Genomic DNA, 47,937 nt, shown 5'->3' on the forward strand with positions numbered 1-47,937 from the left:
TTGCAGGCCCCAAGGCCCATCAACACCATCATTAGGGATTTGGTCAAGGTCATTTTGCGGTGCTCATTTTGGATGGTCTTCCATGTTAGCGAAACGGCGCTCAGATACCGTCAGAATTGGGTGGCAAAGCCGTTATGTTTTGGTGAGGATTCGGGTAAAATGGTTGATCATGAACCCAGACCCGCACATCATTCAGGCATGACAGCCACCGACTCGATCATTCAATGCGGTCCTTTGGTGTTGAATCAAGCACTCAAAACAGTCACCTACCAAGGGCAAAATATCAGCCTCAGCCCGACCGCCTTTGAGTTGTTGGCACACTTGATGGCCCAAGCACCGGCGGTGGTTTCGGTGGATCAATTGTTGGCCCAAGTGTGGCCCCAGAAAGTGGTGAACCGCGACACGGTGAAACAACAAGTGAAGACTTTGCGTGATCAACTGGGTGAGGCGGCGGTGCTGATTCAATCGGTGCGGGGCTTCGGGTATCAAATCAACACCAGCCAAACCAAACATCAACCTGACAGCAAAAGGCGGGGGTGGCTGGCAGCCCTGGTGGTGTTCATGTTGCTGCTCACGGCGGTGTCCGGTTGGTGGTACACCGCGTCCCGGCCGACCATGGTGTTGCCGCTGGAAACCGCGACTTTGCCCTTCAAATTGATTGACTCGGCGGATCAGGACCTGGTGGTGATGTTGCAAGAAGAACTGACCCAGATGTTGTCTCGCCAAAGCGATGTGCGGGCCATAGCCGTCAGTGCCTTGGCGCATGCCGATGACCAACAATACAGCCCCAAAGAATACGCCCAACACCTCAATGTTGACGTCATGTTTGAAGGTTCCATCCGCGAGTTGGCCGATGGCTATGCCATTAACGTGCGGATGATTTGGACCCACAACAGCGTCGCGGTGTGGCGCGAACACATCGAGGTGGCGGTCAAAGACCGCGAGTTGGTGGTGAGCGAAACCAGGGAGGCTTTGCGCACCTTCATCAACAAAAAAGTGGCCTACATCAAACGCCAAACCCAAGCCTGAGAGCGCACCATGACCGACACCATGAACCCCAAAACCAGGAGCCACTGAGATGCGCGGACAAGCCCCACCCGACACCCAACAGGCAGAAAACTGGGGGGTGTTGAAAAAACTACTGCCTTATCTGACCGAGTACAAAGGTCGGGTGCTGTTGGCTTTGCTGTTTTTGGTCGGGGCCAAAGTGGCGACCACCGGCATGCCGTTTTTGATCAAGGGCATGGTCGATCAATTGAGCGGCACCGCCGACCCCAGCCAGTGGCTGTTGGCACCGGTGGCTCTGGTCTTTGCTTACGGGGCACTGCGCTTTGCCAATGTGTTGTTTGGTGAAATTCGCGATGTGTTGTTTGGTCGCGTGACCGAACGGGCCATGCGCCGCATCGCGCATCAGGTGTTTGTGCATTTGCACCGCCTGGAATTGAATTATCACTTGAACCGCAAAACCGGTGGGGTGGCCCGCGACATTGAGCGTGGGGTCGCTGGCATCAGCTTTTTGCTGCGCTTCATGGTGTTCAGCATCTTGCCGGCGTTGATTGAAATCTTGTTGGTGGTGGCAATTTTGTTGTTCCAATATGGCTGGACTTTTGGCCTCACCACACTGCTGGCGATCCTCACTTACATTGTGTTTTCGGTCAAAGTGACCAATTGGCGCAAAGCCTTTTTGCGCGCGGCCAACACCGCCGATTCGGCCAGCAGTTCCCGGGCCATTGACTCCCTGTTGAATTATGAAACGGTCAAGTACTACACCAATGAGTCGTTTGAGGCCGCTCGTTATGACCAAAACCTGAAAACCCTGGAAGCGGCCAAACGCAAGAACCGCTTGTCCTTGTTTGTGCTGAACGGTGGCCAAGCCCTGATCATCAGTATGTCGATGACGGCGATGATGCTGTTGGCGGTGTTGGGGGTGCAAAACGGGAACATGACCGTGGGTGATTTTGTCTTGGTCAACGCCTTCATGATGCAATTGTTCATTCCCTTGGGTTCTTTGGGTTTTGTCTATCGAGAAATCAAAACCTCGATGATCAACATCGAGCAGCTGTTCAACATCCTGGCCATAGAGCCGCAGATCCAGGATCAAGCAGACGCCCAGGAATTGATCATTACTTCCGGGCACATCGAGTTCGAACAGGTGGCGTTCCACTACCGGGCCGATCGACCGATCATCCAAGGCCTGGACTTTCAGGTCAAAGCCGGCCAAACATTGGCGGTGGTTGGTGCCAGTGGTTCGGGCAAATCAACCCTGGTGAAATTGTTGTTTCGCTTTTATGACCCGACCGGTGGACGCATCCTGATCGATGGCCAGGACATCCAATCCGTGACCCAAGATTCCTTGCGACAGGCCATTGGTATCGTGCCGCAGGACACCGTGCTGTTCAATGATTCGATTTTGGAAAACATCCGCTATGGCCGCCCTGAGGCGGATGACCAAGCGGTCCACCGGGCCATCACCATGGCCTACCTGGATGAGTTCATTGCGCTGTTGCCCGATGGCGTGCACACCGAAGTGGGTGAGCGTGGCTTGAAACTGTCTGGCGGTGAAAAACAGCGGGTGGCCATTGCCCGCACCATCTTAAAACAGCCACCGATCATGGTGTTTGATGAAGCCACGTCATCGCTGGACAGCCAGGCCGAATTCATGATCCTCAAAGCCATGGCTGAAATAGCCCAACACAGCACCAACCTGGTCATCGCCCACCGCTTGTCTACCGTGGTGCATGCTGATGTGATTCTGGTGTTGGACCAAGGCCAGATCATTGAACAGGGGTCACACGAGCAATTGTTGGCCAATCAAGGCGCCTATGCGGCCTTGTGGGAAGCCCAACAGCAAGATCGCGAACATTGAAGCCGACCGGTCACCAGCAGTCGATCACCGTCACCCAACCGAGGTGAACACAAGCCAAGGCCAGATGTTTTGGTTGGATGATGAGCTTGTGACAAACACACCCCTCAATCCCCTCTTAAGAGGGGAGGTAGGGAAACATATGCCTTGGCCTCTTAATTTAAGTTTTGGCACAACGCAAGAGACGAGATCAATGGACAGCTTACTTTCTGATTTAGATTTTTACCTTGTTTTTAAAGAACTATCAGATTCATTGTGTACTAACAATCATCAACATGATGTTGCTGTCATGGAAGACAGTATCTCTCGCCTACAGGGATGTAGGTGTACCGAGATAGCTAGGAGCGGAATCGGCCGAGAGGGGATTGAGGGGTGTGTGAATGAACATGAATTGAAGCAATGAATTGAGTCTTGGATTATGGCGGGAAAAGTAATCAGCCCGGAGGGGTGTGGGAGAGAAGAGTGTGCAGGCTGCGGCAGTGGAACAGCGAGGGAGGATACAAGGTTCACCCTCTATGCTTCGGGGGTGGCCGGGTCGCTTGGCGCGTAACCGCCACTGAAAATGGACGGTACCCAGTGTTTCTGAGAAATATTCATTGATATGGCGGTATATTCATCTGTATATTCCTGTTATGACCGCCAAGAATGGGGGTTCTTCAAAACCAGAGACGAACCATGAAACTCAGTGAAAAAATTAAATTACTGCGCACCCAAGAGCAACTGACCCAACCCGAATTGGCCAGCAAAGCCGGCATCGAACAGTCGTATTTATCCAAACTGGAGAACGACAAAGGCACCCCATCCTTTGACGTGATCAACAAGATTGCCCAAGCGTTTGATTTGTCTGGGATGGAATTGATCAACAGCCTCAGTCAGTCCTACATTGAACAGCACCTGTCCCACATCCCAGAGGTGGCGGCCGAATATGCCTCGATCAAACACCGGCAACTCAGGCGCCTCAAGTGGCGCTTCATTTGGTCATCGGCAGTGGTGGTGCTGGGGGTGGGCTTGTTCTTCATCGGCTCCCAGGGGGTGCTGTTTCCTGCAGTGGAATACATTTATGAATCACCCGGGGTGATCAAACCGGGTGAAACCGTGTATCAATATCAATCACATGAGATCGAAGCCATCAACGAAACCCGCGAACAGGCTCAGCTGCGAACCCAAAACAACCGCGACCGCTTGGATTTGCATTTTCTCACCGTGGCCGATTATGCCGGCAACACCTTCATTGCTGAGGTGCCTGGCGGCCGGCGGGTCTATGAATACCGAGAAGAAAAACGTTTGAATACGGCCAACAGCGACTTGGTCTCCAGCTTGGGCATGATGTGCATGGTGGCCGGTATGTTCATGTTCGCCTATGCCTTCCGTTTCAAGCAATGAACTGAGTCACAACGCCGCGCCGGCAGGGGCTTGCTGTTTGAATTGGCAGTACAAATCGTTCAGGTGCATTTTCCAATCCGTGAAAATGAATCGATCTGGTTTGCTCTTGACCGGCGCATATGAGGGCACCAAACCGTGCAACAAATCCACCGTTAAATCACACTGGATGTCGACCAAGGGCATGGCTTGCATGATGTCGTCACGAGAAAAATGAACCACTTTGCGCGTGACAGGATGAGCAGTCTGATCTTGTTGGGCTTCTTTGGCCAGGCATGGGAAGATCAGCAAGCAAGCCAGCAAACCCAGGCTGACAAGACCGCGATTGTTGATGGGGACATGATTGCGCATACCCACCAGCATAGCAGATTTGGGGGTCAGCGTGCCATCAAAATTTGACCCCTGGGGTTCAGCCTTTGGGCGTGTGTCCGGTCCAACGCTTGAACGCACGGTTGAAGGCATTGGGGTGAGAAAAGCCCAGCAAATAGGCGATTTGCTTGACGGACAAGCGTTGATTTTTGAGGTAGTTGAGGGCCATCTGATGGCGCAAGCCATCCAAAATTTGTTCAAACTGGCGGTTTTCGGCTTTCAGTTTGCGGTAGAGTTGTTGGCGACTCATGCCCATGCGGTCAGCCACCAAATCCATGTTGGCTGCCCCCGTGTGCAACAGCGGAATCAATATGGATTCCACCTGACCCGCATGTGTTTTTGAGGCCTTCAGCTCGGCCAACAGCGCCGCCGTGTGCGTTGACAACAAACCGAATATGTAGGTGTTGGCATGGGTGATTTTCTCCGGCAGGCGGCTGCCATCGACGGGCACCGCATTCTTGTCGCTGTTGAACACCACCGGCATGTTGAAGATGCGTTCGTATTCCGCGCGGTAACCTGGGTCATCATGGGTCACATGGATTTCACGCAACAAGGGTTCGCCGCCAAAATCCCGCGCATAGGTACAATGCATGCGAGCAAAGGTGGTTTCGGTCAGTTCCGGACAGGCATTGGGATCAGGTCGTTGGTCAACCAGCCACAAATCATCACCTTCTGGCACCAGGGCAAATCGGTCGCCATCACCGAGCCCTTCGATTTCGACCACCAAGGCGCTGTAACGGTTGATTTGTTGGTAGGCTTCGTCCAAGGTTTGTGCCGATCGGGCGATCAAACCGACCACCGAGAACTCATGTAAATCAATGGCCTCGCCAAACAACAAGGCCAATGCGGGTTGTTGGGTCATGCGTTTGGCGTGGCGCATCAAATGCATGTAAGTGGCAAAATCAATGCGGTTGTCAGGGTCTGCCAATGCCGCTTCATTGATCGCTGCATATGGCATCAATTCGGTGCTTGACACACCCAAAGTGCGGCAAAAATCCAGCAGGGCTTTGACCATGCCAGCGGCTACGGTGGGTCGGTTGAAAGTGGCTGTCATTGGATTTTGATGCCCAGGGTTTGCATTTGTCACACGGGGTTGGTTGTGGTGGTCATACATTCTATTTAGAATGGGACACACGGGTCAACCGGGTCGGTCTCAGGCAGACCCTCATGGCTTATTTGACAGCACTATTGACGAGGTATTCATGACCAATGCACTGCCAAAATGGCGACTTCACGCCATGCGCTTTCTGTTTTTACTCACGGCCACCACTTTGGGGTATCCAGCCTGGTCTTCGCTGATCAGCCCAACTGGCCCATGGGATCCCACCTATGGGATCGCTTATGCCTTTTGGGGGGCATTTTCAGCACTGTCCATCCTGGGGGTGTTTTACCCGGTCAAAATGTTGCCTTTGTTGCTGCTGCAGTTCACCTATAAACTGATTTGGGTGGTGGCGGTTGGTTATCCATTGTGGCAAGCGGGCTTACTGGACGAAACCGGTCAAGAATTGATGAAGGCCTCGGGCATCGGCGCCCTCATCGATTTGATCATCATTCCCTGGGTGTATGTGTTCAAACACCACTTCAAAACGGCCGCTTCGTGAGCCTCCCGTCAGGACTTCAAGTACCTGCGCAGGGCCTTGAAATCCGGTGCCAGCCGCGTCGACAGGTCGGGTAACTTGGCACACTCGGCTATGGCCTCAGGCAAGGGCAGTTCGATGCCCAAGATTGCTTCCACGGTGCTTTTGAATTTGGCCGGATGGGCGGTGCCCAAGAAGATGCCCAGCTCATCGTCGGTCAAACTGTCGACCAAGCCCTGATAAGCCACCGCGGCATGGGGCTCGCTGAGGTAGCCTTGTCGGTACAAGTCTTGCAAGGTATCGGCTGTGGTGTTTTCATCCACCGCCAAGCCGGACAGCAAACGCCGGTCGAATTGCCCCGATTCAATCAGGTATTCAATGCGCGGCCAGTTGTTGGGCTTGCTCACGTCCATGGCATTGGACAGGGTTTCTACCGTGGCATTGGGCGCCCACACCCCATCCTGGAGGTAACGCGGCACGGTGTCGTTCAAGTTGGTGGAGGCGATGAAGCGCTTGATGGGCAAGCCCATGGTTTTGGCGATGATGCCGGCACATAGGTTACCAAAGTTGCCGCTGGGTACCGCCACCACGGTTTGTTCGCGGCGGTGCACCGGTAATTGCGCCAAGGCATCGAAGTAATAACAAATCTGCGCAAACAAACGGCTGACATTGATCGAGTTGGCTGAATTCAAGCCCACCGCTTGGACCAAGTCTGGGTCATCAAAACATTGTTTCACCAACTTTTGACAATCATCAAAAGCCCCATCCACGGCCAGGGTGCGGATGTTGCCGGACAGGGTGGTGAACATTTTTTGTTGCAACTCACTGATCTTGCCATGGGGAAACAGGATCACCACTTCGATGTTGTCCAAACCATGAAAGGCATGGGCCACGGCGGCGCCGGTGTCACCCGAAGTGGCGGTGAGGATGGTGATTTTTTCGTTGCCAGCAAAATGCTGCAGGCATTGGGCCATGAACCGCGCACCAAAATCCTTGAAGGCCAAAGTGGGACCATGAAACAGTTCCAAACAAGACACCTGTGCATTCACCGTTTGCATGCGCGCCGGAAAGGTGAAGGTTTGGCCGATGATGCGGTGCAGGGCCTCATCATCAATGTTCTCATGCACAAATGGCCGCAACAAATGAAAATTGCGGCTTTGGGTGTTCATGCTGAGCAGGTGGTTGATGCCAGTCAGGGTGGGAATTTTGGCGGGGAAAAACAGGCCCTGCTGCTTACCGAGGCCGGTTTTGACGGCGGTGGCAAAATCCACCACCTGTTGGGGGTCTTTGAGGTTATTCAGTTGCATGTCATTGGTCTTCCACGGTTCGGGTGCCTTGGCTGTCGGCCCGGCAAATGGTGACAAACCCGGCTTCGGTTTGCAGGTAGTTTTGTTGCAGCCAAGCGGCTTGTTGTTGGGCCAGGGCCAAATCGTCACAGGCCGCAAAAATGGTCGGTCCTGATCCCGAGATGCCCACTGCCAGGGCGCCCATGGCGCGCAATTGCGTTTGGGTGTGGTGGTAGTCAGGCAACAATTCAGCCCGATACGGTTCGGCAATCTCGTCTTTCAACAAAGCCATGGCCAAGGCCTGATCCTGCCGATAACAGGCGGCCACAAAAGCAGCCAGGTTTTGCCCAAAGCGGATCAGTGTGGTGCGGCTGTACTGTGGTGGTAACAACGCCCGAGCCGCTTGGGTGCTGACCAGCACATCGGGGTAGGCCAACACCCAATACAGCTCATCAAACAAGGGTAAGGACAAGGCCACTTCGGATTGGTCTTGCAGCATCAATTGCATGCCACCCAAGAAACAGGGGGCGACGTTGTCGTAGTGTAAGGAACCACTGATTTGTGCTTCGGCCTGACCCATCAGGCGCAAAAGCTCATCGTCGTTGAAGGGGCGGTCATGGAATTCATTGAGGGCCGCAAATGCCGCCACCACGGAACAGGCGCTGGAGCCCAAACCGCTGCACACCGGAATGTCTTTGTACAAAGTGAGGTGCACCGGCACCGGCTGCCCGCCACGGTCGACCAAGGCCGCGTCGAAAGCCTGCAACACGTGCCACACGATGTTGGATTCACGGTCCGCCGGCAAGCGGTCGGCAAAGCGGCCCAACAAGGTGAAGGCCGGTTCGTTGGCGGCACTCACATGAACCCGGTCTCCTAGCCAAGCGCCATCGACCGGTTGCAGGGCCAAACCCAAGGAATCAAAGCCGACGCTGACGTTGCCAATGGAAACGGGGGCAAATACGGTCACAGGCAGGTGCATGTCAGTGCTCCTGTTCCCAAGACAAGGTCCTGAGCACATCACCAAACAAACCGGCGGCGGTCACCGCCGCGCCGGCACCATAACCGCGAATGATGAAGGGTTTGGGTTGGTAGTATTGGGTGTTGATGGCCAAGGCGTTTTCCCCGGCTTCGATTTCATACAAGGGATGATCGGCAGCCACGGATTGGATTTTGACCGCGCATTGACCGCCTTGGATGATCGCCACATAACGCAGTTTTTGCTGTTGGTCTTCGGCCCGATCAATCAGCTGTTGAAATTCGGCGTCGTAGGCCGGTAATTGGGCCATGAATTCATCGGCATCGGTGAGGTCAGCCAAGGCCTGTGGCACCACCGGCTGCAAGTCGATGTCAGACAATTCCAAGGCCATGCCGGCTTCGCGTGCGATGACCAGCACTTTGCGGGCCACATCCAGCCCGTTGAGGTCTTCGGCTGGGTTGGGTTCGGTGTAGCCCAAATCGCGGGCTTTGAGGGTCGCTTCGGACAAACTCAAGCCCTGGTGAATCTCGCCAAAAATAAAGGACAAGGAACCGGACAAAATGCCTTCGAATTGCAACAACTCGTCACCGGCCCGCAGCAGGCTTTGTAAATTATCAATCACCGGCAAGCCGGCACCGACGTTGGTTTCGTACAGGAAACGGCGTTGCTTCTTGGCCGCCATGGCCTGCAGCTGGTGGTAGTAAGCCAGGCGATCGGTGTTGGCTTTCTTGTTGGCCGTGACCACATGGAAATTGGCTTCCAGGTAACGCAGATAACTCATGGCGATGTCTTGGTTGCTGGTGCAATCAATGATCACTGGGTTGGTCAAGTGGGCATCGCGCACAAACTGCCGCAAGCGCTCCAACGACAACCCCTCGGTACACGCTTGTAACTGTGCTTCCCAGTCGTCCAGATCGATGCCGTCGCCTTGCAGCAGACATTGTCGGCTGTTGGCAATGCCGACCAATTTCAAATCGATGTTTTGCTCTTGCAACCAGTTTTGTTGCTTGTTGATTTGTTGGATCAATTCTCGGCCCACCGTCCCACAGCCGATCAAAAAGGCATCGATGCGTGGTTTTTTCAGGAACAGCTGCTGATGGCAGATGACCAAGGCATCGTCAATGCGTTTGGCCCGCACCACCGCAGAAATGCTGCGCTCTGAGGAATCCTGGGCGATGGCAATGATGTTGACCCGGGCGTGGGACAGGGCGCTGAAAAAGCGGCTGGCGGTGCCTTTTTGTTGGTGCATGCGGTCACCAATCAAAGTGATGATGGCCAGGTTTTGTTGGCAAGCAATGGGCTCCAACAAACCGTTTTTCAATTCCAGTCTGAAGGCGTTTTCCAGGTGTCGGATGGCCCGCTGGCTTTCACTGCCAGGCACACAAAAACTGATGCTGTACTCGGAGGATGATTGGCTGATCAGGATCACCGAAATGTTGGCCTCACTCATTGCCTGAAACACACGTGCGGCCATGCCGACCATGCCCTTCATGCCCGGCCCACACACATTCAGCATGGCCACATCAGACAAGTTGGAAATGGCTTTGACCACCCGTTGTTTGGCGGTTTCGGCTGAAATCAGGGTGCCTGGATGGGCCGGATTCAAGGTGTTCTTGATTTGGCATTGGATGCCATGTTGCGCCAGGGGTGTGATGGTTTTGGGGTGCAGCACCTTGGCCCCAAAATAGGACAACTCCATGGCTTCCTGATAAGACATTTGCTCAATCAATTGGGCTTCGGCCACCAAGCGTGGATCGACGTTGTAAATGCCGTCCACGTCGGTCCATATTTCACAAGCCTGGGCGGCCACACAGACCGCCAACACCGCGGCTGAATAATCCGAGCCATTGCGCCCCAAGGTGATCAGGTCACCCTCCGGACTGGCCCCATAAAAGCCTGGCATCACCGATAAATCAGTCAAGGCACTGTATTTTTGTTTGAAGGCGGCGGTGGACTGGACCAAGTCGACTTTGGGTTCAATGGAATCGTCTTCGGTGCAGATGAACAGTTTCGGGTCCAGCACCGTCACCGGATGCACGGTGCGCAACAAGGTGGCCATCAACAAGGTGCTGAACTTTTCCCCAGTGGACAGCATTTGGGCAGCGGTCTTCGGCGGACAATGGCCGATCATGGCACAGCCCTGGGCCCAAATGCGCAATTGATCGAGCAAGCCGGCGGTCTGTTGCTGACTTTTGCTGACATCAAACTCGGCCCGCAAATTGGTGCAGTCGGCACTGATGGTCAACAACTGTTGGCTGATCAGGTCCAATTGGTGGGTGAGGTCCTGTTGTTGGTTGATTAATTCAATCAACACCACCAGGTCATTGGTGATGCCCTGGGGGGCAGAAAACACCGCACACAGCGGTTGTTGCTGACTTTCGATCAAAGCCACCACTTGGTTGAATTTTTCGGCGGTGGCCAGTGAAGAGCCACCGAATTTCATCACTTTCATGGTTTGGTTTATTTTGTACTGGCCTGCTTGGGCCTAAAAAAAAGCCCGTGAGTTGTTTCCAAGTCACGGGCTTTATCAATGGGTTCAACGATTCAGCACATGACCGGTTGCCGTGTGGTGATGGTTGTGGTTGTGTTGATTCGTTGTGGCATGTGCCTAATATATTGAGTTTGATGATAAATTACAACCGTTGAATGGCAGTTCAAGTTAAAATCACCCTCATTCATGCTTCCCTTCCCGCAGGACAAGTCAACAGGAATGAGTCAAAATGGAACAAATCAACGGCTTAAGGCTTGGCAAAGACCTCTGGGTTTGATCCATCATTTGGCCAAAATTTATTTGCTGTTTGCGGTTCTCATGTTGTTGGGCACCCTTGATTTCATGGTCCAAAGAAAACTGTGGTTTTCCCCCGACTTGATTTATCCATTGTTGATGGTGATTGCCATGATGGGTTTGTTGCAGCGGCGGCGTTGGGGGCAGTGGTTGGCAGGTTTGATCTCGTTGGCATTGATGATCTATGGGTTTGAGCTTGGTTTGTTACTGGGTGGCTTGATGATTTGGCAATTGATCATTCACAATGACAGTTTTGAATAAGTCATCAAGCCAAGTTGGCATCAACAGGAATGCCGCCATTTTTCTCAGGTTCGCGAGGGGCTTGACGTGGGTGATATTGGTTGTCATTTCACTTCCAGTGGGTGCCACAAACCAACAAATCATTTCTGCAAAGGCGAAAGCTTTTAAGGACAAACACGGCTTGACCTTGTATTGGCACAAAGATCAGGAAAAGCCAAAATCAACATTCCGAATGGGATATTTGTTGGCTGAACCCAGAGATTATGAGTTGCTGATGACTTACATCGAACGTTTGGATGTGGAGTTTTCTAAATATCCCAAAGTTTTTCACCAAAGGGTTCAACTGCGTACCATTGCCATTGTTAAATACCTGAATGTATCCACCCGAGGCGGCGTGTTCAAACAATCCAGAAGTGCTTACCCAGATGCGTTGAATCATACCCTTTATTATGATTTTAAGGCCGGCAGATTTGACCCAGATTACCAAACCAATGTCATGCATCATGAATATTTCCATTTGATCGATTATCAGCTCAATGGGTTTCAATTTTATTGGCGAGATCCGCAATGGATGGGTTTTAACAACCCCAACTTCACATATGGCAATGGCGGCACTTGGAACCGAGGTGGCGACTATACAAAAAGATTGAATTACCCGTTGAAAGGATTTATCAGCTCATACAGCACCACCGGTGTGGAGGAAGACAAGGCTTGTATTTTTGCCGCTTTGATGATCGAAAGCAGCCACCGCATAGTCAACACCTGGGCAAAAACAGATTCGATTCTCAAGCAAAAAATTCAGTACATCAAACAGTTTGTGGGGGACAAAGAAGGTGGCTTGGAGATCAACTAAATAGGCCCTTGTTCAAGCAGGTTTTTGCTTTAAAAAACATCGAATGACACGCCCAGTGAGAAGCTGCGACCGCGGGTGAAGGTGCGGGTGATCTCGTCACCTTGCAAAAATACCACTTCATCATCCAACAGGTTGCGGGCTTTGAAACTCAATTTCCAACGCCCGGCCAAGGCCTGTGAATAAACGAAGTCAACCTGGTTGAAAGGCTGTTCGTAAATATCGGGGCGGCCACTGGTGCCGGCCTCAGAAATCCGCGCGCCAAATTTATTGAATAACAAGGACGCGCTGATCCCTCGATCGGCGTTGTCATAGCCCAATTGCACGTTGGCCACATATGGGGACTGGCCTTGCAAAGGTCGGGTGTTGTTGGTTTGACCCGATGGACCACTGGTGTCCAATTGAATTTCCGAATCAATGTAGGCGTAGTTGGCGCTGATGTAGAAATTGGCAAAGCGGTCTCCAAGGAAGGAAAAGTCTTTGTAGACCTCCAGTTCGATGCCGGTGTTCTCGGCGGCCAGAGCATTTTGGAAGCTGATGATGTTGGCACTGCCGGGGAAAATGGTCACCTCAATGGGGTTTTCAAATTCCTTGTAGAACAAGCTCAATGAGACGAATTCGCCGGGTGAAAAATATTGATCCCAGCGCAGGTCGTAGTGGGTGATTTTGCCCACGATCAAATCCGGATTACCGATCACATCGCGGTTCAACACCGGGTCTTTGAACTGTGCCGAGGACAGTTCTTTGAAATCCGGTCGCGTGGCGGTTTCAGAGAAATTGAAGCGGAATTGGAGGCTGTCGTTCAGTATCCAGGTGGTCGAAAAGGCCGGAAACCAATCATCGTCTGACAAACTGGAGGTGATGGGGCTCTGATTGGGGTCAAACAAACGGAAGGTGGTGACCGATTGATTGAAGGTTTCCCGGCGGGCACCCAGGGTGAAACGCAGGTTTTCTTGGTAGGCATAGTCGATGCCGTAGTAGGTGCCTTTGATGTCCAGGTCAGCAAAATAATTGTCGGTGGCGCGGGTTACCTCAATCAATTGGTAGCCTTGCGGATCGATGAATTCAGGGTTGAGGATTTGACTCAAGGGATCGGTGCGATCGACTTGGTTGGCCAAGGGGCCCACGTCTTCAAAAACGAAGCGTCGGATGTCGGAGTTGCGGTCTTTTTTGACCCAATTCTGACCAAATTGGATTAAGAAGTCGTGGTGGTTGCCGAAGGTCAAAGGCAAAGACCAGTCGTGGCGGATGTTGCGGCTTTGGTCGACCAAGTCGCGAAACACCCGTGAGTTGCTGTCGTTGCGGGTGGAGAACACGAAGTCGCCTTCTTCACGCTGGTCATAGCGGTAGATGCGGTTGTCAGGTTCGTAGAAACTGGCCTCTGAATCGGTGTATTGCCACTTCATTTGCAAGCCTGAAAATTGTGGATAGACGTGCTCGCCAAACACCTGCAAAGAGGTCAAGTCCCGTTCGGTCCAACGCAATTCGGATATGCGTCTGGCGTTGCCCAAGTCTTCATTGAAGCCTTCGGCTTGTTCGGCAAAATCCTGGGTGCTGCGCAAATACATGAAGTTGGAAGACACCTGATGCTGCTCATTGAATTCAATACCGGTGGTGATGAACCCCGACAGGTTGATGTCCCGACTGGTGGTGGTCGACAACTCTTCACTGTCCAAAGTCAGTTCGCTGCCAGTCGATACATTATAACTGCGGCGCAGTTCCGAGCGGGTCTGGAAGTCATTGCCATATTCCATGGCCGCAGAAAAGCCCAAAGTTTGGCCGGAATCCAAGTCAAAGCGCATGCCGCCGGCCGCATCAAAGCCCAGGCCTGGATCGATGGTGGCAAAGCGCAGGTCATAGTTGCTGTTCAAAGACTCGCCAAACGTTTCCAGCTCTTCGGGGCTGAATCCGCCATCAAAAAACGGGTTGTTGGGGCGCAATTCAGTGTCACCGGCAATGGCCTCGGCCAAGACCCGAGGAATCGCCCGTGAGCCGTCATCGCGGCCGGTCCAGTCACTGCCACCACCGTTGTATTTCAAGCCGTCTTTGCCGGTGGTTTGGGTGTTGTGGCCATAGGACAAACCGAGGTTCAAAAAGTTTTCATCCGGTACGCTGATGGTGCGCAGCACCACCGAACCACCGCCGAATTCAGCTGGCAAGTGGGCGGCATAACCCTTTTGTACTTCGATGCTTTCGATGATGCCGGTGGGAAACAAATCCAAGGGCACCACGCGGCGGGTGGGGTCCGGACTGGGCAGGTTGGCACCGTTGAGCAAGGTGCTGGAATAGCGTTCACCCAGGCCCCGAATGAAGATGAATTTGCCATCCACCAAGGTCAAACCGGTGACCCGTTTCAAGGCCCCGGCGGCGTCGGAATCACCGGCTTTGCTGATTTGTTCCATACTCAGGTAGTTGGCGACCGAGTTGTTGGCCCGGCGTTCTTCCAACACCGAGGCCAGCGAGCCTTCGATGAACGGTTCCACCACCACAAATTCGGGCAATTCCGCACCGGCTGGCGTCAATTCGATGTCCACTTGGTTGCCATCGGGTTCATTGATCAACAGTTGGTTTTTGATTTGGCTGTTGAATTGGGCATGCAACACCGAGATGTTGTAGGTGCCGGCATTCACGGTGGTGCTGAATTGACCTTGGGCATCGGTCACCAAATGATCAGCCAAACCGGAAATGTAGACTTTGGCACCGACCACCGGTTGTTGGTTTTCGGCATTGAGCACCACCCCGCTGAGCGGCACCGGTACCGCATCGACCGGGTCTTCGGTGGTGGCGGTTTGGCGGTTGGTTTTGTCCACCGAGCTTTCCATGTCAACCAAGGGATTGGCATCGCCCCGGACTTTGAAATCTACCAACAACTGCAACACTTCACCGTCAAACAACTGTACCGCTTGTTGGTGCAACACGTCCTCGCCGCTTTGCAGTACCAGCACTTGATCGCCGACAGGAACGGTCAGCACGGCGCGGCCTTGGGCGTCGGTGCTGCCCAGTTTTTCATCGGCCACCCGCACCTCCACTTGACTCAGTGGGCTGCCTTTGAGGAACACATAAATGGTGACTTCGGCATCGGCCGCCAAAGCCCAGATGGGGGTCAACAGCAGGCATAAGGCCAGCCCCAAATTTTGCAACATTTTATTCATAAGTTTTCGGTCGTTAGACGGATTTTTCTGCGGTGTTCAACTCACTGACAACGCCAGCGTTCAGCCTCACAATCACCCATGATTTTTCGCACTTCAACGGCTTTTTGGAACAGGTTTGTGTCGGTGATGCGCGACAAGTAAGTTTCTGCGCGGTCGTATTGGCCCACTTTGAACAGGGCGTATGCCATGGCATACAAAATGTTCTCATCGTCATCGATGCGCAGGCGTTTGATGTCTTGTTCCATGCTGGCGGCTTGGTCGTAGTTTTCCAACTCGATCAACAAGCCCAGGCGTTGTTTCATTTTTTGTGCTTGGTCGGTGACCTGACCATTCAAAGTCAGGGCCAAGTGGCGTTGTCCGGCTCGGCGGTACAATTCGGCCGCCTCGGACAACAGGGCCGGTTCGGTCAAGGACAATTCATGCACCAGCTGGGCGGCGGCGTGGTAGGACTGGTTGCTGATGTAGGTGGCGGCCAGGGCTTTGGTGATGTCCGGGTGGTGCGGGAACTGCAACTTGGCCTGCTCCAGGAACCGCAAGGCCACGATCAACTGTCCAGAAGCGCGCAGGGCATTGCCGATACCGACATAGTCGGTGGCATCAGCCTGGTGTTGTTGCAGGTATTGTTGGCCCAACTCAGCCGCGGTTGAGTGCAAGCCCAACTCGATCAGGTAGAAGATTTTGCGGCGTTGGAATGAGGCGTCATCAGGAAAGATCAAGCTGGCCTGATCCATCACCGCCAAGGCCATGTCATGTTGTTGCAGCAACCAATGAGACTGACCGCGCATGTGGTACACCGAAGGGATGCGGGCCACCGCATCACCGGCACTGTTCAAGGCTTCGATGGTCAGCGGGTATTGTTCCAGGCTGAAGGCCGATTGGGCCAGGTACACATTGATCACCGAGTCCACTTCACCCAATTGTTTGGCTGCCACAAAAGCATCAATGGCGCTTTGGTGTTCGCCTTTTCTGACTTGCAACAGACCGGTCAACACATGGAACCGTTGGGCATCAAAATCTTCTGCCGTTTGGTCCACTTGTGCCAGGGCCGTTGCGGCCCGTTCGGTGTTGTTGTCTTTCAGCATCAAAGAAGCCAACTCCAGGTAGTTGACTGCCGCCTCGTCATCGTCTGCTTTGACCGCGTTGCCCAGCAGGCCGCTGCTCATCAGCAGCATGGCCATCAGCCCATAGGATTTCATCATGTTCTCGTCGTTTGGCGGTTTAACTCAAGTCAAAACGGATGCGTTGTTTGGCCCATGACTTGACCGATTTGCCCTGGTATTGGGCCGGTTCAAAACGCCACGAGTTGATGCCTTGCAAGGCCACTTCGTCAAACACCCCATCGGGATAAGACTCAACGATTTTGACTTGCTCGATTTCACCGGTGATGCCAATCAACAGGGAAAACACCACATAGCCTTCAACCCCTTTGGCGCGGGCCCGGGGTGGGTATACCATGGGTGCTTGCCACACGGCTTTGGGGGATTGGTCGACGGTGTCATCGGTCATGATCACGCCGCTGCCATCGCCCAAAATGTCACCATCCAGACCATTCAATCCGTCCATTGAGAAATCAGGCAAACCCAAGTCCAAACCGCCCAATGAGCTGTTCAAGCCCAGCAATGGGGTCGGCGGCGCGGGTCGCGAACGTTGTGGTTTGGGTTTCGGTTTGGGTTTATTGATTTCTTGCTTGGCTTTGGGTTTGGGTTGTTGAATTTTGATGCTGGTGCCTTTGGCTTGGTTGGCTTGATCCAGTAAATTCTCTGAATCATTGATCAACACCAATGTTCCCAGCACCAACACGGTGCCCAATGCCATGGAACCCATGGCAGCCAGATTTCTTTTCAATCGTTCTTTTCTTTTCATCAGCCTGCTCCTCATATGGTGAGTTAATTCATCGCTCCGACTTCTTTCTCAGTGGCCACACCCACGTCTGACGCCCCAGCCAGACGCGCTTGGTCCACCACTTCTACCAATTTGCCCGAAGGCACGTTTTCATCAGTGACCACCAAAACCGATTTTTGGGTTTTGGTTTTTAACAGGTCCCTGAGGCGCGATTGGATGACCCAGGAACGAATGCTTTCGCCATCCAGGTACACCTCGCCCGCGTTGTCGATATACAACCGCACGGCTTTGGTTGATGCGGTGCTGGAGCTGGAGGCCGCTGGGCGCTCCAAATCCAATTTCATGTCTTTCACAAAGGTGGTGCTGACCATGAAAAAGATCAGCAGGATAAACACCATGTCAATCAGGGGTGAGATGTTCAAATCCTGAACAGTTTCTTTGCTTTCTCGGTATCTCATGTTTGTGTCCTCAGACCGCCGCTGGGCGATCGGTTTCGAAACCCGGAATCGGGCTGCATAAATAATCTTTCAGTTGGGCGATTTCGATTTCCAACTGTTTTTGTTTTTTGTCCAGGATGCCATTGACGATCAAGCCAGGAATGGAAACCGCCAAACCCATTTGGGTGGTGATCAAAGCCTGTGAAATGCCACCGGCGATGCCACCGGATTGGGAGAACAAAGACATGTCACCCAAGGAATCGAAGGTTTCGATCATGCCCGAGACGGTGCCCAACAGGCCCAATAACGGCGCCACCAAAACGATGGTGGTGATCAGCACACGGTATTTCTTGATTTCGCGGCCTTCTTCGGCAAAAGCATCATCCAAATAACGCCGCAAATCGGGCAACGCTTTGGCGCGTAATTTCATGCCTTTGTGCAGCACCCGCACCAACACCCCTTCGTTGCTGGGCAGAATGCCTTTCATGTAGCGATAGACCATCACCCGGGTACTGCGCACCGAGCCCCGACGCAGGGCCATCATGCGGTAACCCAAGGTCCACCACAACACCAAAGTGGCGATGATCAAAGGCGGCATCACATAGCCGCCTGAGATGAAATAGCCTTGCAGTTGTTGAATCAAATCACTCATGGTTCAATGCAATCGATCAGGCAAAGGTTTTTTTGTACACGTTGATGGCCCGCAAAGCGGCTTTTTCCATGTCGTCCTTGATGCGTTCGGCCCAACCCGACAGGATGTTGCCAAACAACAAGGTGGGAATGGCCACGGCCAAACCGACTTCAGTGGTGACCAAGGCCACCGAGATGCCGCCGGACAACAGTTTCGGATCGCCGGTACCAAAATCGGTGATGATGTCAAAGGTGGCGATCATGCCGGTCACGGTACCCAGCAGGCCCAACAAAGGCGCCACGGTGGCAATCACCAAAATCAACGAGCCGAAGCGGTTCAACTGACTGGATTCATGCAGGATGGATTCGGAAACGATGTCTTCGATGTGATCGCGGTCGCGGTCGATGTTGCGCAGTGCCGAGAGCAACACACGCGAAGATGAACTGGATTCTTTTTGCGCCTGTTTGATGGCCCCTTCGACATCCCGTTGTTCAATCTGTGAAACCACCCCGCCCAGCAATTTTTCGGTGCTGGCCGAAGCGCGGTGCAAGAAGAACACCCGCAAGATGATCAGCAACAAGGCAAAGGCGCCCAAACCGGCAATGATCCAGGCAATCAAACCGCCTGAATTGATCACGCTGATGATGGTTTTTTGTTCTTTTTCTTCGATGGCTTTGATCGAGGACTCATACAAAAAGATCGGCAACAAACCATTGGCTTGGCCTTGCACTATGCCAGCTGCGGCATCCGGATCGCTGTCTTGCCACACTTTGAATTGTTTTTCACCGGCCGGGGCCAACACCCCTGAACCTTGTGGACTGTGGCCATAAGAGGCGATGTTGCCCACTTTCAATACTTCACCACTGACTTGGGTACCATCGGTGAGAAAAAACTCACCGGGTTGGCTGGTGATGCTGGCTTGTGCTGAGACGGTCTGGTTGGCCAGTGCCACCAGGGTTTCGACCTTGCTCAGATCACTGACTTCGGTGTCTTCAGCGGCGGCAAAACCGTCAAAACCATATTCGGTCATGGTCGACTGGGCTTGGATGATGGTGGAGGCCATCAAACCCTGGTTGTCTTCCACCGATTCGGCGTTGCGTTGGATGGTGTAAATCTCTTCTTCCAACTGGCTGGCCGTGGCTTCGGCATTCAACAACTGATTTTCCAAAGCGCTGATTTGGCTTTCGACCTGGCGTTTCTCCAGGGCCGCTTTGATTTTGAATTCGGCCAAGCGGTTTTGGATGTTGTTCACCTGTGAGGTCAAAAAGGCGTATTCCTTTTTATAGGCCAGCAGCAAGTCTTCTTGGGCTTGGGCCGGATCGGCCGCTGGCAAAGCGGGTTCAACCACCGGGGTTTCGGCAGCGGTGGTCGATTCTTGGGCCAACAGGGATTGGCACACAAGCAATAAGATGATGATCAATGACTTTTTCATGACGGGGTCCTGGAATTATCTTTGGCTGGTGAAATTCAGCGGCAAGGTGAAATGACCTTGGCGAATTTGTTTTTTCAGGGAATCAAACAAGGTGGCCACAGCTTGCTTGTCGGCATCGCTTTCGAACAGTTTGAATTGCCAACCGTTTTGTTTGATGGCTTGTCCGTATTCGTCATCGCGGGTTTTAAAATACATCAACACGGTGCCCAATTTGGCCACATCCACCAGCACCTGCTCACCATTCAAGGTGATGGTTTGTGAGTAGATGGCATTTTCTCGGGCCAAACGCATTTCATCTTCCAAGAAAGCCCACAGGCGGTTGATGGCGTGTTGTGAGGTGATCTTGCGACCAGTTAAATCGCGGGTGATGTCATCAATCAAGCTGTTGCGTTCTGCGTATTTAAAAGGAATGCCTTGGGCCACACCCTGCTTGATGGTGGCGGCCATGTTCAAGACTTGGGGGATCATTTGTTCCGAGTCCAGCCCCATGTCTTTGATTTTTTCTTGCAATTGCAGGACATCGACCTGAGATTGTTTGATCTGCAGCTCTTTGCGATCAATGTTGGCTTCCAATTCAGTCTTGCGGGTGTTCAAATAAGACATGGACTGGGTGTGTTCGGCTTTGAGGATTTGCATTTCAGCCTGCAAGTCCTCCACTTGACCGCGCAATTCAATCAAATTATTGACGAGGGTCTCGGTGTTTTCAGTGGCGTTGGTCTGCGCCATCAATGGGCTGGCTGCCAAGGAGCCACAGATCAGCAAAGTCTTGCCGATCCAGCTGCGCTGAGCGTTTGGATTGGGTGTGCGTGACATGGTTGTAGATCAATCGGTATTTAAGATGCGGCAAATTTTAGGCGGCGAATGTGACAGAAGCGTTACCAGCCGGTCATATTTTTTTATTTGCTGTATTTATAAGGAGTGGCTTTTGGCTTGTCACACAAACTTCATCTTTTGGTCACTTAACTGAAACAACCCGGCCCTAGAATTTCGGTTTTTTGAATTCTTATCAGAGGTAATTTAAATGAAATTGGGTAACATGAATCATGTGGTGAAAGGCGCCATCAAAGGTGCATTGATGGGTGGCTTGATGCTGACTGGCGCGGCCAGTGCCATCAATGTCGACGAACACTTCGAAGGCGGTTGGTTCCGCACCGACGTGCCGGCTTCAACCGGTTGGATGTTGGATTACATCCCTTCAGGTCCTGAGGCTGGCGTGTTCTTCGTGACCGGTTATTTCTATGACGACGCGGGCAACCCATTTTGGGTGTCTGGCACCGCACCCGTGGTGGCCGGGCAGTCCACTTTGGAATTCGGTCTGTTGGAAATCGCCGGCGGTACTTTTAACGGCCCATCTGATGTGACCATCGAAGATTTTGGTGACATGACTTGGGAAGTGAACAACTGTCGCAGCATTTCAGTCAGCATCGATAACATCAGTTCTGATTTGGTGTCAGAGACCAGTGTCGCTTACGACGTGGTACCCACCGATGAATTGAACGGCACCTTGCGTGACGCTGCGGTTTGTCCTTACCAAAAAACCTTCTCTGGCTGTCCTGCCTTTGCCAGTGCCACAGCACAACCCAAAACCTGTGCTTTGTCTGGTACTTTGACCGGTGATGTGACCCTGACCAACGACACCAACTGGGTGTTGCAAGGCGGTGTGTTCGTCGGTGAAGACGGCGGCACCACAGGTAACTTGACCATTGAGCCCGGTACCCGTGTGTTGGGTGTGACCGGTAATGATTTCTTGGCCGTACAACGCGGTTCAAAAATCTTTGCTGAAGGCACCGCCAATGCACCCATCGTGTTCACCGGTCCTTTCGCCGCCAATGACCCACAAGCCGGTGCCGGTAACTGGGGTGGTCTGGTGATCAATGGTCGTGCACCCATCAACATTTGTGATGACAACGTGCCTTTCGAGCAATGTGAAGACATCGGCGAAGGCGGCTCTGGCAACTTCGGCGGCAACATCCCCGATGACTCCAGTGGTGTGTTGAAGTACGTTCGTGTGCAGTTCGGTGGTTTCCGGATCAATGACGAAGACGAGTTGAATGGTATCGCCTTCCAAGCGGTTGGATCTGGTACCGTGGTTGACCACGTTCAAGTCCATGCCAACGAAGACGACGGCATCGAGTTCTTCGGTGGTACCGTGAATGCCAAGCACTTGGTGTTGACCGGCATCAAAGACGACTCTTTGGATTGGACCCATGGTTGGGACGGCAAAGTGCAATACTTGGTGGTGGTACAAGACCCCGATGCAGCCAACGACAAAGAGCGTGGCATTGAAGCCGATAACTTCGAGGACAACAACGACGCCACCCCGCGTTCACAACCAAGCATCGCCAACGCCACCTTCATCGGTGCACCGTCTGACAACAAAACCACCACCGGTATGGTGTTGCGTCGCGGTACCGGTTTCAACATGACCAATGTCATTGTGACCGGGTTTGAGAAATGCTTGGATCTGGATTCAGACGCCACTTTTGCCGCCGCTGGCACCCCCAACAGCTTGTCGGGCACTGCCACCATGGAAAACACCATCATCAGCTGTGCGCAAAATTTTGAAGAAGAGGACGGCGATGCCTTCACGGTTCAAGCTTTCTTCGACGCGCAAATGGGTAACCAAGTGGCCAATCCGGCTTTGGATGGCATCTTCCCCACCGACGCCACCCCAGGCGTGATGCCGATGGACGGTGACAAGTTCGGTGCGTTCTTTGACAAAACCGATTACCCAGGTGCTTTCAAATCCAAAGCCAATGCCTGGACCAACGGTTGGACTGAATTTTTGGATTGATCATGGAATGATCTGACACAGGAGGTGTCAACTCAACAAGCCTGTGTGGTGAATGCCGCACAGGCTTTTTTTGTTGGTTGGGCGTGCATTTGGCAATTTGTGACAGCGGCATTACAATGGATGGCTTTGTAGCTGAGAACAGGACTTCATGCCGGGTGCCAGTTTAAAAGGTTCATTTGAGGTATTGCTGAAAACCTCGCTCATCTTGTTGGCTGGTTTGACATTGTTTCTGCTCATGGGCAGTGGCTTCCAATGGTTAACAGATTTGTCGCCGATCAGTGAAGCCAAAAACGCTTGGTTGTTGGAACCATTGTCACTGTTGATCACCTGGATGGTGTTGACCGTGTTGACCTTGCGGCCAGGTTTGTCCTGGTTGATCTTGGCTGCGTTGTATGGGATGTTGATGCTATTCAATGCCGAAATGTACCGGGTGTTTGGCTTGGTGTTTTCACTGACTGACCTGAAACACGCTGCCCAAGTGTTGTTGGTGGCAGATGTTTGGGCCGATTATTGGCCGCAGTTTTTGTTGATGATCGGCTTGTTGTCGCTGATGCTCCTGGGCTGGTTCAAAACACAGCCGCATGCCAAATTGCACCATTACAGGTGGCCTCTGCGGGTGTGGATGATGGTGGCTTTGCTGTTGTTGATCACACACCGCCAAACCGTGACCCACCAGCTCAACCGAACTTTATACATTGAGGGCCGTGCGCAACCGGTGGTTATGTATGAATGGAACGGATTTCTATTCAGCACCTATTACACGGCCTTGGTGCGGCGCAGCATGCAAATGCCAGACGGCTACGATCAAGCACGCATCGAGGGGTTGTTGTCCAGACGCCCAGCAGATGCATCTTCCGCAGTGAGCAGGCGGCCAGATGTCATCATTTTTTTCATCGAAGCTTTTGCAGACCCCCAATCGGTTCAGATCCAAACCAACCAAGATCCAATCCAACATTTCAGGCATCGGGCGGCAGAAGGGGTGGCTGGGATGGTGATTTCTCCAGAGCAGGGTGGGCGATCGGCCAATCCGGAATTTGAGTTGCTGACCGGTTTGAGCATGCGTTTCATGCCTGACAAAGCCATCCCATATATGGATCAATTGGATCAGCCGACACCCTCTTTGGCCAGGGAGTTCAAGCGGCAGGGATACACCACCACTGCTTTGCATGTGGCGTCTTTGGACTTTTTCAACTACAAAAAAGTGTATCCACTGTTGGGCTTTGACCACATCCGCACCTTGTGGCAACAGCCCGGAGTGGCCATGGATCCGGCCGGTCGGTACCCCTCAGAAATGGCATTGGTTGAGACCATCATTGCCACCACCGAGGCCCATGATGAGCCGCAATTCATTTTCAGCTTTCCCAATGCCACCCATGGCTTTTGGACCTATGATGCCTATGACGATGGGGTGATTGCGGTGCAGGGAAATTACGCCAAAGACGATGCCGAAGTTTTGAAAACTTATCTCAATGCATTGCACGCTGCGGATCAGGCCATCGAACACTTGATTTCGCATTACCAACAAAGCGATCAGCCAGCGGTGATTCTGGTGTTGGGAGACCACCAGCCAGGACTGCCGGTGTTCAGGCAGCAGTTGGCCATCGATTACCTGCAACGAATTGATCGCACCAAGGACCTGTCAACGGGGCCATTGTTGCGTAAATTCTTTCGGCGAAAATTCAAACGTGGCGATCCACATGAGCCGGCATTTCAAGAGATGTACCGCAAATCGCATCAAGTGCCGTATTTGCTTTGGCGCAATTTTGACCCCGATCCGCAGGTGGTCGACAGCAGCATGTTTTTGTTGGGGTCTCAGTTGTTGGCTGCGGCTCAAGTGGAATCCAGTTCGCTGTATCAATTGCTCAGTGACATCAATGCGATCAAGCCACCAATTCACAAACGCACGGTGCTGACAGAGCCAGGCCGATCGTTGATGACTGAATTGGAGCTCTTGCAATACGACATCATGGCCGGCGAACGGTATTTCATGTCCAGCAACCCGGAGCTGCTCTATCCCGACGGCTGAAAGCCAAACCCCGCACAATGAATCGTTGTTTCTGGACAGAAATCGGTTAGACTGAAAGACATGAGTAACACACAACACATTGGCATCGTGGGCTGTTCAGCCGAAGGCGCCGCTTTGTGCTACAAAACCATCTGCACCCAAGCACCGAAAGTCTTGGGCGAACATGCCCATCCGGAAGTGTCCATGCACACCCATTCCTTGGCCCGCTATGTGGCCTGCCTGGATGCCGGCGACTGGGCTGGGGTGGGTGAGTTGATGTTGTCATCGGCCCGCAAGTTGGCCTTACAGGGGGCCGATTTTTTGATTTGTCCCGACAACACCATCCACCAAGCTTTTGGCCTGATTGCGGAACACCTGCCACTGCCGTGGTTGCACATCGCTGAAGTGGTGGCCAGCCAAGCGCAACAACGGGGTCACCAACACCCCGGCATCCTCGGCACCGAATGGCTGGTCAACAGCCAGGTGTACCCCGAACAACTGGAAGCCAAAGGACTGTCATGGTCACGCCCAGCCGCAGACCAAATCCAAACCATGAGTGACATCATCATGCAGGAACTGGTCTATGGCATCATCAACCCCCAAGCGGTGGAATCCCTGCAACACACCATCGTTGATCTGGCCGAACAAGGCTGCGACTCCGTAATTCTCGGCTGCACCGAATTGCCATTGGTGTTGCACGCCGGCAACAGCCCCTTGCCCACGCTGAATTCAACCCGCCTGTTGGCCGAAGCGGCGATCCAAAGGGCGGTGGGCCCGCAATAAAAATACCAACGTTTTTTTACCTTCGCCACCGTTATCCCGTGGTTCAACCAAGTTTTGAATTCAATCTTTTCTAACATCGCAATGATGGGCTAAGCCCATCCTACCCTGCTGGTCGATGTGTTTGATGGAATGATGGTTTCGCATCCAGGTTTCGACAACGCTCCAAATCAGTCCTCTGGAGCGCCGACTTCAGTCGGCGTTGGGTTTGGAATTTACTTACCGAAAACATGACACAGTATGACCCCCGTTCATCAACTTGACAGCATACCAACCAATGATGGCTGCGGCTTCAGCCTTGCCATGTCGTCGACTGAAGTCGACGCTCCAACAATTGTGCCAAATCATGCTTTCAGCATTTTTACGGCGTCATCCTGCGACTTGATCGCAGGATCCAGGTTGAAGATGTTTAACCAAGTTTTGCATTCAAATTTGATTAACAACGCAAAAATTGGCAGAGCCTATTCCTTCAAACTCTGGTTGTTTCATCAGGATTAAGGTTGTCAATAAACAGAAGTCCGTGGTCAGAATAAGCATCTTTGGAGCGCCGACTTCAGTCGGCGTAAAGGTGGGCTCGTGTCTCCATTATAAATTGTCTCAGTATAACCACAAACCAGCCAAAGATGGCTGCGGCCCAAGCCTAGCCATGTCGTCGACTGAAGTCGACGCTCCAGAGGAACAGTTATTAGGCTGGTGCTTCCAGCTCACTGTGCTGATCGACAAAGTTGTAGGATTGATCCAGGCTTGCGTTAAAATAACGGACATACATCAGCAGTAAACAACGATATGGCCATATTAATTGCAGGGGCCACCAAATGTTCCCTTTGCCAACAAGTCATTGAAGCAGATCATGAGGTCATGATGTTCCCTGCGTTTATTCCAGAACATCACCGGTTGTACCGATACTCTGATGCCTCATTGCATCAGGCATGTTACCAACGGTGTGCAGACCACGACGAACTGGAGGACTTGTTGGAGCGTTACTGGAAAGTGTATGACCAACGCCCCATGCCACCACCTGAAGCGGCCAAAAATTTTGATGCTTGGTATAACAACTCAAAAGAAGTCAAAATTTGGCAACAACAATTGGCGGCGTTTTGGGAACGCAACAGTTAGCAGAAAAATCAACAGCACCACCAAAATAAACAGCACGCTCATAGAGGAGACCAATCATGAATGACAAAACCCAATCCGGCCAAGGCCATTGCCTGTGTGGTCAAGTCACTTTCACTGCCCATCAGATGGGCCATCAGGTGGGGGCTTGTCATTGCCAAACCTGTCGCCGTTGGGGTGGTGGGCCTTTTATGGAGGTCAATTGTGGACCTCAGGTGACCTTCCAAGGGGCCGAGCACATCACCGTCTATGATTCTTCCGAGTGGGCCGAGCGGGGTTTTTGTGCCCACTGTGGCAGCCACCTGTTTTATCGGCTCAAAGCCAACCAACACCACATGGTGCCGGTGGGTTTGTTTACTGATGACAGCGGACTGACTTTCGATCAACAGGTGTTCATCGACGAAAAACCGCCGTATTACACTTTTGCCGACGCCACCCGGGAAAACCTGACTGGCCCCGAGCTGTTTGCCAAATACAGTGGTGGCAATGCGCCTGAGTGATTGGGTTGTGTGATGGGAAAAACGCATCCGCGCACTTGTCCCTGTTGTGGTTACATCAGCCTGAATGTTGGCCCAGGTGGTTTTGCCTTGTGTCCGGTGTGCAACTGGGAAGATGATCCGGTACAACAAGCAGACCCGGATTATGAGGGTGGGGCCAACGGCTTGAGCTTGCGACAAGCCCAGGAACGATACCTGAATGGGTATCGGAGGCAGAATTATACGCCAAAATTCATCCAAGACCCGGCCTGGCAACCCTTGGTAGAGGAATGACGAAAAAGCCAAAGCCTGAACCCATGAAAACCATCACCCGACAAGCCGATCGCCAACGCCTGCGTCATCTGGTGTTGCAGGCCCAGGGTTTGTTGCAAACCCAGCCCTTTGGGCGGGGTGTGTCGGGGACGCTGAAAGCCATTGAGCACCTTGGTTATGTGCAACTGGACACCATTTCTGTGGTACAGCGGGCCCACCACCATGTGCTGCAGGCCCGGGTGCCGGGCTATCAAACAGGCATGGCAGAAAAACTGTTGACCCAAGGCCAGATTTTTGAACATTGGTCGCATGCCGCGGCCTTTTTACCGATGCGGGATTTTCGGTTCTCTTTGCCCTACAAACAAGCCATCAAAAGCGGTCAAACCCATTGGTTTAAAAACCCCGATAAAAAACTGATGACCGAGTTATTGGATCGGGTCAGACTGGCTGGGCCGCTGCAAGCCAAAGACATCGAACAGCCCCGGCCCAAGGGTCGTGCATCGGCGGGTTGGTGGGATTGGAAACCGGCCAAAAAAGCCCTGGAACAACTGTACATGCAAGGGGATTTGATGGTCTGTGATCGTGCCGGATTTCAAAAAACCTATGACCTGACCGAACGGGTGCTGCCCGCAGCGGTGGACACCCGCACGCCGGAAGCCATGGAACTGGCCGTCCATTTACTCGATCAGCAGTTGCGTTGTCAGGGCGTGGTGTCCTACCCCAGCTTGACTTATTTGCGGCGCATCCCTGGTCTGCGTGAAGCCATGGCTGATTTGTTGACGCAGCGGGTGGCCGATGCTGAATTGTTGCCCTTGTCGGTGGCTGATCAGGTGCATTATGTGCTGCCAGAAGTTTGGGAGTCGAAGTTGCCGCGCAGCCGCCACCGCCTGACCATCTTGTCGCCGTTTGACAACAGCTTGATCCAGCGCGAGCGACTGGCTCGTTTGTTTGGTTTTGACTACCAAATCGAATGTTACGTACCAGCGGCCAAACGCCGCCACGGTTATTTCAGCCTGCCCTTGTTGTACCGCGACCGCTTCATCGGTCGCATGGACTGCAAAGCCCACCGCGACACCGGTCTGTTTGCAATCAAGCACTTGCATTTTGAAAACCACCGCTTTGACGCTGCCCAGGTCATCGACGCCCTGGCCCAAGCCTTGCCCGAATTCTTGCGCTTCCAGGCTTGCGATCACCTCTGTGTAAACCGGGTCGAGCCAACGCCACTGCAAGGACCAGTTGAGCTGGCGTTGGCGCATTTGGAATGAATTGATCAGTCGGTGTCTTCTACACCTGGAGGGCGGTTTACTGAATGAAAAACTCATGGGCATTGAAACATTCATTTTCAGATTGACTTCAATCCAACGCCGACTGAAGTCGGCGCTCCTGGATATTTTGGAGCATCGACTTCAGTCGATGACATGGCAAGGCATAGCTGCGCCATCATAAGGGGTTTGAATGATTGGATCCATCTTGGGTTTAGAATTCATCGAGCTGTTTGGATTGGCCCCCTACGCCGACTGAAGTCGGCGCTCCAGAGAAATGATTGGAGCATCGACTTCAGTCGATGACATGGCAAGGCGTCAGCCGCAGCCATCACCAGGAGGGTGGTTTGTTGAGTGAAAAACTAATGGACTTTGAAACATTCATTTTCAGATTGCCTTCAATCCAACGCCGACTGAAGTCGGCGCTCCAAGGTTGGTTGTTGTATGATTTTCAGTTCTCGAAAGGGAGGGAATTCCGGCGCTGCTGGCGACTGGTCAACCACAAACCCAAATACACCAAGCCGCCGTTGATCAGCAGTATTTCGTAGCCGAATTGATAACCGCCGAGCCAGGTTGTGCCATGTTTGGCCAGCAGCCAGGAAAGGATGGGGGCGGCCACCGCGATCCAGGGAGTCCAGCGGCCAATCGGTTGCCGCCGCGTGCTCATGCCGAAAGCAAACAGACCCAGCAAGGGGCCATAGGTGTAGCTGGCGGCCTGGAGCAGGGCGTCGATGGCGTTGGTTTGCATCAGGTAGTAAAACAACACCACCAGGACAAACACCAGCAGCGAGAAGCCCAAGTGGATGGCTTGCCGTTGTTGTGGATTGTCTTGTTCGTCTCGATCCAGGATGTCCAAATAGAATGAGGTGGTCAATGAAGTCAAGGCCGAGTCGGCACTGGAATAGGCACTGGCCAACAAGCCCAGCACGAACACCAGGGCCAGTTCCACTGGAAACTGGGTCAAGGCGATGGTTGGGAACAGCAAATCGGCCTTCTCCGGCAAGGCCAACCCAAAGGCTTCGGCGTAGACATACAGGCCGGCTCCCAGCAGCAAAAACAGGAAATTAACCGCCACCAGAATCACCACGAACAAGTAAATGTTCTTTTGCGAAGACCGCAGGTTTTTACACGACAGGTTTTTTTGCATCATGTCCTGATCCAGGCCGGTCATCACAATCACAATCAAGATGCCGCTGAGGAATTGTTTGTAGAAATTTTGGCTGTCGGTCCAACCATCGGCGAAGAAAAAGATTTGCGTGTGTTCGCTGGCCCAGATGGTTTTCAAGCCATTGATCACGGAGAAACATTCGCCCAGGTTACTGGCCACAAACAACAAGGCACCGATCACCGCAATGATCATCAAGGCGGTTTGCAAGGTGTCACTCCAGACGATGGTTTTGATCCCGCCCTTGACGGTATAGGCCCAAATCATGGCGATGGACAACAACGCCGTGAGCCAAAATGGCAGGCCGAAATGGGCCAACATGAAGGTGTGCAAGACCAGCGCCACCAGGTACAGGCGAAAGGCACAGCCGATCAAGCGTGACAACAAGAAAAATGCCGATCCGGTTTTATGCGCATGCCAATCGAAGCGTTCTTGCAAGTAAGTGTATATGGTGGTGTAGCCGCCACGGTAATACAAGGGCAACAGCACCTGGGCCACGATCACATAACCCAAGATATACCCCAAGACCATTTGAAAATAAGCAAATTGTGAGCCACCGACCCAGCCCGGCACCGAGATGAAAGTGACCCCGGACAGGCTGGCACCGATCATGCCAAAAGCCACCACCGGCCACGGCGACTGTCGGGAACCGATGAAAAAATCTTGGTTGGTGGCGCGCTGGGTGGTCAGCTTGGCAATCAACAGCAAAAACAAAAAATACAAGCCGGCCACCCAGGCCATGGTCACGGGATCAATGCGCATGGAGGCATGGTATCACAAACCTTGAATTCTCCCATGCTTGTTACAGTCAATATGGTGTGCCAATCGAATTCGCAGGTGGGTGTCGCTCAAATGGGTTAAAATGATGGATGAACCCAAGCTGGAATCCAAGCATGAAATTGACGGTCAATGGCAAATCCCATGACATCGAAGTCGAAGGTGACATGCCTTTGTTGTGGGTATTGCGCGATGAGTTGCAACTGATGGGCACCAAGTACGGTTGTGGCATTGCCCAATGTGGTGCCTGCACCGTGCACCTCAATGGTTTGGCGGTGCGCTCTTGTCAGGTCCCGGCCAGCGCAGCGGACGGGATGTCGATCACCACCATTGAGGGTTTGGGTCAACCTGAGGCCTTGCACGCGGTGCAAGTGGCCTGGATTGAACACCAAGTGGCGCAATGTGGCTACTGTCAGGGTGGGCAAATCATGGCGGCGTCGTCTTTTTTGCAATTCAAACCGAATCCAAGTGACGAGGACATCGACCGCGCCATGTCGGCCAACTTGTGTCGATGTGGCACCTATCCGAAGATCCGTGAAGCGGTGAAAACCGCGGCCGCCAAGCTGCGCGGTGAGGTGTGACATGGGACGCTTAAAAACCATCACCCGCCGGACGTTTCTGGTCGGCTCCTCGGCCTTCGCCGGTGGGGTGGCTTTCGGCACCTTTTTGGCCAACAAAGAACTTGAAAATCCTTTGGCCCAAAACCTCAAAGCCGGTGCCGCCACGTTCAACCCTTGGGTGCTGATTGATGAGCAAGCCATCACTTTGATCGTGCCCCACATGGACATGGGCCAAGGTGTGGCCTCAGTGCAAGCGGCGATGATCGCCGAGGAATTGGATCTGGAAATGGATCAATTCAAGATCAGCTTTGGGGTCCCCGATGCGGCCTATTACAACACCGCTCTGGCTGCTGAGGCGGTGCCGTTTCGGGCCACCGACACCAGCTTGACCGCCGAAACCATGCGCGGCTTGGTCGGTTCCTTGATGAAAATCATGGGCGCACAGGTGACCGGCGGTTCCACCACAGTGCCCGATGGCTTGAACAAACTGCGGGTGGCCGGTGCCACCGCACGGGAAACTTTGAAATTGGCCGCTTCGGTGCAAAGCGGGGTGCCAGTGGAGGCATTAACCACCGTTTCTGCGGCGGTGGTTTTGCCGGACGGACAACGTTTGCCATACACTGCCTTGGCCAACACCGCGGCGCAATTGAAACCGGTTCATCACGACACCCTTCGCGACCCGAGTCAGTGGCGCTTGTTGGGTCAGCCCATGCAACGCCTGGATGTGGTGGCCAAGTCCACCGGGACTTTGGATTACGGCATTGATTTGGTGTTTGAGGACATGCTGTATGCGGCCGTCAACATCAACCCGCGCAAAGGCGCAGCGTTGAAAGCTTATGATGACACGCATGCCCAATCCATGCGTGGGGTCAAACAGGTGCTGTCGGTGACCAACGGCGTGGCGGTGGTGGCCGACAACACCTGGCGCGCGTTCAAGGCGGCCGCGGCCATCAATTGTGAATGGGCACCTGCGCCTTATCCGGCTGAGCAAGCCGATCACTGGCAGGCCGTGGCCGATTCGTTCACCGAAGAACGTCTGGACAAAGTGTGGCGGGATGACGGGGATGTGCAAGCAAACATGGCCGCGACACCGGCCGTGCAAACTGAGTACAAAGCCCCCTACGTGGCCCACCAACCCTTGGAACCCTTGAATGCGGTGATTCGGGTTGGCACTGAGCGGGTGGACATTTGGGTGGCCCACCAATTGCCGCGTTTTGCCCAACAAAAAGTGGCTGCCATTACCGGCCATGAAGCGGAGCATGTATACCTGCATCAACAATACGCCGGTGGCAGCTTTGGCCATCGCCTGGAATTTGAAAACGTCATCTTGGCCGCCGAAATCGGTCGACAATTACCGGGAGAAACCATCAAACTCACCTTCACCCGTGAACAGGATTTTGCCCAGGACTTCACCCGCCAGATTGGCATGGCTCGGGGTACTGGGGCCGTGGCCAATGGCCAAGTGACGGTCATGGATTTGCAGGTGGCCACGGTGTCTTCATCGACCTCACAAGGCAAGCGCATGGACACGCCGATGCCTGGCCCAGACAAACAAATCACCGAAGGGGCGTGGAATTTACCCTATGCCATCCCCCATTTTAAAGTCGCTGCCTATCGGGTACCGGAATTGGCCCCCACTTCATCGTGGCGCTCGGTGGGGGCTTCCACGGCCGGTTTTTTTGCCGATTGTTTGTTGGATGAATTGATCCACGCCGCCGGGGCCGACCCTTTGGCCGAACGCATCCGCTTGTGTGATGAACCGGTGGCCAAGCAGGTGTTGATCGAGGCCGGTCGCCTGTCCGGTTGGGATCAACCGCTGCCGCCCAACCGCGGTCGAGGCATTGCCTTGGTTGAATCCTTCGGGGTGCCAGTGGCCGAAGTGGTGGAAGTGACCAACACCGAACAGGGCATCCGCATTGATCGGGTCACGGTGGTGGCCGATGTGGGCCAAGTGATTGATCCGATCAATTTCGACAACTTGGTCAAAGGCGGTGTGGTCTGGGGTTTGGGACATGCGATGAATTGTCAAATCACCTATGCCGATGGCCAGGCGGAGCAAAACAATTACCACCGGCATGCCGGCATGCGTTTTCACCAGTGTCCTGACATTGTGGTCAAGGGACTGGAAAATGCCCGGCAGATCAGGGGCATCGGCGAACCACCGGTGCCGCCGGCGGCACCGGCCCTGGCCAATGCCATTTTTGTGGCCACCGGCTTGCGCATCCGCGAAATGCCGTTTGATCAACACATAGACTTTGTTTGAGGGGGTGGGCATGAAACGATTGATTCACATCTTATTGTTGTCTTGGCCTGGCTTGATTGGGGCAGCAGAACTTGCCATCCCGGATGCTCCCGAGCCAGGCAGTGTGTCGACGGCCGCTGGATTGAACCATTGGGCCCGCATTTATGAAGTGGCTTCCCACCCCCGCTGTGTCAATTGTCACGTCGGGGATTCGCCCTATCCCATGTGGTCAGGGCCGAGTTTCGAAAAAACCCAACGGCATGGCATGAACGTGCATGCCGGGGCCAGCCGCATCGGTGCCGAAAGCCTGCTGTGCAGCACCTGTCACCGCCAACAAAACAGCGATGAACCGCATGGTGCACCTGGGGCCAAAGACGTGTGGCGCTTGGCGCCAGTGGAAGCGGCTTGGTTTGGCAAAGGGTCCGATGTAATTTGCCAACAACTGCGGGATCCCGCGCGCAATGGCAACCGCACTTTTCAACAAATCGCCTCGCATTTGGGGCATGACGTGATTTTGCATTGGGCCTGGAATCCGGGTGGCAAGCGCCAGCCGGCGCCGCATTCATTGGCTGATCATGTGGCCGATATTTTGGCTTGGGGTGCCGCAGGCATGCCCTGTCCAGGCGATGTCACCACAGCGACAGAGGAGGTGTCTGATGACTGAGTCAAATCACCCATTGCGGGCACCCGCCCAGGTCATGGCCGCTTGTGCTTTGCTGCAACTGACCCTGTGGTTGATTGCCGGCCAGTCCACGGGCACTTACCTGATGGCCGGTTTTGGGCTGTTGGGTCTGATCACGGCTTGGGGTTTGTGGCAAGCCTGGCGTTGGCTGGCTTACCTGGCCTTTGTGCCGGTGATGGGCGTGGCCATTTGGGCCTTGGCCGGTGCCATGCAGGCCAGCGGTTTGGCCTGGGTGTGGTGGTCAGGCATCGCCCTGTTGGATGGGCTGTGTTGGTGGCTGTTGTTCCGTGCTTTGTGGCGTCACCCAATATCTTGATAAGCCCGTGATACAATACTTCTGACTTGTTTGAGGGGCTAGGCCAGTGAGCATACGTTTGTTTTTGACCTGTCTGGGTATGACCTTGTTGATGGCGTGTGCCAGCAACCAACGGCTGGCCAACCAACCGCTGTCTGACTCTGCCAAAAAACTGTCGGTGCCTGAACGGTTTGAAACCTATGGACACAATGACGACGTCACCATCATCCTGACTTTTTCCGGCGGTGGCACCCGCGCTGCGGCCTTTGCTTATGGGGTGATGAAAGGACTGAAAGACACCCCGGTGCAGTTGAACAGCCAGCATCAGGTGGATCTGCTGACCTTGGTGGACATCATTTCATCGGTATCTGGCGGCAGTTTCACGGCAGCCTACTACGGCCTGTTCGGCGACCAGTTGTTCAGCGATTTTGAAGCTGATTTTTTGAAAACCACCTTGCAGAGTCGTTTGGCCCGGCGCCTGCTGATCAATCCCATCAACTGGTTTCGCTTCATGTCGGGTGGCTTCAGCCGCAGTGATTTGACCACCCAGTACTACCAAAAACACATTTTCAAAGGCAAAACCTTCGCCGATATGCGGCCCGATGCCCCCTGGATCATGATCAATGCCACCGATGTGGCGACCGGTGCGGGGTTCACCTTCTCTGACGACCACTTCCGCTGGTTGTGTTCGGAATTGGCCAGTTTTCCGGTGGGCAAGGCGGTCACCGCGTCATCGGCGGTGCCGGTGTTGTTTTCGCCGGTGATGCTGCAAAACCATGCAGGCTGTCAGCCTTTTGTCTATCAGGACCAAATGGTGTACGACGACGTCCGCTACAAGCACCACGCCCTGAAAATCAGGCATTTTCGCAACAAACAACAACACCCCTATCTGCATTTGGTTGACGGTGGGGTGGCCGATAACCTGGGGGTGCGGGCCTTGTTGAATCAAATCTATGTCCAGGATGATGATTTTTGGCAGGCACTGAAAGCTTACCGATTGACCAGCACCAAAAAAGTGCTGTTTGTGGTGGTCAATGCCGCCGCCACCCTGAATCCGGCCTTGTCGCTGTCGGCCAAAACGCCCAGTGCGGCGCAAACCCTGAATGCCGCCACCACCATCCAATCACAAAATTACAACGCCGACACGCTGGATTTGCTGGAGCTGAGTGTGCCCAAGTGGACCGAACAGGTCAAGCAAGGTCGTTGTGCTGAATTCCTGGTTGAAGGCTGTGATGAGTTTGCCTTTTATGTCACCGAGTTGAACTTCTCGCACATCGGTGAACCCGGTTCTTCCGAATTGGCCGCCATTGAAACCGCCTTGCAGCTGCCGCATGATGAAGTGGACCAGTTGATTGCCGCTGGTCAACAATTGGTGCGCGAATCAGCTGTGATCCAACAATTCATAGTGGATGTGCAGTAACGGGATTATTGATATGTATCATTACATCTATTCAAAATCATCTTCAAAAATGATGTCACCAATTAGGTCATAAATATTGATGGTGCCTGAATCAGCACCAAGTAAATTATTGCTGGCACCTATGTAAAATTGATTGTTGTGGATATTGACTGATCTCGATTCAGTGTCTTGGGGTGCAAATAAGGGCTGATTGTACACCCATTCTAATCCGTCAAACTGAAACCAATGGACCCGATTTTCATAATCTCTTTCATTGATAAGCACGTGGTTGCTAGCAATACTGATGTTCTGACCGAATAGTGCGATGGGCGTTGAATTGGGTGGCTCAATGCTTTGGAACTCTGACCATTGATTATTTTCAAAGTGAAAAACAAAAGCCATATTACCTGCATTGGGTGAAGCAGCAATGAGCGCTTGATTACCATCTATGTCAATTTCTCTGCCAAACTCTAATGAATTTATTGGGTTGGATAAGAGCAACTTTTGTTGTTCAACCCAAATTTGATTTTCGAGTCTAAAATAATAGACTGCTCCTAAGTTTGAATTAACCTCATCATGAAATGGTGCGCCGATCAATGCCAAATCTCCATTGACAGCAATGGAATAACCAAAGAGATCTCCATTTGCTGAGTCGGCTGCACTAAATCGATGTGTTTCTTCCCAAGAATCTGTTGGTTTTTCATAAACTATTACGGCACCAAAGTTGGTTCCAAATGAATTGGAACGTAAACTGCTTATCAATATTTGCTGTTCTGTAATTTCAACCTGATATCCGAACAAATCATCAGTCTCACCATTGGGGTCAGTTATTTTTTGAGTTTCAACCCAATTTTGCCCATCAAATTGAAATACATAAGCTGCCCCTGTCTCATCTTCAACCCCATTTTGTCTGATGGCGCCCACCACCAAGATGTCGTCTTGCAAGCTGATGGAACGACCAAAGTAAGCATTGTTATTGGGGTCTGAGGGAGTCAACATCTGCTTAATTTGCCATTCATTTTTTATCCTTTCATAGACAAATACGGCACCAGATCGGATACCCAAAGAATATTCTTCAGGAGCACTAACCGCAATCCAATCATCATTGATTTCAGTGCGATGGCCATACAATTGACCAGGTGCACCTAGAGTCGGAATGACATAATCATGATATGACCAACTGCCTTGGTCAGATTTAAACTGAGAGATGAATCCAGAACCAATTCCGTAAAATGATGAATTATGTGAAGAGATTAATAATTCATTGCCTAAGACTGCCATGTCGCTGCCAAATACACCAGTTTGATGGAGTTTTTGACTCTGAGCCCATATGCCATTAGATTCGGTGAACTCGTAAATGGCAGGCGAGGTGCTTTCGTTGATTGATTGCCATGGGTCGATCACCAACAATTTGTTTGAAAACATGTATGCATTCACACCAAATTCTTCTACCAATTCTGAGTCGTCTGCTGTCAGACTGGTTTCCAAGCTCCAATTGATTCCATCGTATGAATAAACATGAACTTGGTCGGCTAAGCTGTCAGTCACCAAGGCTTTGTTTCCAACCAATTGGACATTCCTGCCAAAGGACCAACTTGCATTTGAAAACTTATTGAGAAGTTGAAATTGATTGTTGGTGAATTGATAGAAATGAACGTTGCCATCATAACTACTGCCTATGACGGCATGGCCGTTGTCCAGTGAAACTGAAAAACCAAAATTGTCATTTTCATTGGTTTCGCCCTCTGGATAAAACGCCTGAATTTGTGCCCAGCTGTTGCCATCGAACTCAAATGCAAAAACAACTCCAATTGTTCCATCGGTTGGGGCTGGCGTTCCTGAATCTCCAATCAGAATCAGGTTATTATCCAAGCTCATTGACTTGCCAAAGGTTTCTGGGTTAAACAATGGATTATCAATATTAGGGGTCAATAATTGGAACTCTTGCCACTCATTGTTTACTTGTCTAAATACGTATACGGCCCTGTCGGCGGACACAAAAGCCCATTCTCCTTCAAGTTCGACACCATATCCGTATGAGCCTAATGAGCTCGTATCTTCGGGTTCCAGGCGGGTGACTTCAACCCATTCTTTGCCTTCAAGCTCGAATAAATAGGCTGTGGAATTGGGATACTGGCCGCCGCCACCAACCAAGGCAAGGTTGCCATCAACTGCGATGGTGGAACCAAAGCCGCTGAACTGGCCAAAAACACCTTCAAATGGCGGCAGTACTGTTTCAGATAAAATGGCAGAATGGAGGTGTTCAAGTATCTCCTGAGAGTTTTTTGCTATAACAACTCTGCTCAAAAATAGCAGTGATACAGTAATGAAAGTCCATTTAATTTTCATGTTCAAATGACTATTTTGAAATGATGTATTTTAACATCAATGTCCAATTTCGGCTTGCTAACAATAAAAGTTTGTTAAGTATTTTATACCATAGTTGAATCAAGCGTCATTTGAATTGTTGACGCTGTCAATGTCATTGCCCCGATGCTAAACTGATACCCAGTTTTTAAGCCACTGGACTCATGTCAGAAAAATCACAGTTTCAACTGCTCAAACAACGGCGCTTTTTGCCGTTCTTTTTGACCCAATTCTTCGGCGCTTTCAATGACAACGTGTTCAAGAATGCCTTGGTCATCATGATTGCCTTTCGGGTTGCTGAGGACCAGGTGGACATCCTCACCAATTTGGCTTTTGGCTTGTTCATTTTGCCGTTCTTTTTGTTTTCGGCTTTTGCCGGTCAAGTGGCCGATAAATTTGAAAAATCGGTGTTGATCCGGCGGGTCAAGATGGGCGAGATCATGATCATGTTGTTGGCCTCGGTGGGTTTCTATTTGAACAGCGTGCCCTTGTTGATTTTTGTGTTGTTTTTGATGGGTTCGCAGTCCACCTTGTTTGGTCCGGTGAAGTACGGTTACCTGCCAGAAAAACTCAGCAACCATGAACTGATGGGCGGCAATGGCCTGGTCGAAGCCAGCACCTTCATTTCCATTTTGTTGGGCACCCTATTGGGCGGTATTTTGATTGCCTTGGACTCGTTCATTCCGATCTCCCTGGCGGTGGTGACTTTTGCCACTTTGGGTTATTTGTCGGCGCGCAACATCCCCTTGTGCGTGGCGGCCGAACCGACCATCAAACTGGACTGGAACCTGTTTCGTGCCACCACTAAGAACCTGCGCATCCTGCCGGAAAAACGGGTGGTGTTCTTGTCGGTTCTGGGCATCTCTTGGTTTTGGTTTTTTGGTTCGGTGTTTCTGGCCCAAATGCCGAATTTTTCGCGCACCGTGTTGGGTGGCAACGAGCATGTGGTGACCCTGTTGTTGACCATGTTTTCGATTGGCATTGGCCTGGGTTCCCTGTTGTGTGAAAAACTGTCGGGTCGGCGGGTGGAAATTGGTTTGGTACCGGTCGGGGCTTTGGGCTTGGCCTGGTTTGGTTTTGATTTGTATTGGGTCAGTTCGCAATGGCCCCAATCGGGGGTTTTGGACCTGGGCATCAAGGCCGTGATGGCGGTGCCTGGGGCATATCGGGTGTGTGTCGATTTGGCCATGATTGGCGTGTTTGGTGGTTTGTACATCGTGCCCTTGTATTCATTGGTGCAGGAACGATCCGATGCCAATCAGGTCTCGCGCATCATCGCCGGCAACAACATCATCAACGCCATGTTCATGGTGGTGGCCGCGGTTTTGGGCATGGTGGTGTTGGGTGTGCTGGACATGAGCATCCCCGAGTTGTTCATGATCACTGTGATCCTGCACATCGTGGTCTGTTTGTACATCTTCACCATCGTGCCGGAGTTCATCCTGCGCTTGATTGCCTGGCTGTTGGTTTCGCTGATCTATCGGGTCAGGTACAAGGGCTTGGAAAAAATCCCCGCCGAAGGCCCAGTGGTGTTGGTGTGCAACCACGTGGCCTTTGTTGATCCGGCGATCATCATGGGTCGGGTCAGGCGGCCATCGAAATTTGTCATGCACCACAAAATCTTCAATAAATTCGGCATGAAGTTTTTGTTCAAAGCAGCCAAAACCATCCCCATTGCCAGCGCCAAAGAAAACCCCGAAATGATGGAAGCGGCCTTTGCCTCGGTGCGTGAGGCTTTGGCCGACGGTGATGTGGTGTGCATTTTCCCGGAAGGCGCTTTGACCCCGGATGGGCAGATCGGTCTATTCAAAAAAGGCATTGAACGGATCATCAGCGAAACCCCGGTGCCGGTGGTGCCGATGGCTTTGAACAACTTGTGGGGCAGCATGTTCTCGCGATACAGCAAAAAATTGATGGGTCGACTGCCCAGAAAATTCATGGCCAAAGTGGAGCTGATCGTGGGTGACCCGGTGCCACCCGAGCAGGTCACGGCCGATTATTTGCGTGACCTGGTGGTGGAATTGAAGAGTCAGGCCAAGATCGCCAACCCGTTGTTGGAATCACCAGAAGCGCCGGAAAACACCGACTCCAAAGCCTGATCCAAGTCGGCGATGATGTCGTCGACGTGTTCCAGTCCCACCGACAGGCGAATCAAAGTCGGGCTGATCAAATGCGCCAGCAACGCCTCTTCGGTGTAGGTTGAATGGGTCATCGAAGCCGGGTGTTGAATCAAAGTTTCGGCATCGCCCAAACTCACGGCACACAGGATCATTTGCAAGCGATTGACAAAAGCCGCCGCTTGTTCCCGGGTGGCGTTCAATTCAAAGGCGATCATGCCGCCGGCCTGGCGCATCTGCAAGGCAGCCAATTGTCGTTGTGGGAAGTCGGCCAGACCGGGATAATAAGTGCGTTTGACGTGGGGTGATGCGGCCAGGTATTCGGCCACCTGCTGGGCGTTCTCGCCGTGGCGTTCCATGCGCACGTGCAGGGTTTTCAAACCGCGCAACAACAGCGACACATCAAAGCCTGAAATCACCGCACCGGTCATGTCCTTCAAGCCAAACATCCGAATGTGGTCGATGACTTCCTGGCGTCCCGCGACAAATCCAGCCAGCAGATCGCCATGACCGCCGAGGTATTTGGTTGCCGAATGCACCACCAAATCAGCCCCCAAGGCCAAAGGGTTTTGTAAATAAGGGGTGCAGTAGGTGTTGTCGATCATCAACTGGCAGTCCAACGGTCCAGTGATGGCCGCCAGGGCCGCGATGTCAACCAAACGCATGTTGGGGTTGGTGGGGGATTCGCTGTAAACCAGGCGGGTTTGGTCCGAGATGTGTTGTGTCAGGTTGTTGGGGTCAGACAGGTTCAAATAGGTGATCTTCACCCCGAACGATTTTAAGCCGTGTTCCAAAAAACTGTAGGTGCAACCGTACAAGCTCAAATCGGCGATGATTTCATCACCGGGTTTGACCAATGACCACAAAGTGGCGGTGATGGCGCCCATGCCTGAGGCCGTGGCCAGGGCCGCTTCGGCTTGTTCCAAGCGCGCCAATCGCTGTTCCAGGATCTGCTGGGTGGGTGAACCCAAGCGGGCATAGATGAAGCGGTCGTTGTCGCCTTGGAACGCTTCAGCGCCTTGTTCCACCGTCTCAAACGCATAGGTCGAACTGATGTGAATGGGTGGGGTCAGGGCCCCTTGTTGGTCTTGGGGGTGGTAGCCAGTGTGGATCGCTGCGGTGGCGAAATGGGCGTGATGACGGTGTTTCATAAGCTCAGACTCAAATGTTATTACACTGACCTTCATTTTAGGTTGTGGCCACGGGTCAACCCAGTTAAAATACGTAACATTTTCGTTACATCGAGAATTTATTATTTCGTAAGCAATTGAAAAATAACATTTATTCAAATGTACGGATTTTTTTACACCCATGAAGCTGGCCATCACCACAGAAAACAAACTCGGCATCACCGATGATGTGTTGTCGTTGTTGCGACAGCACCAAGCCGACCTGATCAAAGTTGAAGTCGAAGACGGCAAGATTTATTTGCACACCCAAGAATTGGCCAAGTCCACCCAAGGCACCATTGCCAGCTTGTTGATGAAAATTCCCGGCATCAAGTGGGTCAACCAAATCGATGTGTTGCCTGGGGTTGAAACCCAAAACATGCTGGCCTCTTTGATGCAAGTGATGCCCGATCCGGTGATCGGAGTCAACAACAAAGGTCAGGTGGCCTATGCCAATGACAAAGCCAAAAAGTTGTTTGCCCCGCATGCCGAAGGCCAAAAAATGCCGTTGAGCATGAAGCAGATTTTTGTCACCGAGGGCTGGCAAGACAAAGTCAATGCCGCGGCCAATTCGCACTTGCCGGTGAACATCCAAACCATTGCCGGGACCTTGTTGTTGGAAGTGCAAGGCACCCAAGACACCAATGGTCAAATGTCTGGGGCCATGTTGCTGTTCCGCGATCACGACAAAATCCGCGCGTCCAGCTTCGTCATGCAAGGCGAACAAATCGATGGCCTGGAAAAATTGGTTTACCAATCGGCCGCCTTTGATGCGGTGTTGCAAAAAGCCAAAACCCTGGCCCACGTCGATGCGCCTCTGAACATCGTCGGAGAGACCGGCACCGGTAAGACTTTGTTGGCCCATGCCTGTCACAGCCTCAGCCCCCGCCAACATGAATTGTTCACGGTGATTGATTGTCAGGCGATGAAGAGCGAAGACATGGAAAGCCTGTTGTTTGGGGTCAATCAACAACCCGGGGTGTTGGCCTTGAACCAGTCGGGCACGTTGTTCTTATCCCACATTGAATTCATGGATCACCACATCCAGCAGAAATTGTTGGATCACTTGCAACAACCGGCCAACCCCTGTGTGCGGGTGATGGTGTCCTCGGCGCAAAAACTCAGTCACCACCAACAAGCTGGCAAGTTGTTGCCAGAATTGGTGTTGAAACTGGATGTGCTGCGCCTGGATGTGCCGCCATTGCGTGAGCGACCCGAAGACATTGAGCCTTTGTTGCAGCATTTTTTGCACCAACTGAACCAACAATATGGCCAGGAAGTTGGTTTGTCCCTGGATGCTGCGGCCAAATTGAAGCGCTATTATTGGCCGGGCAACGCCAGCCAATTGCGCCACGCCTTGTACAAAGCCATGATGTTGGCCAAAGACGGCACCATCCAGTCCAGCGATTTGGACCTGGAAGGGGCCATGAGTTTGGAAGCCGACTTGGAAGGCATGACCTTGGGCGAGGCGGTGAGCGAATTTGAGAAACACTTTTTACAACACTGGTACCAAAAGTTTCCATCGACCAGAAAACTGGCGCGCCAATTGGGGGTCTCGCACACCACCATCGCGCAAAAAATCAACAAATACAAATTAAACGACAGCAACTGAGAACCTTATGAACCTTATTGAAGCCCATGGTGGCGAGCTGGTGAACTTGATCCCCAGCCAAGCAGACAAAGAACAACGACAACAATTGGCCAATGAAATGCCTGATTGGGACCTGAAACCACGCCAAGTTTGTGACATCGAATTGTTGCTCAATGGCGCCTTCTCACCCTTGACCGGCTTCATGCAACAGGCCGATTATCAGGCGGTACTCAAAGACATGCGCTTGGCCGATGGCACCTTGTGGCCAATGCCGATCACCCTGGACGTGGATGAAAAAACCAAGGACGCCGCGGTCGCAGCCGGGCATTTGACCCTGCGCGATGAAGAAGGGGTGGTGTTGGCGGTGCTCAAAGTGGCCGACGTTTGGGCGGTGGATCGGGCGGCCGAAGCCCAAGCCGTGTATGGCACCACCGACGAGAAGCACCCGGCGGTACATCATTTGATGAACCAAACCAACGATTGGTACCTGGGTGGCGAGTTGTTGGGTTTGCAATTACCGACCCATTATGACTACAAACAACACCGCCACACGCCACAAGAGATCCGCGCCAAGTTCAAAAAACTGTCCTGGTCACGGGTGGTGGCGTTCCAAACCCGCAACCCCATGCACCGCGCGCACCAGGAATTGACTTTCCGCGCCGCCCAACGGGTTGAAGCCAACCTGTTGATCCATCCGGTGGTGGGCATGACCAAACCGGGTGACATCGACCACTTCACCCGCGTGCGCTGCTACGAACAGGTCATGGACCGCTATCCTGAGCGCACCACCGCTTTGAGCTTGTTGCCTTTGGCCATGCGCATGGGCGGTCCACGTGAAGCCTTGTGGCACGCCATCATCCGCAAAAACTATGGCTGCACCCACATCATCGTCGGGCGCGATCACGCTGGCCCGGGCGATGATTCCAACGGTCAACCGTTCTATGACCCCTATGCCGCACAAGAGTTGTTGCAACAACACGAAGCCGAGTTGGGCATCCAAATGGTTGAATTCGAAATGATGGTGTACTCCCAAGACAAGGCCCAATACATTCCTGTGTCAGAAGTGAATGAGGGCGACAACATCCTCAACATCTCGGGCACCGAGTTGCGCCGCCGCTTGCAGTTGGGCTTGGAAATCCCCGAGTGGTTTTCCTACCCCGAGGTGGTGACCGAATTGCGCAAGAGTTACCCACCACGCAACAAACAAGGTTTCACCGTGTTCTTCACCGGCCTGTCGGGTTCCGGTAAATCCACCATCGCCAACGCCCTGCGGGTCAAGTTGATGGAAATGATCAACCGCCCGGTCACTTTGCTGGATGGCGATGTGGTCAGAAAACACCTGTCCAGTGAGTTGGGCTTTTCCAAAGAGCACCGCAATATTAATGTGCAACGCATTGGCTATGTGGCCAGTGAAATCACCAAAAACGGCGGGGTGGCCATCTGCGCGCCGATTGCCCCATATGAAAAAATGCGCGCCGAAGTGCGCGGCATGATTGAGCCCTTGGGTGGCTTCCTGGAAATCCACGTCTCCACCCCCTTGGAAGAGTGTGAGAAACGGGACCGCAAAGGCTTGTATGCCTTGGCCCGCAAAGGCGTGATCAAAGAGTTCACTGGCATCAGTGACCCTTATGAAGCCCCGGCAACACCGGAAGTGGAGATCAACACATTGAACTTCTCTCCCGACCAAGCCACCCAGCGCATCGTCTTGAAACTCGAGGCCATGGGTCTGATTGGATAAGCCATGACCGCAGAACCCCAGAAAAAACCGACGGCTTTCCTGATCGATTCGTCGGTTTTTGTGTTCCGCAGTTATTATTCGATGTCACCGGATTTGGTCGATGTGAATGGTCATTCCAATCACGCGGTGTATGGCTTTGCCCGGTTCTTGTGCCGCTTCATCAAACAAACCCAACCGCAATTGATCGCCACCGCCTTCGATGAGGCTTTGACCACATCGTTCCGCAACGAAATTTATCCACCTTACAAGGCCAACCGCGATCCGGCGCCGGAAGACCTGAAGCGACAATTCAAGCTGTGCCAACAGTTGAGTCGTTTGTTGGGGGTGTCGGTGTTTGCCGACGACAGTTACGAAGCCGATGATTTGATCGGCACCTTGCACCAAACCCACGCCGAACAAGGTCATGCGGTGTGTGTGGTCAGTGCCGACAAAGACCTGGCCCAATTGGTGCGACCGGGGGATTGGTGGTGGGATTACGGCAAATCCAAACCCCTGGACTTTGAGGCTTTGACCGAGAAATTTGGGGTCCGGCCGGATCAGGTCTGTGACTACCTGGCTTTGGCCGGTGATGCGGTCGACAACATCCCCGGCGTGAAGGGTATTGGCGCCAAGACCGCTTGCATTTTATTGAACCATTTCAATGACTTGGAAAGCTTGCTGGACCGCTACCGAGAGATTGAGCACTTGAGTTTTCGTGGCGCCAAATCTTGTCAAAAGAAGATCATGAACCACCATGAAGACGCCCGCTTGTCGAAATTGTTGTCCAAAATTGTGCTTGATGCGCCGTTGGAAAATAGTGATATAATGAAATCACAAGTGGACCGGGAACCTTTGCTTTCATTCATCGAAGAAATGAGATTCGGCCCAATGATGCGACGAGAATTATTGGAAGCGGCAGACTTATGACTAACGAACAAAAAAAGATTTTGGTGGTGGATGATGAACCGGACATCCTGCAACTGCTGGAAATTTCCCTGTCCCGCATGGGCTTCAAAGTATATAAGGCCGAAAGCCTCGGTGCCGCCAAATACCAGTTGTCAAAAACCACCTTTCATTTGTGTTTGTCCGATTTCAAATTACCCGACGGCAACGGCAGTGAGCTGGTCGAACACGTGAATCAGGAATACCCCACCACCCCGATCGCGGTGATCACCGCCTTTGGCACCATCAACCACGCGGTGGAAACCCTGAAAAAAGGGGCCTATGATTTCATCACCAAGCCCATCAGTTTGGACACCCTGCGCCAATTGGTGATCACCGGATTGCAAAAACACGAACAACCAGCCGCTGAGACCGAAGCGGCAAAAATCGACATCGACACCGCCTATTTCCAACGCCTTGATGAGTTGATTGCCAAATACGCCAACAGCCAGGTGCCGGTGATCATTTATGGCAAACGCGGCACCTGGAAAGAAAAGGTCGCGACTTTGATCCATGAAAACAGCGCCTTGAGTCGCCAGCAACTGACCTTCATTGACTGTGCCGATGCCGATGAAAACCTGACCCCTGACAATCAAGGCACGTTGATCTACCAAAACCTGGAACAACTCAAACCGGAACAACAAACCGTGGTGATCAACTTCATCAAAGCCTTGGATGCCAACCAACGCATCCTGGTCACCACCAACTGGACCGAAGAAGAATTCAAACATTCACTCGGCATCAAGAAAGGCCTGCTCCGGGTCATTTGCGTCGGTGAAATCGAAACCCGAAGTGTGTTGCAGATGAAAGACGATTTGAGTGACATCTGCAAAGCCCGGTTGGAACAACTGGCCGAAAGCTGGAACAAACTGCCGTGTAAAATTCACCCCACCGCCCTGGCCAAGCTCAAAGCCCACGATTTTCCGGGCAACATGAAAGAGCTGGACCTGGTGCTGTCAAAAGCCGCGGTCAATTGCCAAAACCAACTGATCCGCGAAGACGACATCCAACTGGAAAACACCGGCTTCCAACCGCAGTTGAGCAAAGAGATGAACCTGGAAAAATACATTGAGGACATCGAAATCCGCGAAATCACCAATGCCCTGGCCAAAACCAACAACAACAAAACCAAAGCCGCCGACCTGCTCGGCATCAGCTTCCGCGCCCTCAGATACAAAATCAAAAAGCTGGGGATTGATTGAACTCGGCTTGAATCGTCATGAGAGCTGAACACATCAAAGCCAATGTGGCTTCTTGGGAACAGGTGTCAGCGTTCGTAAGGGGTTTTCCTGAATTTGCTGAGTGGCAACAGACCACGCTATTCATCATTCGGCATTGAATTGAACAAGGGCATCACCGGTTTTTTCGGGTCGGAACCAGCATGAGGACCCTGGTGATTTCCACTTTGGACCACCATGGCTTGAAAGATGAGCCGCATGTGATGATCAAGATCGAGTCTGAGAAAAAAATCAAACTGGTGTATGTGCCAGCATTCTATCCCCGAGAGGGCGATACTTGGCTAGAGTATGATTTGGCATGGGCAGATGCATTGCCGACTTTGAGAAGGTTTTTGCACCACCTGTGGAGAATGACCCGCGCAGAGGCTGTGCCGAAAGAATTGTTTTTGCAGCCAGGAGCATTTCAAGCACCGATCTTAAAAGAAGAAGACCAATTAGCCAGCACGTGGGCTGAGTTGTATTGAATTATTCAGTTGTAATTGCTCATCGACATTTCATGACACAACAAAAACCCATTTGCCAACTCTGCGGCACCGATCAAAACATCACCTTCCACCACCTGATCCCCAGAACCTGCCATAAAAACAAATGGTTCCGCAAAAATTTCAGCCGCGAAGACATGCGCACCCGCGGCGTCGATGTGTGTCGCCGCTGCCATTCTTTCATTCACCAACAACACAGCGAAAAACACCTCGGCCGCGAACTGAACACCCTGGAAAAAATCCTCGCCGATGAACAACTCAAACCCTTCATCGAATGGGCCAAAAAACACCGCTGACCCACCGGTCATTTCGACCGAGCGCAGCGAGTGGAGAAATCTCTTGGCATGCCAGTTTGAACTCATATCTGCATGCCGGCGAGCCGCCGGCGGTCCAGCAACCCCCTGGAGCATCGACTTCAGTCGATGACATGGCCAGGCCTAGGCCGCAGCCATCACTCGCTGGTATGGTGGTGAGGTGTTGGTTTGGATCGCTGTAAGGCTGTCATCTTATCTGTACAAATACCAACCCCACGCCGACTGAAGACAGCGCCACTGATTGTGATCTTAATAAACAAGATGGGTGAGCCTGTCGAAGCATCTCCAAGTATTTATGTCACTTCGACAAGCTCAGTGAGCTTAATGTATTAATTGATCACACAGATTGTATTGGAG

General features: G+C 52.5%; 41 protein-coding genes (1 of these 41 cut by a window edge). 25 read left to right on the forward strand and 16 right to left on the reverse strand.

Translation table 11 applies throughout. The features are described from left to right. A protein-coding gene (locus tag K7G70_RS17595) for a hypothetical protein (protein ID WP_223789974.1) crosses the window boundary here: on the reverse strand, positions 1 to 53 show its start. 412 nt of this gene lie to the left of the window's left edge; only the first 53 of its 465 coding nucleotides appear in the window; it begins with the start codon at positions 51 to 53; its stop codon lies beyond the left edge, outside the window. A gap of 145 nt (positions 54 to 198) precedes the next feature. Between K7G70_RS17595 and K7G70_RS17600 the strand changes: the two genes are divergently transcribed. The 3 genes from K7G70_RS17600 to K7G70_RS17610 all read left to right on the forward strand — a co-directional run bounded on the left by K7G70_RS17600 (position 199) and on the right by K7G70_RS17610 (position 4,246). Beyond that, positions 199 to 1,029 carry a winged helix-turn-helix domain-containing protein gene (locus K7G70_RS17600; protein ID WP_223789975.1) on the forward strand — a complete coding sequence of 277 codons (831 nt, stop codon included), beginning with the start codon at positions 199 to 201 and terminating at the stop codon, positions 1,027 to 1,029. A 49-nt stretch (positions 1,030 to 1,078) separates the two neighbouring features. After that, entirely contained in the window at positions 1,079 to 2,866 is a 1,788-nt protein-coding gene (locus K7G70_RS17605) for an ABCB family ABC transporter ATP-binding protein/permease (protein ID WP_223789976.1), read from the forward strand. A 672-nt stretch (positions 2,867 to 3,538) separates the two neighbouring features. Continuing rightward, positions 3,539 to 4,246 carry a helix-turn-helix domain-containing protein gene (locus tag K7G70_RS17610; RefSeq protein ID WP_223789977.1) on the forward strand — a complete coding sequence of 236 codons (708 nt, stop codon included), beginning with the start codon at positions 3,539 to 3,541 and terminating at the stop codon, positions 4,244 to 4,246. 6 nt (positions 4,247 to 4,252) lie between these two features. On the opposite strand, the gene K7G70_RS17615 is transcribed toward K7G70_RS17610, so the two are convergent. Together K7G70_RS17615 and K7G70_RS17620 are read right to left on the reverse strand one after the other, a co-directional pair. Next, complete coding sequence (locus K7G70_RS17615) at positions 4,253 to 4,594, reverse strand: hypothetical protein (RefSeq protein ID WP_223789978.1); 342 nt, start codon at positions 4,592 to 4,594, stop codon at positions 4,253 to 4,255. 58 nt (positions 4,595 to 4,652) lie between these two features. Then, the gene (locus tag K7G70_RS17620) at positions 4,653 to 5,666 is read right to left on the reverse strand and encodes an AraC family transcriptional regulator ligand-binding domain-containing protein (protein ID WP_223789979.1); all 1,014 of its coding nucleotides are present in this window, start codon (positions 5,664 to 5,666) and stop codon (positions 4,653 to 4,655) included. Between the two features lie 184 nt (positions 5,667 to 5,850). On the opposite strand from K7G70_RS17620, the gene K7G70_RS17625 reads away from it, so the two are divergent. Then, positions 5,851 to 6,213: a hypothetical protein gene (locus tag K7G70_RS17625; RefSeq protein ID WP_223789980.1), complete on the forward strand. Its 363-nt coding sequence runs from the start codon at positions 5,851 to 5,853 to the stop codon at positions 6,211 to 6,213. 8 nt (positions 6,214 to 6,221) lie between these two features. Here the strand turns inward: K7G70_RS17625 and thrC are convergent, their stop codons facing one another. From thrC to thrA, 3 genes are read right to left on the reverse strand one after another with little or no spacing between them, the layout of a single operon-like run. Further along, a complete protein-coding gene (gene thrC, locus K7G70_RS17630; protein WP_223789981.1) occupies positions 6,222 to 7,496 on the reverse strand; it encodes a threonine synthase in 1,275 nt (424 codons plus the stop codon). A gap of 1 nt (position 7,497) precedes the next feature. Then, a complete protein-coding gene (gene thrB, locus K7G70_RS17635) occupies positions 7,498 to 8,454 on the reverse strand; it encodes a homoserine kinase (protein WP_223789982.1) in 957 nt (318 codons plus the stop codon). Between the two features lies 1 nt (position 8,455). After that, positions 8,456 to 10,903 carry a bifunctional aspartate kinase/homoserine dehydrogenase I gene (gene thrA / locus K7G70_RS17640; protein ID WP_223789983.1) on the reverse strand — a complete coding sequence of 816 codons (2,448 nt, stop codon included), beginning with the start codon at positions 10,901 to 10,903 and terminating at the stop codon, positions 8,456 to 8,458. A gap of 324 nt (positions 10,904 to 11,227) precedes the next feature. On the opposite strand from thrA, the gene K7G70_RS17645 reads away from it, so the two are divergent. After that, entirely contained in the window at positions 11,228 to 11,497 is a 270-nt protein-coding gene (locus tag K7G70_RS17645; protein ID WP_223789984.1) for a hypothetical protein, read from the forward strand. A gap of 211 nt (positions 11,498 to 11,708) precedes the next feature. Then, positions 11,709 to 12,329 (forward strand): hypothetical protein, encoded by a 621-nt coding sequence (locus K7G70_RS17650; RefSeq protein WP_223789985.1) that lies wholly within the window; start codon positions 11,709 to 11,711, stop codon positions 12,327 to 12,329. A gap of 29 nt (positions 12,330 to 12,358) precedes the next feature. Here K7G70_RS17650 and K7G70_RS17655 read toward each other — a convergent pair whose 3' ends face one another. Genes K7G70_RS17655 through K7G70_RS17685 form a run of 7 tightly spaced genes read right to left on the reverse strand, consistent with a single transcriptional unit; the run spans position 12,359 to position 20,633 of the window. Continuing rightward, entirely contained in the window at positions 12,359 to 15,478 is a 3,120-nt protein-coding gene (locus K7G70_RS17655) for a TonB-dependent receptor domain-containing protein (RefSeq protein ID WP_223789986.1), read from the reverse strand. 41 nt (positions 15,479 to 15,519) lie between these two features. Continuing rightward, positions 15,520 to 16,677, reverse strand: a complete 1,158-nt coding sequence (locus K7G70_RS17660) for a tetratricopeptide repeat protein (RefSeq protein WP_223789987.1) — start codon at positions 16,675 to 16,677, stop codon at positions 15,520 to 15,522. Between the two features lie 19 nt (positions 16,678 to 16,696). Continuing rightward, entirely contained in the window at positions 16,697 to 17,341 is a 645-nt protein-coding gene (locus K7G70_RS17665) for an energy transducer TonB (RefSeq protein WP_223789988.1), read from the reverse strand. Between the two features lie 23 nt (positions 17,342 to 17,364). Then, positions 17,365 to 17,778 carry an ExbD/TolR family protein gene (locus tag K7G70_RS17670; protein ID WP_223789989.1) on the reverse strand — a complete coding sequence of 138 codons (414 nt, stop codon included), beginning with the start codon at positions 17,776 to 17,778 and terminating at the stop codon, positions 17,365 to 17,367. Between the two features lie 10 nt (positions 17,779 to 17,788). Continuing rightward, positions 17,789 to 18,409, reverse strand: coding sequence for a MotA/TolQ/ExbB proton channel family protein (locus K7G70_RS17675; RefSeq protein ID WP_223789990.1), 621 nt, complete (start codon positions 18,407 to 18,409; stop codon positions 17,789 to 17,791). Positions 18,410 to 18,425: 16 nt separating this feature from the next. Further along, positions 18,426 to 19,820, reverse strand: coding sequence for a MotA/TolQ/ExbB proton channel family protein (locus tag K7G70_RS17680; RefSeq protein ID WP_223789991.1), 1,395 nt, complete (start codon positions 19,818 to 19,820; stop codon positions 18,426 to 18,428). A 15-nt stretch (positions 19,821 to 19,835) separates the two neighbouring features. Next, the gene (locus K7G70_RS17685; protein ID WP_223789992.1) at positions 19,836 to 20,633 is read right to left on the reverse strand and encodes a DUF3450 family protein; all 798 of its coding nucleotides are present in this window, start codon (positions 20,631 to 20,633) and stop codon (positions 19,836 to 19,838) included. Between the two features lie 208 nt (positions 20,634 to 20,841). On the opposite strand from K7G70_RS17685, the gene K7G70_RS17690 reads away from it, so the two are divergent. The 7 genes from K7G70_RS17690 (at position 20,842) to K7G70_RS17720 (ending at position 28,526) form a co-directional block, all read left to right on the forward strand. Then, on the forward strand, positions 20,842 to 22,614 hold the full coding sequence (locus tag K7G70_RS17690; RefSeq protein WP_223789993.1) for a hypothetical protein: 1,773 nt from the start codon (positions 20,842 to 20,844) through the stop codon (positions 22,612 to 22,614). Positions 22,615 to 22,762: 148 nt separating this feature from the next. Further along, positions 22,763 to 24,640, forward strand: a complete 1,878-nt coding sequence (locus K7G70_RS17695; protein ID WP_223789994.1) for an LTA synthase family protein — start codon at positions 22,763 to 22,765, stop codon at positions 24,638 to 24,640. Positions 24,641 to 24,700: 60 nt separating this feature from the next. Beyond that, the gene (locus K7G70_RS17700; RefSeq protein ID WP_223789995.1) at positions 24,701 to 25,402 is read left to right on the forward strand and encodes an aspartate/glutamate racemase family protein; all 702 of its coding nucleotides are present in this window, start codon (positions 24,701 to 24,703) and stop codon (positions 25,400 to 25,402) included. A 783-nt stretch (positions 25,403 to 26,185) separates the two neighbouring features. Continuing rightward, positions 26,186 to 26,515, forward strand: a complete 330-nt coding sequence (locus K7G70_RS17705; RefSeq protein ID WP_223789996.1) for a hypothetical protein — start codon at positions 26,186 to 26,188, stop codon at positions 26,513 to 26,515. Positions 26,516 to 26,571: 56 nt separating this feature from the next. Beyond that, positions 26,572 to 27,012 carry a GFA family protein gene (locus K7G70_RS17710; RefSeq protein WP_223789997.1) on the forward strand — a complete coding sequence of 147 codons (441 nt, stop codon included), beginning with the start codon at positions 26,572 to 26,574 and terminating at the stop codon, positions 27,010 to 27,012. A gap of 12 nt (positions 27,013 to 27,024) precedes the next feature. Further along, positions 27,025 to 27,282, forward strand: coding sequence for a CPCC family cysteine-rich protein (locus tag K7G70_RS17715; RefSeq protein ID WP_223789998.1), 258 nt, complete (start codon positions 27,025 to 27,027; stop codon positions 27,280 to 27,282). 23 nt (positions 27,283 to 27,305) lie between these two features. Then, positions 27,306 to 28,526, forward strand: a complete 1,221-nt coding sequence (locus tag K7G70_RS17720) for a winged helix-turn-helix domain-containing protein (RefSeq protein WP_223789999.1) — start codon at positions 27,306 to 27,308, stop codon at positions 28,524 to 28,526. Between the two features lie 448 nt (positions 28,527 to 28,974). On the opposite strand, the gene K7G70_RS17725 is transcribed toward K7G70_RS17720, so the two are convergent. Then, positions 28,975 to 30,450 carry a sodium:solute symporter gene (locus K7G70_RS17725; RefSeq protein ID WP_223790000.1) on the reverse strand — a complete coding sequence of 492 codons (1,476 nt, stop codon included), beginning with the start codon at positions 30,448 to 30,450 and terminating at the stop codon, positions 28,975 to 28,977. A 131-nt stretch (positions 30,451 to 30,581) separates the two neighbouring features. Between K7G70_RS17725 and K7G70_RS17730 the strand changes: the two genes are divergently transcribed. From K7G70_RS17730 to K7G70_RS17750, 5 genes are read left to right on the forward strand one after another with little or no spacing between them, the layout of a single operon-like run. Further along, positions 30,582 to 31,046, forward strand: coding sequence for a (2Fe-2S)-binding protein (locus K7G70_RS17730; protein WP_223790001.1), 465 nt, complete (start codon positions 30,582 to 30,584; stop codon positions 31,044 to 31,046). A 1-nt stretch (position 31,047) separates the two neighbouring features. Beyond that, the gene (locus K7G70_RS17735) at positions 31,048 to 33,288 is read left to right on the forward strand and encodes a xanthine dehydrogenase family protein molybdopterin-binding subunit (protein ID WP_223790002.1); all 2,241 of its coding nucleotides are present in this window, start codon (positions 31,048 to 31,050) and stop codon (positions 33,286 to 33,288) included. 10 nt (positions 33,289 to 33,298) lie between these two features. Next, complete coding sequence (locus K7G70_RS17740; protein ID WP_223790003.1) at positions 33,299 to 33,931, forward strand: hypothetical protein; 633 nt, start codon at positions 33,299 to 33,301, stop codon at positions 33,929 to 33,931. Next, positions 33,924 to 34,265 (forward strand): hypothetical protein, encoded by a 342-nt coding sequence (locus tag K7G70_RS17745; RefSeq protein WP_223790004.1) that lies wholly within the window; start codon positions 33,924 to 33,926, stop codon positions 34,263 to 34,265. The genes K7G70_RS17740 and K7G70_RS17745 overlap by 8 nt, the downstream gene beginning before the upstream one ends. 46 nt (positions 34,266 to 34,311) lie before the next feature. Continuing rightward, complete coding sequence (locus K7G70_RS17750) at positions 34,312 to 35,664, forward strand: patatin-like phospholipase family protein (protein ID WP_223790005.1); 1,353 nt, start codon at positions 34,312 to 34,314, stop codon at positions 35,662 to 35,664. 27 nt (positions 35,665 to 35,691) lie between these two features. Here K7G70_RS17750 and K7G70_RS17755 read toward each other — a convergent pair whose 3' ends face one another. Further along, complete coding sequence (locus tag K7G70_RS17755; RefSeq protein WP_223790006.1) at positions 35,692 to 37,992, reverse strand: FG-GAP repeat protein; 2,301 nt, start codon at positions 37,990 to 37,992, stop codon at positions 35,692 to 35,694. Positions 37,993 to 38,174: 182 nt separating this feature from the next. Here K7G70_RS17755 and K7G70_RS17760 point away from each other — a divergent pair, with 182 nt between their 5' ends. Next, complete coding sequence (locus tag K7G70_RS17760) at positions 38,175 to 40,109, forward strand: MFS transporter (protein WP_223790007.1); 1,935 nt, start codon at positions 38,175 to 38,177, stop codon at positions 40,107 to 40,109. Here K7G70_RS17760 and megL read toward each other — a convergent pair. Next, complete coding sequence (gene megL / locus K7G70_RS17765) at positions 40,040 to 41,278, reverse strand: methionine gamma-lyase (protein WP_223790008.1); 1,239 nt, start codon at positions 41,276 to 41,278, stop codon at positions 40,040 to 40,042. The genes K7G70_RS17760 and megL overlap by 70 nt on opposite strands. Positions 41,279 to 41,438: 160 nt before the next feature. On the opposite strand from megL, the gene K7G70_RS17770 reads away from it, so the two are divergent. From K7G70_RS17770 to K7G70_RS17795, 6 genes are all read left to right on the forward strand, one after another. Continuing rightward, positions 41,439 to 42,908: a sigma 54-interacting transcriptional regulator gene (locus tag K7G70_RS17770; RefSeq protein WP_223790009.1), complete on the forward strand. Its 1,470-nt coding sequence runs from the start codon at positions 41,439 to 41,441 to the stop codon at positions 42,906 to 42,908. 7 nt (positions 42,909 to 42,915) lie between these two features. Next, positions 42,916 to 44,625: a bifunctional sulfate adenylyltransferase/adenylylsulfate kinase gene (locus K7G70_RS17775; protein WP_223790010.1), complete on the forward strand. Its 1,710-nt coding sequence runs from the start codon at positions 42,916 to 42,918 to the stop codon at positions 44,623 to 44,625. A gap of 3 nt (positions 44,626 to 44,628) precedes the next feature. After that, positions 44,629 to 45,531 (forward strand): 5'-3' exonuclease, encoded by a 903-nt coding sequence (locus K7G70_RS17780; RefSeq protein ID WP_223790011.1) that lies wholly within the window; start codon positions 44,629 to 44,631, stop codon positions 45,529 to 45,531. Beyond that, positions 45,528 to 46,748, forward strand: a complete 1,221-nt coding sequence (locus K7G70_RS17785) for a sigma-54-dependent transcriptional regulator (protein WP_223790012.1) — start codon at positions 45,528 to 45,530, stop codon at positions 46,746 to 46,748. Before K7G70_RS17780 ends, K7G70_RS17785 begins: the two co-directional genes overlap by 4 nt. A 239-nt stretch (positions 46,749 to 46,987) precedes the next feature. Further along, on the forward strand, positions 46,988 to 47,248 hold the full coding sequence (locus K7G70_RS17790; protein WP_223790013.1) for a hypothetical protein: 261 nt from the start codon (positions 46,988 to 46,990) through the stop codon (positions 47,246 to 47,248). A gap of 32 nt (positions 47,249 to 47,280) precedes the next feature. Beyond that, positions 47,281 to 47,562, forward strand: coding sequence for a hypothetical protein (locus K7G70_RS17795; RefSeq protein WP_223790014.1), 282 nt, complete (start codon positions 47,281 to 47,283; stop codon positions 47,560 to 47,562). Positions 47,563 to 47,937 lie beyond the last annotated feature (375 nt).

Origin of the sequence: Marinicella meishanensis, from assembly GCF_019931145.1 — a bacterium.
Taxonomy (GTDB): domain Bacteria; phylum Pseudomonadota; class Gammaproteobacteria; order Xanthomonadales; family Marinicellaceae; genus Marinicella; species Marinicella meishanensis.

What these genes read in the sequence shown, in the direction of transcription:
- K7G70_RS17600 (WP_223789975.1), top strand. Translation starts at nt 199, where the DNA reads ATGACAGCCACCGACTCGATCATTCAATGCGGTCCTTTGGTGTTGAAT.
- K7G70_RS17605 (WP_223789976.1), top strand. Translation starts at nt 1,079, where the DNA reads ATGCGCGGACAAGCCCCACCCGACACCCAACAGGCAGAAAACTGGGGG.
- K7G70_RS17610 (WP_223789977.1), top strand. Translation starts at nt 3,539, where the DNA reads ATGAAACTCAGTGAAAAAATTAAATTACTGCGCACCCAAGAGCAACTG.
- K7G70_RS17615 (WP_223789978.1), bottom strand. Translation starts at nt 4,594, where the DNA reads ATGCGCAATCATGTCCCCATCAACAATCGCGGTCTTGTCAGCCTGGGT.
- K7G70_RS17620 (WP_223789979.1), bottom strand. Translation starts at nt 5,666, where the DNA reads ATGACAGCCACTTTCAACCGACCCACCGTAGCCGCTGGCATGGTCAAA.
- K7G70_RS17625 (WP_223789980.1), top strand. Translation starts at nt 5,851, where the DNA reads ATGCGCTTTCTGTTTTTACTCACGGCCACCACTTTGGGGTATCCAGCC.
- thrC (WP_223789981.1), bottom strand. Translation starts at nt 7,496, where the DNA reads ATGCAACTGAATAACCTCAAAGACCCCCAACAGGTGGTGGATTTTGCC.
- thrB (WP_223789982.1), bottom strand. Translation starts at nt 8,454, where the DNA reads ATGCACCTGCCTGTGACCGTATTTGCCCCCGTTTCCATTGGCAACGTC.
- thrA (WP_223789983.1), bottom strand. Translation starts at nt 10,903, where the DNA reads ATGAAAGTGATGAAATTCGGTGGCTCTTCACTGGCCACCGCCGAAAAA.
- K7G70_RS17650 (WP_223789985.1), top strand. Translation starts at nt 11,709, where the DNA reads ATGGGATATTTGTTGGCTGAACCCAGAGATTATGAGTTGCTGATGACT.
- K7G70_RS17655 (WP_223789986.1), bottom strand. Translation starts at nt 15,478, where the DNA reads ATGAATAAAATGTTGCAAAATTTGGGGCTGGCCTTATGCCTGCTGTTG.
- K7G70_RS17660 (WP_223789987.1), bottom strand. Translation starts at nt 16,677, where the DNA reads ATGATGAAATCCTATGGGCTGATGGCCATGCTGCTGATGAGCAGCGGC.
- K7G70_RS17665 (WP_223789988.1), bottom strand. Translation starts at nt 17,341, where the DNA reads ATGAAAAGAAAAGAACGATTGAAAAGAAATCTGGCTGCCATGGGTTCC.
- K7G70_RS17670 (WP_223789989.1), bottom strand. Translation starts at nt 17,778, where the DNA reads ATGAGATACCGAGAAAGCAAAGAAACTGTTCAGGATTTGAACATCTCA.
- K7G70_RS17675 (WP_223789990.1), bottom strand. Translation starts at nt 18,409, where the DNA reads ATGAGTGATTTGATTCAACAACTGCAAGGCTATTTCATCTCAGGCGGC.
- K7G70_RS17680 (WP_223789991.1), bottom strand. Translation starts at nt 19,820, where the DNA reads ATGAAAAAGTCATTGATCATCATCTTATTGCTTGTGTGCCAATCCCTG.
- K7G70_RS17685 (WP_223789992.1), bottom strand. Translation starts at nt 20,633, where the DNA reads ATGTCACGCACACCCAATCCAAACGCTCAGCGCAGCTGGATCGGCAAG.
- K7G70_RS17690 (WP_223789993.1), top strand. Translation starts at nt 20,842, where the DNA reads ATGAAATTGGGTAACATGAATCATGTGGTGAAAGGCGCCATCAAAGGT.
- K7G70_RS17695 (WP_223789994.1), top strand. Translation starts at nt 22,763, where the DNA reads ATGCCGGGTGCCAGTTTAAAAGGTTCATTTGAGGTATTGCTGAAAACC.
- K7G70_RS17700 (WP_223789995.1), top strand. Translation starts at nt 24,701, where the DNA reads ATGAGTAACACACAACACATTGGCATCGTGGGCTGTTCAGCCGAAGGC.
- K7G70_RS17705 (WP_223789996.1), top strand. Translation starts at nt 26,186, where the DNA reads ATGGCCATATTAATTGCAGGGGCCACCAAATGTTCCCTTTGCCAACAA.
- K7G70_RS17710 (WP_223789997.1), top strand. Translation starts at nt 26,572, where the DNA reads ATGAATGACAAAACCCAATCCGGCCAAGGCCATTGCCTGTGTGGTCAA.
- K7G70_RS17715 (WP_223789998.1), top strand. Translation starts at nt 27,025, where the DNA reads ATGGGAAAAACGCATCCGCGCACTTGTCCCTGTTGTGGTTACATCAGC.
- K7G70_RS17720 (WP_223789999.1), top strand. Translation starts at nt 27,306, where the DNA reads ATGAAAACCATCACCCGACAAGCCGATCGCCAACGCCTGCGTCATCTG.
- K7G70_RS17725 (WP_223790000.1), bottom strand. Translation starts at nt 30,450, where the DNA reads ATGCGCATTGATCCCGTGACCATGGCCTGGGTGGCCGGCTTGTATTTT.
- K7G70_RS17730 (WP_223790001.1), top strand. Translation starts at nt 30,582, where the DNA reads ATGAAATTGACGGTCAATGGCAAATCCCATGACATCGAAGTCGAAGGT.
- K7G70_RS17735 (WP_223790002.1), top strand. Translation starts at nt 31,048, where the DNA reads ATGGGACGCTTAAAAACCATCACCCGCCGGACGTTTCTGGTCGGCTCC.
- K7G70_RS17740 (WP_223790003.1), top strand. Translation starts at nt 33,299, where the DNA reads ATGAAACGATTGATTCACATCTTATTGTTGTCTTGGCCTGGCTTGATT.
- K7G70_RS17745 (WP_223790004.1), top strand. Translation starts at nt 33,924, where the DNA reads ATGACTGAGTCAAATCACCCATTGCGGGCACCCGCCCAGGTCATGGCC.
- K7G70_RS17755 (WP_223790006.1), bottom strand. Translation starts at nt 37,992, where the DNA reads ATGAAAATTAAATGGACTTTCATTACTGTATCACTGCTATTTTTGAGC.
- K7G70_RS17760 (WP_223790007.1), top strand. Translation starts at nt 38,175, where the DNA reads ATGTCAGAAAAATCACAGTTTCAACTGCTCAAACAACGGCGCTTTTTG.
- megL (WP_223790008.1), bottom strand. Translation starts at nt 41,278, where the DNA reads ATGAAACACCGTCATCACGCCCATTTCGCCACCGCAGCGATCCACACT.
- K7G70_RS17770 (WP_223790009.1), top strand. Translation starts at nt 41,439, where the DNA reads ATGAAGCTGGCCATCACCACAGAAAACAAACTCGGCATCACCGATGAT.
- K7G70_RS17775 (WP_223790010.1), top strand. Translation starts at nt 42,916, where the DNA reads ATGAACCTTATTGAAGCCCATGGTGGCGAGCTGGTGAACTTGATCCCC.
- K7G70_RS17780 (WP_223790011.1), top strand. Translation starts at nt 44,629, where the DNA reads ATGACCGCAGAACCCCAGAAAAAACCGACGGCTTTCCTGATCGATTCG.
- K7G70_RS17785 (WP_223790012.1), top strand. Translation starts at nt 45,528, where the DNA reads ATGACTAACGAACAAAAAAAGATTTTGGTGGTGGATGATGAACCGGAC.
- K7G70_RS17790 (WP_223790013.1), top strand. Translation starts at nt 46,988, where the DNA reads ATGATCAAGATCGAGTCTGAGAAAAAAATCAAACTGGTGTATGTGCCA.
- K7G70_RS17795 (WP_223790014.1), top strand. Translation starts at nt 47,281, where the DNA reads ATGACACAACAAAAACCCATTTGCCAACTCTGCGGCACCGATCAAAAC.